Genomic DNA, 55,911 nt, shown 5'->3' on the forward strand with positions numbered 1-55,911 from the left:
CGCAGGCGCGGTGGATTTCGGCAGTGTGGGCAACACGCCCGGGGTCTTTGCGCTGGCTGGCGGCGCCGACCTGAAGTACGTGGCGGTCAGTGAAAACCGCTCCGACGACAGCGAGGCGATCATCGTCCCCAAAACCTCTGCCATTCGCAGCGTGGCGGACCTGAAGGGCAAACGCATTGGCGTGGCGCGCGGGTCCAGCGCCCACTTCTTCTTGTACAACGTGCTGCGCCGCGCGGGCCTGGACCTGAAGGACGTGACCCTGGTGCCGCTGCTGCCCCCGGACGCTCGCCCCGCCTTCGAGAGCGGCGGCATTGACGCCTGGGTGATCTGGGACCCTTTCCTGACCACCGCCCTGCAGGCCACCGGCGCGCGGGTGTTGCAAAACCACCAGGGCGTGGGGCGCGGCCACGGCTACCATCTGGTGCCGGGCGCCGTGCTGCAGGACCCCGAGAAAAAGCGGGCGCTGCAAGTGCTGCTGGCTGAACTGCAGGACACAGCCACCTGGGCCAACAGGAACCAGGGCGTGGTGGTGCAGCAGTTCAGCGATGAACTGGGGATTCCCCAGAGCGTCCTGAAGGTCACCGTGCCCCGCAGCGCGCCCTTCAACATCCGGCCGTTCCGCGCGGGCGACCTGCAGCCGTTGCAACAGCTGGCCGACGCCTTTACCCAGGCCGACGTGCTGCCCCGCGCCCTGAAGCTGGGGGCTGCCAATTTCGTGACCCTGCCCGCCTTCGCCCAGGCCCGCGCAGGGCTGGGGCTGAAGTGACGCGGCTGGACACCGGCGTGCGGGCGCCGGTCACCGCTGCGCCGCGCCCGGTGCCTGCGCGCCCCGCCTGGACCCAGGAAGCCGCGCGCTGGATCGTGCCGGCCGCCTTGCTGGCGCTGTGGCAGCTGGCCGCTGCGGCCGGCTGGCTGAACCCCCGGGTGCTGCCCGCCCCCAGCGCGGTGCTGGAAGCGTTCTGGGCCCTGGCCCGCAGTGGCGAGCTGGGGCACCACTTTCTGGTCAGCCTGGGGCGGGCGGGCACTGGGGTGCTGATCGGGGCCGGGGTGGGGTTCACCCTGGGCATCCTGACCGGCACCTTCCGTCCGCTGCACCTGCTGCTGGACAGCACCCTGCAGATGCTGCGCACCATTCCGAACCTCGCCCTGATTCCGCTGGTGATTCTGTGGTTCGGCATTGGTGAAAGCGGCAAGGTGTTTCTGATTGGCTTGGCCACCTTCTTCCCCGTGTACCTGAACACCCTGCACGGCGTGAGCAGCATCGACGGGCGCCTGAAGGAAATGGCCGGGGTGTACGGCCTGGGCCCGCTGGAAACCTTCCGCCGCGTGACCCTGCCCGGGGCGCTGCCCAGTGTGCTGGTGGGCCTGCGCTACGCCCTGGGCATCTCGTGGCTGGCGCTGGTGGTCAGTGAATCGTTTGGGGCCAGCAGCGGCATCGGGTTTCTGGCGATGGACGCCCGCGAGTTCTTCCGCACTGATGTGATTGTGCTGGCCATCGTCATCTATGCCCTGATCGGCAAGGCGGCCGACAGTCTGGTGCGGGTGCTGGAGCGCCGCCTGCTGCCCTGGCGGGTGGGCGCATGACCGCCACGCTGCCCACGCCACCAGCGGCCCAGGGGGCGGGGCGCGGCGCCCGCGTGCAGGTGCGCGGCCTGACCGTGACCTACGGCGGCGCACCCGTGCTGCGCAACCTGCATCTGGAGCTGGCCCCAGGCGAGCGGGTGGCGCTGGTGGGGGCCAGCGGCGGCGGCAAAACCACCCTGCTGCGCGTGCTGGCCGGACTCACGCCCATTCAGTCCGGGCAGGTGGAGCTGGACCACGGCGCCGACACGGCCCGCGTGCGGGTGATGTTCCAGGAAGACCGCCTGCTGCCCTGGCTGGGCGCCCTGGACAACGTGACCCTGGGCCTGGCGCCGCACGAGCGCCCCCACGGCCGCGCGGCGCTGGAAGGGGTGGGGCTGGGCGACCGCCCCCGCGCGTACCCCCACGAACTGTCGGGCGGGCAGCGCCAGCGCGTGGCCCTGGCGCGCGCCCTGGCCCACCGCCCCGCCCTGCTGCTGCTGGACGAACCGTTTGGGGCCCTGGACGCCCTGACCCGCGCCAGCATGCACGCCCTGCTAGACCGCCTGCTGAATGACACGGGCGCCACCACCCTGCTGATCACCCACGATCTGGACGAGGCCCTGAAACTGGCCGACCGCGTGCTGCTGCTCAGCGGCGGTGTGGTGACCGAGGACCTGCGGCTGCCCCAGCCGCGCCCCCGCGTGCGCTCAGACCTGGAGGACGTGCGCTTGGCGCTGGAAGCACGCCTACAGTAGCAGGGAGGGCTTTCTCAAAGCAGACGCCCTGGGGCCAACAAGCGGACCCCCACGCCACTGCCTTTCAGATTTGCCCCAGAGCCTTCGAGGGTCGCCCTCAGGATGGCTCTGGGGTCTGCTGTGAATTGGCCCTGCGGGCGTGCGCCGCTGCAGGGCCGCTCGTCTTGATGAACCCGGCCGGCACGCATAGCAGCGCCCCAGTTCACCACCGGGCCTAACCCCCGCTCTTCGCCACCGGCTGCGCTTCTATCCCCGAAGGCCACTGACCTCGCAGCGCCCTGCTCGCGTCTCTGCACTCCACATGGTCCGAGGCTTCACCTGTGCGGTTCATTGCCTCGGCCTCTCGCCTTTCTAGGCACGAACTGGACAACTCTTTTCATTTGACTAGCAGGGTGGACGCGGCCGTTTTGCCCCCTTTCCTACACTGCACAGCATGACCCCACCGACCCGCAGCATTGACGACCTCCGCGCCGAGGTGGACCAGATTAACCGCGAGCTGCTGAAACTGCTGTCGCAGCGGGGGGCCGTGGTGGCACAGATTGGCCACGCCAAGACCCAGGAAGGCCGGCCCAACCACTACGACCCCGCCCGCGAGGACCAGCAGCTCAAGGAGCTGGAGGCCCTGAACGAGGGGCCCTTCACGGCGGCGGCGGTCAAGGCCATCTTCAAGGAGATTTTCAAGGCCAGTCTGGACCTGGAAGAATCGAACGACAAAAAGCAGCTGCTGGTGTCGCGCAAGGTCAAGGTGGAAGACACCGTGCTGGACATTGACGGCGTGCGCATTGGCGGCGACGCGCCCCCGGTGGTGATCGCCGGGCCCTGCTCCATTGAATCCGAGGAGCAGATGGAACAGACCGCCGCCTTCCTGGCCGCGCGCGGCGTGAAGATTCTGCGCGGCGGGGCCTACAAACCGCGCACCAGCCCCTACGGCTTTCAGGGCATGGGCGTGGACGGCCTGATTCTGGGCAGTCAGGTGGCCCAGGCCAACGGCATGCTGTTTGTCACCGAAGTGATGGACACCCGCGACGTGGAGATCGTGGCCGAACACGCCGACATCCTGCAGGTGGGGGCCAGGAACATGCACAACTTTGCCCTGCTGCGCGAGGTGGGCCGCGCCCGGCGCCCGGTGCTGCTCAAACGCGGGCTGTCGGCCACCATTGAAGAGTGGCTGTACGCCGCCGAGTACATCCTCTCGGAAGGCAACCCCGAAGTTATTCTGTGCGAGCGCGGCATCCGCACCTACGAGAAGTGGACGCGCAACACCCTGGACCTCAGCGCCGTGGCGCTCGCCAAGCAGGAAACCCACCTGCCCGTAATTGTGGACGTGACCCACGCCGCCGGCCGGCGCGACCTGCTGATTCCGCTGGCCAAGGCCGCGCTGGCCGTGGGCGCCGACGGCATTCATGTGGAGGTGCATCCCAGCCCCGCCACCGCCCTGAGCGACAACGAGCAGCAACTGGACTTTGCCGGCTACGAGCGCTTTATCGGCGCCCTGCAGGCCCAGCTGAAGCAGCCTGTGGGCGTCTAGAAACGAGCGACGTGGGGCCGGGGGACCATCAACGTCCCCCGGCCCCTGCTGTTGGCCCCCGCGCCCTTAACTCGGCGCCGCTTCCGGGGCTGGCAGGATCAGCCCTTCCTGGCCCACGGGCCGCAGGGGAAAAGTGTGCAGTTCCTGCACCTCGCCGCGCCACTCGCGGGTGAGGCTCAGGGCTTCCACCTCGAAGTGGTCCACGGGGGGCACCAGGGCCTGCACCTGCGCCCACAGCAGATCCTCGGCCCAGGGGAGTACGCCCAACGCCAGGGTCAGGTGGGGGCGGTACTCGGCGCCGTCGTGCCGGGCGCGGCTGGAGGGGCCAACGGCCAGAATGCGCTCGTGCAGATCACGCAGCGGCTCACTGAGTTCGCACTCCAGAAAGAACATGCTGGGCACCCGTTTCCAGCCCAGCACCCGCACCGAAAAAGCGGGCTGGTCCTGCAGGGCGGCGCGGCAGGCAGCCACCAGTTCGGCCGGGCCCAGGTCGGTGTGAAAGGGCGCGCGGATGTTCAAGTGCGGCAGGCCAAAGCCGCGCACGTTCAGCCCCGCCTGGGCGCGGCGCATCCAGGTGTCCAGCGCTTCTGGGGGCCATGCCACCAGCGAATAGCGCGAGTGGTCCCCAGCAGGCAGCGGCCGGGGGCTTTCGGGGGCGGCGGATTCGGGCGCAGGCTCGGTCACAGCGGCGGTCAACCGACCCGGTAGTGGCAGCGGCCCTGCCCACAGGCGATCCGGGTTTCACGGCGAACAGGCACCTGCAGCAACTCGGTGTACAGGCTCAGTTCGGCGGCGCACAGCTGCGCGTAGTGCCGCGCCACGGTCAGGTTGGGGCAGTTGTGCTGGGTAAAGGTCCACCCCTCTCCTTCCTGACCCGCCGCAGCGTCAAAGCCGTGCTCGTTCAGCCGGGCCACCAGCGCCTGCACCCGCTCGCCCAGGGGCCGGTCCAGCGGCAGTTCGGGCTGCAGGCGCGCGGCAATTTCTGCGTTGCGCGCGCTCAGCACCTGAAACACGGCGTCCTCGCCGTACAGCGCCTCAATGTGGCGCAGCACATCCACGCACAGGCTGGAATAGGTCTTGGGAAAGGCCGCCTCGCCGCGTTCGGTCAGGGCAAAGACGTGCTGGGGCCGCCCGCGTCCCCCGGGGCGCTCGGTGCGGGCTTCGAGCAGCCCCTGCTCCTGCAGGTCGCCCAGGTGGCGCCGCGCCGCCGGAATGCTGACCTCCAGGCGCGCGGCGAGGTCCTGGGCGGTCTGCGGGCCGTGGCGCTTGACCAGTTCCAGCAGCCGGGTCTTGGTGCGCTCGGTGCTGGCGGGGGGGGACACGGGCAGGGCCGTCATACGACCGTCAGCTGATCCGGCAGGTCGGCCAGGGCCCGCTGGTCGGCCCGCACGCTGATCTGCCCGGCCAGCACACGCGCCGCCTGGGCCAGGGCCAGGGCGGCCGGGGCCTGCGGGTGGGCCAGCACGGCGGGGGTGCCGGCGTCGGCGTCCTGGCGCACCGCCACTTCCAGGGGAATCTCGCCCAGCAGGGGGTACTCGCCCAGGCGGCGGCTGCCCCCACGCCCGAACAGGTCGTAGGTGATCCCCGTGTCGGGGGCCACGAAATAGCTCATGTTTTCAATGACGCCCAGCACCGGCACGCTGGCCTTGCGGAACATGTCAATGGCGCGCGCCGCGTCAATCAGGGCCACATCCTGCGGGGTGGCCACAATCACCGCGCCCGTCACCTGAATGGTCTGGGTCAGCGAGAGCTGCACGTCGCCGGTGCCGGGCGGCAGGTCCACGATCAGGTAATCCAGTTCGCCCCAGGCGGCGTCCTTGACAAACTGCTGCACCGCCGAGTGCAGCATGGGCCCGCGCCACACCAGCGCCTGCCCGGCGGGCGAGAGGTTGGCCATGGAGATAAAGCGCAGGCCGTGGGCCTCAATAGGCTGCATCTTGCGCTCGGCGTTGGCGGTGATTTTCGCGCCGCCCTGGCCCATCATGTGCGCCACGCTGGGGCCGTACACGTCGGCGTCCAGCAGTCCCACGCGGGCGCCGTCGCGCGCCAGGGCCGCGGCGAGGTTCACGGCCACGCTGCTTTTGCCCACGCCGCCCTTGCCGCTGCCCACCAGCACCACATGCTTCACGCCGGGCAGGGCGGGCTGCGCGGCGCGCACGGTGGCGCCAAAGGTCACGTTCACCGTCTGCACGCCGGGCACGGTCAGCACGGCGGCGCGCACATCCGATTCAATCTGGCCCTTGAGGGGGCAGGCGGGGGTGGTGAGGTTGACCTTGACGTGGACCGCGCCCGCCTCGATCTGCACCTGCTCAATCATGCCCAGGGACACCAGGTCGCGGTGCAGTTCCGGGTCGTTGACAGTGCTCAGGGCGCTCAGGACGGCGTCACGCATATGGGGCAATTAGTAGCGCAAACCGGGAGGCGCGGCAAGCTCCGGGCTCACACTGCGCGCCGGGTGACGCCCGGCGCACGCGCCCTATACTGGCGGGCGTGAAGTCCATAGGGCCCTATGTGGCCGCGCGTGAATTGCCGGGCCGCCCCAGCAGCCCGGTCCAGACCCTGCGCGCCACGGACCGCCTGACGGGGATGCCGGTGCTGCTGCATGTGCTGCCGCCGCCCCCGTTGCTGCCAGAGCTGCCGGCCCACCCCCACCTGCTCTCCCCCGTGGACAGCGGCGCCGAGGACGGGCTGGCCTATGTGGTCACCGAACTGCCGCTGCAGGCCCGGCCCGCCAGCGACCCCGTTCTGACGGCGCGCGGCGCCCTGGCGGCGCTGCAGGCGCTGCACGGGGGCGGGCTGGTGCACGGGGGCCTCAGCGCCTCGCAACTGTGGAGCGTAGACGGTCAGGTGCTGCTGGCCGGGGCCGGGCTGCCGTGGGGGGGCCAGGCCCGCCCCGAGGACGATCTATACGCGCTGGCCGTGATCCTGAATGAGCTGGGCGGCCTGCCGCGCGCGCTGTCGCCGCTGGTCACGCACCCGGGCACGCTGAGCGCGGCCCAGGCCCTGGCCCTGCTGAACCGGGACGCCGAGCCGCCCACCCCCGTCCCAGCGGCCCCAGTTCAGGTGACCCCAATCCCGGTGACCCCAGTGCCGGCAGCCCCGGCCGCGCCTGTCCCGGCCCCCAGCGCGCCGGAGCCCGGTGCACCCGCACCAGCCGCCGCTCAGCCCCCTGCCCCGCAGCCGCTGACACCCGACCCCGTTCCAGTCGTCCATGACGGCACGCGCATTGTGCTGGGACCAGCCTCGGCCGCGCCCCCGCCTGCGGCGCCCAGCGGCCCCGAAACGCCCCAGGAGCGGCGCCGCCGCGAGAACGACGCCCGGCGTGCGCAGGCGGCGCTGGATGCCCAGGCAGCCGCCGCCCGCAAGGCCGAGGCCCGCCGCGCCGAGGCCGCCCGCGCGCCGGGGGCCACGGTCCCGGCCCCAGTGCAGATCGGCTTTGAGGACGACCTGCCCACCTGGGCCCCCGGCGAGGCCCCAGCAGAGGCGCCGGGCGCGGCCCGGGTCACGGTGCGGGACGTGGAGCGCCTGCCGGCCTCGCTGCGCCGGCCCCAGGCCCCGGCCCCGGCGCCACCTGAACCGGCCCCCAGCCGCCTGCCCCGGCGCACGGCGGCCGAGCCCATTCGCATTGGCTGGGACGAGGACGATTCCTGGCGTGTGGTGCGCGAGGCCCCGGCCCCCGCGCCCCGGCCCACCCTGCCGGAGTGGGCCAAGCCCGAATGGTTCGGCCCTCGGCGGGCGGTTGCGGTCCTCGCCGCGCTGCTGGCCCTGTGGGGCGGCTGGTGGGTGCTGTCGCACCGCCAGCCGCAGGCCACAGCCCCCACCTCAACGCCCACCCCGGCGGTCACGGCGCCCTGCTGCGAGGTGCGCGTGACTGTGCGGGGCGCAGCGGGGGTGGACGCCCGCCTGAGCGTGATTGAGGCCCCCAGCAGCGCCGGCCTGACCCGGGGCCAGGACCTTGGGCGCGCGCCAGGCGTGCTGCGGCTGCCGGTGCCGGGCACCTACCGCCTGCGGGTGGCGGCCGACGGCTGGAGCCCCGCCACCCTGACGGTAACGGTGCCGCGCACGCAGCCCGTCACGATTGACCTGAGCGATTAGGGGTCATGGGCTTTGGGCCATGAGCTTTGGGCCATGGGCCATGAGGGAAAGATGGGGAGGGCCGTTGGTGCGACGGCCAGAATCAGCCTTCATGCGTGAATGCATGTTCTGGATCAGAGGGCCTCGCCGGGCGGCGGAGTCGAGCAGGAACAGCAGCTGATCCGGACTGCCGTCCATTTCTAAAACAGCCAGGAAAAGAGTTGGCTGTGCCTGTGCCGCGGGACCTTCCAGGTCCAATGCCCGGAATTTTCCCTCTCTGCTGCGCCGCTCGGCGCGTCCCTTCGGTCGGGTAAACCCGTTGTTCTACAACTGATGAACCGGCATCCTTATGAGTTCTGGGTATGCGGCTTGGCAGGCGGAGACCATCCAGTTCTGGCACGCAGGGCTTGGACATGCCCAGCAGGCCGCATGAGTGGGTGCCTACCCGCGCCGCTTCTCCCTCCACCCCCATGGCCCATAGCCCATGGCCTCTCCCCCTCCCCCCGTCTGCCCCGCCCGGACGCGCCACAGAACCGCGCATGACACAATCAGGGCCGATGAGCGTCGTCATTCTGGATTTCGGCAGTCAATTCACGCGCCTGATCGCCCGGCGTTTCCGCGAGCTGGGGGCCTTCAGCGTGATTCTGCCCGGCAGCGCGCCCCTGGAGCGCATCCTGCAGGAAAACCCCAAGGGGCTGGTGCTCTCGGGCGGGCCCAGCAGCGTGTACGACGCGGGCGCCCCGAGGCCCGCCCCCGGCGTGCTGGACCTGGACGTGCCGGTGCTGGGCGTGTGCTACGGCATGCAGTTCCTGGCCCACGAGGCCGGCGGCGACGTGAAGCGCGCGGGCAAACGCGAGTACGGCAAGGCCGACCTGACGCGCTACGGCGGGCAGCTGTTTGCAGGCATTCAGGGCGAATTCGTGGCCTGGATGAGCCACAGCGACTCGGTGACCGCGCTGCCCCAGGGCTACGAGGTGGTGGCCGAAACCGAAGACACCCCCGTGACCGCCATTGAAAACCGCACCACCCGCCGCTACGGCGTGCAGTTTCACCCCGAGGTGGTGCACACCCCCAAGGGCGGGCAACTGCTGGCGAACTTCCTGGACATCTGCGGCGCAGCGCGCGACTGGAACGCCGAGCACATCATTGAAGAGCTGGTGGACGGTGTGCGCGCGCAGGTGGGCGACGGCCGCGTGCTGCTGGCGATTTCCGGGGGCGTGGATTCCAGCACGCTGGGCCTGCTGCTGGCCAAAGCCATTGGCGAGAAGCTCACGGCGGTCTTTATTGACCACGGCCTGCTGCGCCTGGGCGAGCGCGAACAGGTGGAAGCGGCGCTGCGGCCCCTGGGCGTGAACCTGATCACCGTGGACGCCCGCGCCGAGTTCATGGCGGCGCTGGACGGCGTGTCGGACCCCGAGCAGAAGCGCAAGATCATTGGCCGCGAATTTATCCGGGCTTTTGAGCGCGAGGCCCGCACCCACGGCCCCTTTGATTTCCTGGCGCAGGGCACCCTGTATCCGGACGTGATCGAATCGGCGGGCGGCGAGGGCGCGGCGAACATCAAGAGCCACCACAATGTGGGCGGCCTGCCAGACGACCTGCAGTTCAAGCTGGTGGAGCCTTTCCGCACCCTGTTCAAAGACGAGGTGCGCGCCCTGGCCGCGCTGCTGGGCCTGCCCGAGCACATCCGCATGCGTCACCCCTTCCCCGGCCCCGGGCTGGCCATTCGCTGCCTGGGCGCCATCAGCGAGGAGAAGCTGGACATCCTGCGCCGGGTGGACGACATCTTTATTTCCGGGCTGCGTGAATTTGGCCTGTACGACGGCTGCTCGCAGGCGCTGGCGATCCTCACGCCCATTCAGTCGGTGGGCGTGATGGGCGACGAGCGCACCTATTCGTACACGGCGGCCCTGCGCGCCGTGACCACCGACGACTTCATGACCGCCGAGTGGGCCCGCCTGCCCTACGAGTTCCTGGCCACCATGAGTAACCGCATCGTGAACCAGGTGCACGAGATCAACCGGGTGGTCTACGACATCACGGGCAAGCCGCCCGCCACCATCGAGTGGGAATGACCTGATCAATGGTGCGGACAGTTTCAGCGTTTCACAGAGGACGGCCTGACAAACACGGTGTTTCTCCCCTCCCCCCTCGTGGGGGAGGTCGGGAGGGGGGGAAGCGAGTTGGGCGTGCCAGACGACCTTTCTTCCATGGGCCACTCGCAACGCTTGAAAAGTGTCCGCACCATTGCTGATACGGATTCCGATTAATTCCGTCATACCTGACGAAATTTTTTCGACCGGACTGGCCCAGCTGCGCAGCAGAGGGAGAAAGAAAAAGACGGATTTCCGGGAATTGGACTGGCACAGCGCCGAAGGCGGGGAACATCCAGGAAAGAACTGGATGTTCCGGAAATGGACGGCAGTCCGTATGACTGCCGCGGCAGGGGGGCGTGGGCCGGGGCATGGCGCCCCCCCCCGCCCCCTCTCCTGGCCCACGGCCCCACCCACCGGGTGAGCGCGCCGCCCCAGACCGCGCGGTAAGCTGGGGGGCATGGGCCGCACCCACAGGGGACCCCCCCCGCGCCGGCCGGCTGCGGCGGAGGGCCGAACATGAGCGGCGGCGAGGCGCGCCGGGCGCTGGCACGTCTGGAGGTGCTGCCCAAACCCGCCCTGCAGGCGCAGGCGGTGGTGCTGCTGGCGCAGTCGGCGCAGGACGTGTTTCAGCGCTGCGTGGACCTGGCCCTGAGCATCACGCGGGCGTCGTCGGCCCTGATCACGCTCTACCGCCCCGAAGAAGACCTGCTGGAACTGGTGGCCGCCGCCGGGCGGCACCGAGAGCAGGCCATTGGCCGGCGCCTGCCCCGGGGCCAGGGGCTGGCGTGGCGGGTGGTGGATTCCGGCGAGGTGCTGCTGCTGGAACGCGCCGACCAGTACCCAGACGCGGTGTATGTCTCGGGGCAGCGCCACGCCGCAATGTACCTGGGCGTGCCGCTGCTGGACCCGGACGGGCAGGTGCTGGGGGTGCTGTCGGCCGACACCACCGACAGTCCCGAGCGCCTGGGGCCGGACGACGCCCAGGCCATGCTGCTGCTGGGGCAGGCGGCGGGGGTGGCCTACACGCGCTGGCGCGCCCTGGAGCACGCCCAGCGCAGCGCCCGGCAATTTGAACGCCTGGCGCAGCTGTCGGCCGAGCTGGCCGGCCAGACCCAGCCGGAAGCCATCGTGCGCTGCGCGCTGCGGGCGCTGCTGGAACTCAGCGGCTTTACCACGGCGGGCGTGGTGACGGCCGATGAGCGCGGGCTGGCCCAGCTGACCGTGCTGGAGGGCGAAGCCGACGCCCAGGCGCTGGTGGCCCGCGCCCTGAGCGCGCCGCACGTGCCCAGCGGCATGATCGAGCTGGTGCTGCGCAGCGGCCAGCCGCAGGTGATCGCCGACTACCAGCGCTGGCCCGGGCGGCGCCCCGACGTGCTGCATGTGCGCAGCGCCGTGGGCGTGCCGCTGCGGCGCGGCCGGCGCACCGCCGGGGTGGTGTTCCTGCTGAACATGCACCAGCCGGTCGAGATTCCGCGTGACCTGCAGGCGCTGCTGGAAACCGTCTCGGCGCGCATTGAGCAGGCGCTGGACCGCAGCGCGTCCCTGCAGCACCTGGAACAGACGCGTGAGGCGGCGCTGCGGGCGCTGGGCCGGGTGCTGGAAAGCCGCGACGGCGAAACCTTTGGGCACACCGACCGCGTGACCACCCTGGCGCTGCGCCTGGGGCGCGCCCTGCACCTGGACCGCACGCAGCTGCAGCACCTGCGCTGGGGGGCCTACCTGCACGATCTGGGCAAGGTGGGGGTGCACGACCACCTGCTGCGCAAGCCCGGGCCCCTGACCCCCGAGGAGCGCCGGGCCATTGAGCGCCATGTGGTGCTGGGCGACCAGATGCTGCGCGACGAGGCCTTTGTGCCGCGTGAGGTGCGCGAGGTCGTGCGCTCCCACCATGAACGCTGGGACGGCGCCGGCTACCCCGACGGCCTGGCTGGCGAAGCGATTCCGCTGCTGGCGCGCATTTTCAGCGTGGTGGATGTCTACGACGCCCTGATCAGTGAGCGGCCCTACAAGTCGGCCTGGACCCCGCAGGCCGCGCGCGAGTGGCTACGCGGAGCCATGGGCACCCAGTTTGATCCGCAGGTGGTGACCACCTTCCTGGCCCTGCTGGAGCAGGACGCCGCTTTGGGCGCCCCGCCGGGGCCGGCCGACCCCCTGCCCCCCAGCTGAGGGCCGCCGGCCGCGCCACCGCCCTTCATGAACGGGGCCCGGCCCGCCCGGTACACTGACCCGGTGCGCATCTGGCTGACCTGGGCGGCCTTGGGCGGGGCCCTGTGGCTGGGCGCCGGGGCCTGGGCGGCGCCTGGGTGGGCGGCCCAGGGCGCCGCGCTGTTTGCACAGCCCAGCACACGTGCCGGGGCCCTGCGGGTGGTGGGCGCGGGCGAGCGGCTGGACCTGCGGCGCTGCTCGGCGCTGTGGTGTTTCGTGCGGGTGGGCGAGCAGGACGGCTGGGTGCTGCGCGCCGCCGTGAACATGGCCGGCGGCTGCGAGGCGCTGGTGCCGGTGGGCCTCAAGGACCTGCGCCGCCACGAGGCCGCCTACAGCGCCCAGCGCGACCCGGATGGCAACGGCCGCGCCTGCGACCAGCGCGATTTCTTGCAGATAACAGGCCGCTAAACGTGCCCCCCGCCCGCGCGGCCCTCTGGCCTGCGGGCAGCCCTCATGAAGGTTGCGGGCGGGCGGCGGCAGGTCAGGGGCCTGTGAGGCTTGCCCCGCTAGCGTGGGCCCATGCCACCCCGCTCCCGGGCCCGGGCGCCCAGCACCCCGGCCGTGACCCCAGCGCCGGGCCCCCTGCACACCCTGCTGCAGCGGGCCGAGGCCCTGAGCTTTTCCGACACCGCCCAGGCCGAGGCGCTGCTGGGCCGCGCGCTGGAACTGGCCCGGGCCCAGGGCGACCCGCACGGCGAAGGGCTGGCGCTGGTGATTCTCAGCAGCGTGTATTTCTACAATTCCCGCTACCCAGAGGCCATCGCCGCCAACGAGCAAGCCCGCGCCCTGGCCCGCACCCACCAGCTGCCCCTGATTGAAACCCGCGCCCTGAGCGGCCTGGGCATCAACGCCCGGGTGATGGGTGAATTTGGGCAGGCCATGGAGCACTACCAAGAAGCCCTGCGGCTGGCCCAGTTGGGCGGCGACCAGGAAAACCAGATGCGCATCCTGATCAATATTGGGGTGCTGCGCATGAACATCGGCGAGTATGACCTTGCGCTGGAAGCCCAGGAGCGGGCCCGCGAACTGGCGGCGGGGCTGGGGCACCGGGTGGGCCATTCCATTGCCACCGTGAACACGGTGGTCAGCTTTTACCACCTGGGCCGCCACGACGAGGCGGTGACGCTGGCCGCCGAACACCTGCCCGTGCTGCACGAACTGAAGCTGCGCCAGAACGAGGCGGTGATGCAGGCCTACGTCACCCACGCGCTGGTGGACAGCGGCCAAGCGGCGCGGGCCGCCGAACTGGGGGCCCAGACGCTGCCCATGGCCCGCGCGCTGGGCAATCAGGAACACCTCGTGAACCTGCAGTCGGGCTACGGGCGGGCACTGCACCAGCTGGGGGACCTGGAAGAGGCCCAGGCGCAGCTGGGCGCCGCGCTGGCCACGGCGCAGGCCTACGAACTGAAGGTGCTGGAGCGCAACCTGCTGGAATACCTGGGCGAGGTGTGCGCCGCGCAGGGCGACTGGCAGGCGGCGTATGCCCACAGCCGGGCCTACCAGGCCCTGAACCACGAACTGCACCAGCAGGACAACGCGCGCCGGGCCAAGGTGCTGGGCGCCCAGATGCAGCTGGAACTGCACAAGCGCGACGCCGAGGCCGAGCGGCGCCGCAACCTGGAACTCTCGGAAGTCAATGCGGCCCTGCAGCAGGCACAGAACCACCTGGCCTACCGGGCCACCCACGACCCGCTGACCGGGCTGGCCAACCGCGCCCATTTTCAGGCCGAAACCGAGCGGCTGCTGCAGGGCGGCGCCCAGCCCCTGGCCGTGCTGTTTTTAGACCTGGACCGCTTCAAGCAGATCAACGACACGCTGGGCCATGATGTGGGCGACGAACTGCTACAGCAGGTGGGGCAGCGCCTGACCCGGCTGGTGCGCCGCGGCGATCTGGTGGCGCGCATGGGGGGCGACGAATTCACGCTGCTGCTGCCGGGCCTGGGCCACAGCGCCGACGCCGAGCGCCTGGCACGCAAGATTCTGCGGGCGCTGGCGGCCCCCTTCGTGGTCAAGGGCCACGAACTGCATGTCACGGCCTCGATTGGCGCGGCCGTCTCGCCGCAGGACGGCCGCGACGTGACCACGCTGCAAAAACATGCCGACGTGGCGATGTACCGCGCCAAGCAGGACGGCAAAAATGAGGTGCGCACCTTCTCCGCTCCCATGGCCGAGGAAGCCAGTGAGCGCGCCCTGCTGGAGCGCGACCTGCGCGAGGCGCTGGGGGGCCCGGACCTGACGCTGCACTACCAGCCGCAGGTGGATCTGGACAGCGGCCAGCTGTGCGGCTTTGAGGCGCTGCTGCGCTGGCACCACCCGGCGCACGGCCCGGTGTCGCCCGCCAAGTTCATTCCGGTGGCCGAGGAAAGCGGGCTGATTGTGCCGCTGGGCGCCTGGGCCCTGCGCGAGGCCTGCCGCCAGGTGGCCGCGTGGCAGCGCCTGCAGCCGGGGGTCACGGTCAGCGTGAATGTCAGCGCGGTGCAGTTTAACAAGCAGCATTTCACCTCGACCGTGCGTGAGGCCCTGGAGGCCACCGGGCTCCCGGCGCGCTGCCTGGTGCTGGAACTGACGGAGCGCACCGTGCTGCAGGACGTGGTGGCCGCCACCCGGCAGCTTGGCCGCCTGCGCGCCCTGGGCGTGCGCATTTCGCTGGACGACTTTGGCACCGGGCAAAGCAGCCTGGGCCTGCTGCGCCACATTCCCATTGACCACCTGAAAATTGACCGCTCCTTCCTGCCGCAGCCCAGCGACACGGCCGCGGCGCGGCGCAAGGCCAGCGCGCTGATTGCCACCCTGATCACGCTGGGGCAGGCGCTGCAGCTGCATGTGGTGGGCGAGGGGGTCGAAACCAGCGAGCAGCGGGCGTTGCTGGCGGGCCTGGGCTGTCCAGCGGCCCAGGGTTACCATCTGGGCCGCCCCATGCCCGCCGAGCAGGTGGCCGGGCTGCTGGGCGGCCGTCCCGGCCGCGCGGGTCCGGGCGGGGCGCTGCAGGCGGCGGCCCCCCATCCTTTACACTGACAGGGTTGCCCTGCCGCAGGCAGGCGAAGAAGGAGTCATTATGGGCCTTGCCATCGGAATTGTCGGTCTCCCCAACGTCGGAAAAAGCACGCTGTTTAACGCCATCACCCGCGCCGGGGCGCTGGCGGCAAATTACCCCTTTGCCACCATTGAGCCCAACGTGGGCCGCGTCACCGTGCCGGACGAGCGCCTGAGCGCCCTGTCCAAGGTGTTCACCAAGGGCGAGCGCGTGCCGCCCATTATTCCCACCTTCGTGGAATTCGTGGATATTGCCGGGCTGGTGAAGGGTGCCAGCAAGGGTGAAGGTCTGGGCAACCAGTTCCTGGCCAACATCCGCGAAGCCGACGCCATTGCCCACGTGGTGCGCTGCTTTGAAGACGGCAACGTGGTACATGTGGCCGGGCGCGTGGACCCCATCGACGACATCGAGACGATCAACACCGAGCTGATTCTGGCGGACCTTTCGGGCCTGGAAAAGCGCCTGCAGAACCTGCAGAAGAAAGCCAAGAGCAACGACAAGGAAGCCAGGGAACAGGCGGCCCTGGCCGAGCAGATCATCGCCGTGCTCTCGGAGGGCAAGCCCGCCCGCGCCGCCCAGTACGACGCGCCCATTCCCAAGGAGTTTGGCCTGATCACCACCAAGCCCGTGATCTACGTGGCCAACGTGGGCGAGGACAACCTTACTGAAGACAACGAGCATGTGCAGAAGGTGCGCGACTACGCCGCCGCCGAGGGCGCGCAGGTGGTCAAGATCAGCGCCCAGATTGAAGGCGAACTGGCCGAGATGCCCGAAGACGAGGCCCGCGCCTTTCTGGAAGAACTGGGCGTGCAGGAAAGCGGCCTGGACCAGCTGGTGAAGGTGGGCTACGAGACGCTGGGCCTGATCACCTTTATCACCAGCGGCGAAAAAGAGGTCCGCGCCTGGACCATCCGCAAGGGCGAGAAGGCCCCCGAAGCCGCCGGCGAGATTCACAGCGACCTGGAGCGCGGCTTTATCCGCGCCGAGGTGATCGAGTGGGACAAGATGGTGGAGGCGGGCGGCTGGGCCCCCGCCAAGGCCAAGGGCTGGGTGCGCACCGAAGGCAAGGACTACGTGATGAAAGACGGCGACATCATGAACGTGCTGCACAACATGTAGGGGTTGTGGGCTGTGGGTTGTAGGAGGTAGGAAAAGAGGGGCAGGCCGCATTGCTGAGCCTGCTCCTCATCTTTTCCCACAACCCACACCCTACGTCCCACAACCCCTCATTTTCCCACACAGAAATTCCGGAACACCGCGTCCACCACGTCCTCCTGCACGTCCTGGCCGGTCAGCTCGGCGAGGGCGCGCAGGGCTTCTTCCAGTTCGTAGCCGGCCAGATCGTCAGGGAGGGTCTGGGCGGCCTGAATGTGGGCCAGGGCGCGGCGGGCGGCGTCGGCCTGCCGCTCGGTGGTCAGCCACGCTTCGCCCCGGGCGGCGTCGCCCAGCAGGGCCGCGCGCACGGCCTCGCGCAGTTCCGGCAGGCCCTGGCCGGTCACGGTACTGACGTCCAGGGCCCCGGGGTCAGTCCAGGCGGGGGGCAGGTCGGCCTTGGTGCGCACGCGCAGCACGCGGCCCGCCCCCGCGAGGTCGGCGCCCAGGGCCTCGCGGGGGGCCGAGCCGTCTTCCAGGGCCAGCACCAGATCGGCGGCCCCCGCCAGGGTCAGGGCCTGCTGCACCCCGGCCGCCTCGATCTGGTCCCCGGTTTCGCGGATGCCGGCCGTGTCTACCAGGGTCACGGGCACCCCGGCCAGTTCCAGCCCGGCTTCCAGGTAATCGCGGGTGGTGCCGGGCAGCGGCGTCACAATGGAGCGTTCGTAACCCACCAAGGCGTTGAGCAGGCTGCTTTTGCCCGCGTTCGGGCGGCCAATCAGGGCCAGCCGGGCGCCGCGCGTGGCCACCTGTCCGGCGTGGGCGGTGAGCACCAGGTCCTGCAACTCGCGTTCGGCCTGGGCCAGCGGCTGGGCGCGGTCTTCTTCGGGCACGCCTTCTTCGGGGTAGTCCAGCAGGGCCTGCAGCGCGGCCAGGGTGCGGGTGACCCGCCGGGCCACCCCACCCACGCGCTCCCGCAAGGCGCCGCTGAGGCCCAGGCTGGCCTGCCGCCGGGCGGCGTCGGTCTGGGCTTCCACCAGATTCAGCACCGCTTCGGCCTGGGTGAGGTCCAGGCGGCCGTGCAGGTAGGCGCGCAGGGTAAACTCGCCGGGGCGCGCCGGGCGGGCGCCCAGCGCCAGTGCGCGGGACAGCACCCCGGCCAGCACGGCGGGGCTGCCGTGGGTCTGGAATTCGGCCACGTCCTCGCCCGTAAAGGAGCGCGGCCCCCGGAAGACCAGACACAGCCCTTCGTCCAGCACTTCGCCCGCGTGGTCCACAAAATGCCCGAACACAAAGCGGCCCCCGGGTGTACGCGAGGGCACGCGCCGCCCCCGGAACAGCCCGTCGGCCACCGCCAGGGCCTGCGGGCCACTGACGCGCACAATCCCCACCCCGGCGCTGCCCGGCGCGGTGGCAATGGCGGCAATGGTGTCGGACAGGCCGGTGCGCGAACTCACGCCCGGCAGGCTAGCACCTGGGCCAACGGGAAATGGGGGTGCAGGAAAGGGCGTGTGGGGCCCGTTTGGGGCCGGGCCCCGGTGGCCCCTTCAAAGTTCACGCTCATGCGCCGGCCCTAGCATGGCCGGGTATGCGCCCTAACGTGCTTTCTGCGGCCCTGACCCTGGGGACCGCCTTGCTGCTTACTTCTGCCACCGCCCAGACGGCGGCCCCGGCCAAACCGGCGACCCCGGCCGCGCCGGCCAAGGGGGTCAGCTCGGCGGCCACCACGCGGGCGGTCAGCGCCCTGTCCATTGAGGTGAGCCGGGCAGTGGGCGGCCGGATTCTGGCCTGCCCCGAGGCCCTGAAGCTCAGCCCGCGCGCCGTGTGCCTGTACGCCACCCAGGCCCAGGCCTCGCTGCGCCCGCTGGTGCGCGGCAAGCTGGCCGCCCGCGCCCAGGGCGACTGGAGAACCACCGGCAAGACCAACGTGCTGCTGGTGAGCGAAACGGCGGGCGGGCCCGTGGCCGCGTTCGTGATGCTCAGCCCGATCAGCGACAAGGAAACGCTGGTGGTGGTGGACGCCACTCAGGCCAGCGCCGCTCCGGCCGCCAAAGCCAGCGTGCCTGCCGGGGTCACCAGGGGGCAGCCCTACGTGCTGGGCAGCGATCTGGCCGGGGTGGTCAATGTGGCGGCCCTGGGAGGCGGCAAGTACCGCCTCAGCGCCGACGACAACACCCTGACCGTGACGGTGGGCCAGCGCAGCGCCCAGACCTCGGGCGGCGCCGTGGAACTGCCCCTGGCCCCGGCCAGCGACGGCAAGAACCTGATTTTCCCGGTCTCGGCCCTGCGCGCGCTGGGCTGCACCGTGACCCCAGCGGGCGGCAGCCTGACCGTGGCCTGCGGCAGTGACAGCGTGGGCCTGAAACCCATCGTGTTCTAGAGCGGTCCCTGTGCCCTGCGCCCACCCTGCCCACCCCCGGGCAGGGTGGCTGCCATTGGGGCCAGGCGGCACGCGGACTTCATGCAGGCTTTAGCGTGTCTTGGTCAATTCCTGGCGGTGCGGCGCGTGGCCCTGGCCCTACGCGGCATGATGAACAGCACGACTGCACTCCCGCTCTTTTCACAGGAGGAAACCCCATGAGCATCCTTGACCGTCTGTCCCGACTGCTGCGCGCCAACGTCAACGACCTGATCAGCCGCGCCGAAGACCCCGGCAAGATCATTGATCAGGCCCTGCGCGACATGCGCGCCGCCTACGCCGACGCCCGCAGCGAGGTGGCCGAGGCCATGAGCCAGAACGCCAAGCTGGAGCGCGAAGCCAGCACCAACCGGCGCCTGAGCAGCGAGTACGAGAAAAAGGCCGAAGAAGCCTTGCGCGGCGGCAGCGAGGACCTGGCCCGCGAGGCCCTGCGCCGCGCCCAGAACGCCAAGGATCTGGCGGCCGGCTTCGAAGAGCAGCTGAGCACCCAGAGCCAGACCGTTGAGCAGCTTAAGACCCAGTTGCGCGCCCTGGAAGCCAAGATTGACGAGATGGAAGGCAAGAAGACCCTGCTGGCCGCCCGGCAGAAGACCGCGCAGGCCGGGGCCACCCTGGACCGCGTTTCTGGCTTCGACAAGGCGGGCGGGGCCATGGACGCCTTCGAGGAAATGGAGGCCAAGGTGGCGGGCATGGAAGACCGCAACCGCGCCGTGACCCAGCTGCGCCAGGAGGGCGACTTCGACGCCCAGCTCAAGGACCTGGGCCGCAACCGCGAACTCGACGACGCCTTTGCCGCCCTGAAGGCCAAGGTGCAGGGTGAGGGCGGCCAGAACAGTGGCGGTCCCAACAGCGGCGGTCAGACCGGCGGCTGAGCACCGGCGACCAGCGGGACGTGGAGGAGCTGCGGCCCTCCACGTCCCTTTTTGGAGGTCTGGCGCCGCTTCCTGCGCGGGGGGCTCCTCCCCCCAGTGCCCCCTGCGCCTTCTGGGGGACGCCTGTCAGCCAAAGTTCATGTTTGCTGACAGAATGAGGGCGATGAGGCGTTCTACCCTAGGCAGCATGGCTGCCCCCCTGCGCACGCTGCTGGGCACCCTGGCCCTGGGTCTGTCGGCGTGCGCGCCGCAGACCACAACCACGGTGCAGGCGAACACCCCGGTCTCGGCGGTGTCGTTCTATCCCCATGAACCGGGCCTGGCCTGGACCTACCTGCTGGAGGGCGAGGCAGCCGATCAGCCGGCCTACCTGCTGCGCGCGCTGGGGCCGACCGTGTTTTTCGACCAGCCCACCCTGGCCTTCCAGATGACCGGGCGCGGCGCCGACCAGACGTGGTACCGCACGGTGAGCAGCAGCGGCGTCCTGCTGCACGGCCTGCGCAAGCCCGGCGTGACCATTCGCCTGCAGCCCCCGTGGCGCGAGGCCCCGGCCGAAGCCGAGTGGCGCGTGGGCCTGAGCTGGCAGGGCCAGTCGCAGGTGACCGTGAGCGCCGACGACGGCAAGGAGCAGGCGCGCGGCACCCTGACCTACACCTACGTGGTGCAGGACCGCCGCATGGTGCAGACCCCGGGCGGCAAATTCGAGGTCTGGGTGGTTACCCGGCAGCTCACCGACACGCTGGGCGGCCTGTTTCCGGCCACCCAGCAGCTGTGGTTTACCCCGTTCGTGGGCGACGTGCGCACGCCCGAAGGCCTGCTGCTGACGGGGCGTAACTTCACGGCGCGCACAGGAGGCCGCTAAATGGACAGCCCCGCAAGCCTGACCCCGCTGCTGGACCGGATTGCCACCCCCAGCGACCTCAAGGCCCTGAGCCGCGAGCAGTTGCCGCACCTGGCCCAGGAACTGCGCGAGGAGATCGTGCGCGTGTGCTCGGTGGGGGGGCTGCATCTGGCGTCCTCGCTGGGGGCCACGGACCTGATCGTGGCGCTGCACTACGTGCTGAATTCGCCGCGTGACCGCCTGCTGTTTGACGTGGGCCACCAGGCCTACGCCCACAAGATGCTCACCGGGCGCCGCGCCCAGATGCCCAGCCTCAAAAAAGAAGGGGGCCTGAGCGGCTTTACCAAGGTCAGCGAATCCGAGCACGACGCGATCACCGTGGGCCACGCCAGCACCAGCCTCGCCAACGCGCTGGGCATGGCCGTGGCGCGCGACGCCCTGGGCCAGGACTACCGCGTGGCCGCCGTGATTGGCGACGGCGCCCTGACCGGCGGCATGGCGCTGGCGGCGCTGAACACCATTGGCGACACCGGGCGCAAGATGCTGATCGTGCTGAACGACAACGAGATGAGCATCTCGGAGAACGTGGGGGCGCTGAACAAGTTCATGCGCGGGCTACAGGTGCAGAAGTGGTTCCAGGAAGGTGAGGGCGCCGGCAAAAAGGCGGTGCAGGCCGTCAGCAAGCCCCTGGCCGACCTGATGAGCCGCGCCAAGAGCAGCACCCGGCACTTCTTCGACCCGGCCAGCGTGAACCCCTTTGCGGCGATGGGCGTGCGCTACGTGGGCCCGGTGGACGGCCACAACGTCGAAGAACTGGTGTGGCTCCTGGAGCGCCTCGTGGACCTGGACGGGCCCACGATCCTGCATGTGGTGACGAAAAAGGGCAAGGGCCTGAGTTACGCCGAGGCCGATCCCATCTACTGGCACGGCCCCGGCAAGTTTGACCCGGCCACCGGCGAATTCAGCGCCAGCAAGGCCTATTCCTGGAGCAACGCGTTTGGCGACGCCGTGACCGAACTGGCGCGGCTGGACCCCTGCACCTTTGTCATTACCCCCGCCATGCGTGAAGGCAGCGGGCTAGTGGCGTACAGCAAGGCGCACCCCAACCGCTACCTGGACGTGGGCATTGCCGAGGAAGTGGCGGTGACGGCGGCGGCCGGCATGGCGCTACAGGGCCTGAAGCCGGTCGTGGCGATCTATTCCACCTTCCTGCAGCGCGCCTACGATCAGGTACTGCACGACGTGGCCATTGAGCACCTGAACGTGACCTTTGCCATTGACCGCGCCGGCATCGTGGGGGCCGACGGCGCCACCCACAACGGCGTCTTTGACCTGAGTTACCTGCGCTCTATTCCCGGCGTTCGCATTGGCCTGCCCAGGGACGCCGCCGAACTGCGCGGCATGCTGAAGTACGCCCAGAACGCACCCGGCCCCTTTGCCATCCGCTACCCGCGTGGCAACACCACCCCGGTGCCCGAAGGCACCTGGCCGGATCTGGAATGGGGCACCTGGGAGGTCGTGCAGCCGGGGCAGGAGGTGGTGGTGCTGGCCGGCGGCAAGGCGCTGGAATACGCGACCAAGGCGGCGGCCGGCCTCTCGGGCGTGGGGGTGGTCAACGCCCGCTTTGTCAAACCGCTGGACGAGGCCATGCTGCGCGAGCTGGCCCGCACCGCCCGCGCGCTGGTCACGGTGGAAGACAACACGGTGGTGGGCGGCTTCGGCAGCGCAGTGCTGGAATTCCTGAACGCCGAGGGCCTGCATACGCCCGTGCGCGTGCTGGGCATCCCCGACGAGTTCCAGGAACACGCCACCGTGGACAGCGTGCACGCCCGCGCCGGCATTGACGCCCCGGCGATCCGCACCGTGCTGGCCGAGCTGGGGGTGGACGTTCCGATAGGGGTGTAGAGGGTTGATAGGTGATGGTTGATGGAAGAGCCGCACTTTTCCATCAACCATCACCCTTTCACCATCAACGCCTTATCGCACCCTCGCCTTCCACCACCCACTTGGTCGTCGTCAGTTCCCGCAGGCCCATGGGGCCCCGGGCGTGAAGTTTCTGGGTGCTGATCGCCACCTCGGCGCCCAGGCCCAGCTGACCGCCGTCGTTGAAGCGGGGGCTGGCGTTCACCATGACGGCGGCGCTGTCCACGTCCTGCACGAAGCGCGCTGCCTGCGCGGGGTCACGGGTCAGGATCACGTCGGTGTGGTTGCCGTGCGCGGCGATAAAGTCCAGGGCCTCGTCCAGCCCGGCCACGGTCTTGATGCTGAGGGTCAGGCCCAGGAACTCGGTGCCGTAATCGGCCTTGGTGGCGGCCTGGGCGGGCAGGCCAGCCGCCTGCAGGGCCGCCAGGGCCTCCGGGTCGGCGCGCAGGGCCACGGCCTCGGCCACCAGCGGGCGCAGGAGGTCAGGCAGCGCGGCCAGCGCGGCGCGGTCCAGCAGCAGGGTGTCCAGGGCGTTGCAGGCGCTGGGTTTTTGCACCTTGGCGTTGTGCAGGATGGCGGCGGCGGCGGCGCGGTCTTCCGGCGTGCGGGTGAACGAGGCGTCCAGGTACAGGTGCACCACGCCAATGCCCCCCACGATCACCGGCACCGTGGCATTGTCCACGCAGAAGCGGTGCAGCCCGGCGCCGCCCCGGGGGATGATCGCGTCCACCAGATCATCCAGTTTCAGCAGCTCCAGCATGCGCTCGCGGGCGGGGTCGCGGATCACCTGCACGGCCGCTGCGGGCAGGTCCTGGGCGCGCAGGGCCGCGTGAATCACCTCTTCCAGCGCGGCGTTGCTGCGCACCGTTTCCTTGCCACCACGCAGAATCACGGCGTTGCCGCTCATCAGGGCCAGGGCGGCCACGTCCACCGTGACGTTGGGGCGGCTCTCGTAAATCACACCCAGCACGCCCAGCGGCACCCGCCGCGTGCTGACCCGGATACCGCTGGGCTGGGCCTGCACCGGGCCCGTCTCCCCCACCGGGTCTGGCACGCGCGACACCGCCTCGACATCGGCCGCAATGCCTTCCAGGGCAGCAAGGCTCAGGCGCAGGCGGGCCACCATCGGCTCGGGCAGCCCAGCCGCCACAGCGGCCTCGACATCCTGGGTATTGGCAGCCAGGATCACCCCGGCCTGGACCCGCAGCCCAGCGGCGATGGCCGCCAGGGCCGCCACCTTGCGCGCGGTGGGCAGCGAACGCAGCACCCGGGCCGCCACCCGGGCCTGCACGCCCATGAGGCGAATCTCGGTTTCTCCGGCCACAGTCATGGGCCAAGGGTAACAGGGCGCAGAAGACACGCCGAGCGCCTGCCTACGCCGCGCGCCACCTTTACTGTGGGGTGATGGGCCACTCCAACGTGCTGTGCTGTCTTGTTGCGCCAGAGGCCCTTCACCTCAAAGTGACGCAGCTACTGGACGGGTTGCGGGCTCATCAGATCCCGGTGCGGCTGATGGGTGACGTGTCTCACCCAGACGACCTGCTGGACTTTAGGCACGATGAGCCGCCTTACAGTGCGCTGGAGCACTTTGACCTGCAGGTGGGCCCGCCCGGGGAAGCCTTTACCCTGAAGATCAAGGGCTGGCATGAAGGGCTGTTCGTGGGTCACGCGGCGGCGGGCATCTTCATTCACCTGCCCAGCACCCGCATGCCCCATGACTTTCTCCGTTACCGCAACGGGCTACTGCTGATCCTGCGCCTGCTGAACCCAGAACTCGCCTTTTCCAGCGACGCCTACCATGAACTTGGCTTCCAACAGGACCGACATGGCCGCTTCTCTGTGACCCGCCTGGGAAGCCCCCAGCTGCTCTTTGTCCGCCGGTCCTGGCTGATTCCCGATTCCATTGATACGGATTCCGTCCATTTCCGCAACATCCAGAAAAGAACTGGATGTTCCTCCAATTCCCGGAAATCCGTACTTTTTCCTTCTCCCTCTGGTCGGAAAAATTCCATAACACGTTACGGAATTTTTCGGAAGTCGTATGACTGGTCCGCCTTTTACGACCATGCCGATTGTGGGGCGCATCTCTGGGTCTGCAGCCCCAGCCGCCTGGGGAGCGGGACCCTGGCCGAGCAGGAGGACTGGCTTGGCGAGGGGACTGCGGTGGACCACACCCTCAGCGACGTTCTATCCCGGCTTGAACGCCGGCACCACCACGCGCTGGTCCCCCTGATGACGCAACTCAGGCAGACCGGGGAACGCTTGGGGTGGTAAGTGAACTCAGCCCTGGTCGCGCTTGGGGGCCGCGTGCAGCAGGGCCTGGGCCAGCGCGGCGGGGTCGTGCCGGGCCTGACCGGGTTGCAGGAGGGGCAGCACCACCGCACGCCCGCGCAGCTCGCGGCTGGCGCCGGCCAGGTTCAGCAGGTGCGCGCCGCCTTCGGCGTAGCGGGCCACCACGTCGCGCGGGGGCACGGCGCTGTTCACCAGCACGCAGTCGGGCATCCGGCCCAGGTGACTGGTGATGGCCTGCACATGGTCCTCCAGGCTCAGGCCGTCGGTTTCGCCGGGCTCGGTCATCAGACTGGCCACGTAGATCAGCGGGGCGGGCGAGGCGCGCAGCTCGCGGGCAATTTCGGGCACCAGGAGCGCCGGAATGATACTGGTGTACAGGCTGCCGGGCCCCAGCACGATCTGCTCGGCCTCACGGATGGCGTGCAGCACTTCCGGCAAGGCGGGCAGCGCCGGGGGATCCAGCTGCACATGCTGAATCTGCGCTTCGCCCATCTCAGCGGCAAAGCGGCTCTCGCCGCGCAGGGTGCGGCCGTCATTCAGGCGGGCCACCAGGGTGGCAGGCTGCGTGGTGGCCGGGTACACCCGCCCGCGAATGCGCAGCACCTCGTGAATGTCCAGCATGGCTTCGCTCAGGCCGCCCTCTTCCTCGCTGAGGGTGGCCAGCAGCAGGTTGCCGAAGGTGTGGCCCTGAATGCCGTCACCGCGTTCAAAGCGGTGCAGCAGCAGCCGGGCCATGACGGGGCTGTCGGAGAGCGCCGCGTAGCAGTCGGTGAGGTCCCCGGGCGCGATCATGTCCAGCGAGGCCCGCAAGCGCCCCGAGGAACCCCCATCGTCCGAGACGGCCACGATGGCGGTGGTGTTACCGGTGTGTACCCGCAGGCCCGAGAGCAGGTTGCTCAGGCCCGTGCCGCCGCCCACTGCCACGATGCGCGGGCCCCGGGCGAGGTGACGGCGCTGGTACATCAGGTCCACGGCCTGTTCGGGGGCGGTGCCGGTGCCGCGCAGCACCGAGCGGCTGAGCATCATGATGCTCCACAGCGCGCCCAGCAGCGACAGCACCATCAGGGCCATGCCGCCGGTGTACAGCGGCATCACCTCGGGGCTGACCAGATGGTTGACCCACAGAATCCAGCGGGTGGCCACGAAATGCAGCGGCCCGGTCCAGGTGAAGTGCAGCACCCCCACGGCCCCCACCAGGGTGCAGACCACAAACAGCAGCAGCCAGCGCTTGACGCCCAGGCCCGGCGACATCCACATGCGGGCGCGGCGGGTGACCTGCTGGCCGCGCCCCACCATGTCGTCCCGCACCGCTTCGGGCAGCACGGACGACGGGCGCGGAATGGGGGGGTCGCTCACGCGTCTTCGCCTGCCTGCATATCGCGGTGGTCCATGATGTCCACGTTCAGATCCTTCAGGTCCTGGGCCAGCCGCGCGGCCACCGCCACGCTGCGGTGCTGCCCGCCCGTGCAGCCCACCGCCACGGTGTAGCCGTGCCGCCCAGCCGCGCGCGCGCGCTCGGCGGCCACGCGCACGAAGTCGCGCAGTTCGGCGTAAAAGGCCTCGGCCTCTGGGTCCCCAAAGGCGTAGCGGGCCACAGCCGGGTCCAGGCCGGTGCGGGGGCGCAGCACGGGGTCGTAGTAGGGATTGGGCAGCGAGCGCACGTCCAGCACCAGATCGGCGTCTCTGGGCGGGGCGTGCTTGAAGCCAAAGGACATCAGGCGCAGGTGAAAGTCGTTTTCCAGCCGGAACAGGCGCAGCACCTTGGCCGACAGGTCGCGGGCGCTGAGGTGCGTGGTGTCAATCACGGTGTCGGCAATGGCGCGCAGGGGCGCGAGCAACTCGCGTTCGCGCGCAAAGTCCAGCATCAGGTTGTCGCCCAGCGGGTGTTCGCGGCGGGTGAAGTTGTAGCGCTTGAGCAGCACGTCGGTATTGGCTTCCAGAAACAGCACGCGCAGGTCCTCACGGCGGCGCGAGAGGCGCACGTAACTGGCTTCCAGTGCGCCCAGGAAGTCGCGGGTGCGCGCGTCGGTGCTGATCGCCACGCAGGGCAGCCCCCGCGCCGACACGAGGTCGTGCATGGCGCCCCACAGTTCGGGCGGCAGGTTATCGGTGATGAAAAACCCGGCGTCCTCCAGCGTGCGCAGCGCGGTGCTCTTGCCACTGCCAGACAGACCGGAGACGACGACAAACGGCATGGGCGCAGTGTAACGTGAGCGCCCCGCCCGGGGCTGATGAGGCGGTCAGGTTTTCGTCAGGGACCGGGGACCGCCGGGCGTGGGCGGCACGTCACGCGGCTCTGCCACCCCGGCCTCCTTTAGAGCCACCGCTCAATGACGTCGCGCGGCACGGTCGTCCAGGTGATGTGGCTCACATGGGTCTGGCCAGCGTAGGACCGCGTCTCGGTGCGCAGCAGCGCGTTCCAACCCCGGCTCAGCTTGAGGTTCACCCGAATGTTGTCCTGCGAGGCCGAGCTCCGGCCGGACTGTTCATAGCCACGGACGCAGCGTTGTTCCCCCTGGACGGTGACGTCATCTGACACGTACACCAGGTTGATTCCGACCTGGCTGCTCGGCTGTTCATAGGCCCGCAGGTCGTAGCGCAGCCCCCGTTCCTTTGGAATCGGCGAGGTGAGGGGCTGCATGGCCTGCTGCACCTCGGCGAAGCGGTAGAAGAAGAAAGCCAGCTCGGGCAGGTGCACCTTGACCCCCGCCGTGGCCTTCAGGCCGTCCACCGGGCACAGGCCACCGGCCAGCGCATTGTTGCCGTTCATGGACAGGGTGTACTGCAGGGTTTCTGCCGGGCCAGTCTGGAGGGGCGCCGCGCCAGTGATGCGGCCATCGGGCTGCAGGTGCGCGGCCAGGACGACATTCTGGCCCCGGCTGCTGTAGAGGGGCACCACGTTGGTGGCCTTCCAGCCCTGCACGGTCCCGCCCGGCACATACGACTCGCCCAGCGTAAAGGCCGTGTACGCCGGCAAGGGCTGTGGGGGGCTGTCCACATAAAACGGGCGCAGTTCGGCCTCTGTTAGTGGGCGCAGCGGGGGCTGCACAGACGGATCAACGCAGCCACTCAGGAGGGGCAGGAGCAGCAAAGCAGGCACGAGACGTCGCACCCACACAGTTTAGGCAATCGGCCTGCCCCCAGGGACCGCACTTGCGGCGCTGGGCCAAGGCTCAGGGGCCTTCTGAGAGCCCTGACCCCGACTCCACACACAGGTCATCTGGCCTCTAACAGCCTCACCCGTCAAAAACCCTGGGGAGTCCCTTCCCTCGACTCCACACAACGACGCCGCGCCTCCCAGAAGGATGGGAGGCGCAGCGTGGAGCTTCAAGACAAAGCAGTCATGCCCTGCTGATGGTCAGGTGGCGTTTTGCCGGCGGAGAGCCCTCAGCGCACCTTCGTCCCGCTGGGCAGGTCCAGCTTCAGGCCCACGAGGTCCAGGTTCCCCTGGTCGTCCTCGGCGGCCAGGATCATGCCCTGGGACTCGATACCGCGCAGCTTGGCGGGCTTCAAGTTGGCGACCAGAATCACCTTGCGGCCCACCAGGGCTTCGGGCTCGAACCACTGGCGAATGCCACTGACCACGGTGCGTTCTTCCTTGCCCAGGCGCACCGTCAGCTTCAGCAGCTTGTCGGCCTTGGGCACGGCCTCGGCGGCCAGCACCTCGGCCACCCGCAGGTCAATGCGGGCAAAGTCGTCAATGGAAATCAGGGGTTCAGTGGGCACGGCGGGGCTGGCGGCCGGGGCAACGGGGGCCGCAGGGGCTTCAGGCTGGGTCATGGGGGTCTCTTTCGGGGGTTGGGGGGATTTAGGGGCAGCAGCGTCTGGAGCCGCTTTGGGTTCGGGTTTGGGAAACAGAATGGCGCCGCCCACCACCTGGGTGCCGGCCGGGGTCAGGCCCCAGGCGCCGGCCAGGGTGTAGGACTGGCCGCCCAGGCCCAGCTGCGCGCGCAGCTCGCGGGCCTTGACCGGCAGCGCTGCTTCTAGGGCCACGCTGGCCACCCGCAGGCCCTCGGCGGCGGTGTACAGCACGGTGTCCAGGCGCCGGGCCGTCTGGTCGCTCTTGGCCAGATTCCAGGGCGCGCTCTCGGCAATGTAGCGGTTGAGGTCGCGCACAAAGTTCATGGCGGCTTCCAGCGCCATGTTGATCTTCAGTTCGTCCACCAGGGCCAGAATCTGCCCGGGCAGGGCCAGGGCCGCCGCCTCGATTTCGCGCTCGCGCTCGGTGATCTCGGCGGCGGCGGGAATGGCGCCGCCCCGGTACTTCTGGATCATGGAAATGGTGCGCGAGAGCAGGTTGCCCAGGTCGTTGGCGAGGTCGCTGTTCAGGCGCGAGACCAGAATGCCTTCGCCGTAAGGGCTGTCGGCACTCAGGGTCGCCTCGCGCAGCAGGGTGTAACGGATGGCGTCCACCGGGTACTGGGTCACCAGCGCTTCCGGGTCAATGGCGTTGCCCAGGGATTTGCCCATCTTGCGCCCGTCCTCGGCCAGGATGTGGCTGTGCACCACGAGGCGGCGGTAAGGGGGCAGCCCGGCGGCCTGCAGCATGGTGGGCCAGAACACCGCGTGCGGCTTGAGGATGTCCTTGCCGATGACGTGCCACGCCGTGCCGATCACCTCGGGGGCCGCCCCCTTGCTGACCGGCGCCGAGACGTAATTGAGCAGCGCGTCGAACCACACGTAGGTGACGTGGTCGGGGTCCCAGGGCAGCTCAATGCCCCAGGGCACGCGGCTCTTGGGCCGGGAGATGCTGAGGGGGCCAATGGGCTCCTTGAGCATTTCCAGCACCTCGTTGCGGTAGCCGGCGGGCTGGATAAAGTCGGGGTTCTGCCTGATGTGGTCGAGCAGCCACGCCTGATACTTCTCCATGCGGAAGAAATAGTTGGCCTCGCGGCGCAGCTCGGGCGGGTCCTTGTCGCCGGGGTAGCGGCGCACGCCGTCGGGCCCCTCCACCAGCTCTTTTTCGGTGACATAGCGCTCGGCGCCCACCGAGTACAGACCCTCGTACTCGTCAAAGTAGATGTCGCCCGCGTCGTACACGCGCTGCAGGATGTCCTGCACAAAGCGCTTATGGCGGCCCTCGGTGGTGCGCACGAAATCGTCGTAGCTGATTTCCAGCCGGTCCCACAGGCCCTTGAAGGCGCGCGTGGCGAGGTCGTCCACGAACACCTGCGGGGTCTGGCCGGCTTTGGCGGCGGCCTTGGCGATCTTTTCGCCGTGCTCGTCGGTGCCGGTCAGGAAAAACACCTCGCGCCCGGCGAGGCGCTGGTAGCGGGCGATGGCGTCGGTGAGGATCTTCTCGTAGACGTGGCCGATGTGCGGCGCGCCGTTGGCGTAATCAATGGCCGTCGTGATGAAAAAAGCGCGGTCGGGGTGGCTCATGGGATTCCTTCCTTCCCGGCCTCTGGGGGGCCGGGCAACCTCCACAGCATAAAGGGCAACGGAAAGCGGGGCGCCCTGCCTGCTCAGAACGGCACCCAACTCCGTTGGGGCGAACGAAGTGAGTGTCCGGCAAAGACGGCGGCAGAAGTGGAATTGAGGAGCCGCTGTCTGGCTCCTCAATGGAACTAGCAGCCGCTGTCAGAACGCCCCGCGCGACTCCTGTGTGGTCTCAGGGTCGCTGGGGCATTCGCATCATGGCCTGGGGGCGAGACATGGGCGCAGTGTAGCCCGGCCCCTCACCCGCGCGCCTGCGCCACTTGCCTTACAGCTTCAGGCCAAATGTGACGGCGCCCGGCGAGCGGTACAGCTCTTCAAAGCCCAGGTGCCGGTAAAAGCCCTGGGCCCGCGTGTTGCGTTCGCCCACGCCCAGGTGCACCCCCGGCGAGCCCGCCGCGCGCAGGGCGTCCAGAAGGGTAGTCATCAGGGCCCGGCCCCGGCCGCCTCCCTGCACTCGGGGCAGCAGGTCAATATGCAGGTGAGCCGGGTAGGCGCCCAGCAGGGCTTCAGGGGTGCGGCGGGGGTGGTGAATCAGCCAGGTGAGGCGCTCATCGGGGGTGCGGGCCTCTGGGGGCGACTGGGGCAGCGGGTACACCTCTTGCAGGGCCGGCCACCACTCGCGCGCCAGGGTGGCTTCAAAGGCGGCGGTGTCGGGCGCGCCCAGCACGTAACCGGCCACCCCGGCGGCGTCTTCCAGCACAAAGGCGAAGTCCGGGGCAAAGCTGAGGTAGGGCCCGGCGTAAATGTGGCCCAGCAGCTGCGGATCGGCGTACAGCCCGGAAGCGTCCTCGCCGCTGTCGCCGGTTTCCAGGCAGATGCGGTACAGCGCGGCGCGGTCGGCTTCGCAGGCAGGGCGCAGGGTCACCATGCCCCACACTCAAGCACGGCGGGGCCCGCCAGTGGTGTCGCCACGCCAGTTACTTTCCCCGGCAAACCAATTGACTTTTTAAAGCTAAGATGTGGGGATGACGGCCCTCTCCTCTGCCCCCGCCGCGCCCACCCGCGCGGCCCCGGATCGCCTCACACAGGCCACGCTGCTGCTGCTGGCCGCCCTGACGGTGATGTCCGGCGCCACCATTGCCCCGGCGCTGCCCGCCATGCAGGCGCACTTTGCCGACACCCCGAACGCGGCGCTGCTGACCAAGCTGGCCCTGACCATTCTGGGCGTGGTGATCGCGGTGACCGCCCCCATCAGCGGCGTGCTGGCGGACCGCTTTGGCCGCCGCCCAGTGCTGCTAGGCGCACTGACCCTGTACGTGCTGGGCGGCGCCAGCGGCCTGGTGGCCGAGAGCCTGGGGCAGGTGCTGGCCGGGCGCGTGGTGCTGGGGCTGGCGGTGGCCGGCACCATGACGGCGGCGGGCGCGCTGGTCAATGACCTGTTCAGCGGCCCCGGGCGCGGGCGCTTTCTGAGCCAGCAGGCGGCCTTTACCAGCTTTGGCGGTGCGGTGCTGCTGCCCCTGGGCGGGGTGCTGGCGGCCCTGAGCTGGCGCGCGCCCTTCGCGCTGTATCTGGCGGCGGCGCTGCTGCTGCCGCTGGTGCTGCGCCTGCCGCGCGGCGTGCCGGGGCAGGACGCGGCGGGCAGCGCTCCGCAGGCCGCCCCGCGCTGGAGCGCCATTGCGGTGGTCTATGCCCTGGCGCTGGGCTACATGATCGTCTTTTACCTGATGCCCGCGCAGGGCCCCTTTCTGCTGCGCGCGCTGGGCGCCGAACCCGGCGTGACGGGCCTCATGCTGGGCAGTTCCACCCTGATGGCCGCCGTGACGGCGCTGGTCTTTTCACGCTTTGCCGGGCGCTTTGACACGCGGCGCCTCGCCGGGCTGGGCATGGCGATTGTGGCGCTGGGCTGGCTGCTGGTGTTCCGCGCGCCGGGGCTGGCGGTGGTGGAGGCCGGGCTGCTGGTGGCGGGCCTGGGCGGGGGGCTGGTGTTTCCCAACCTGTACGCGTGGCTGGCCGACCTGACCCCGCCTGCGTGGCGCGGCCGGGTCACGGCCGGCATGAGCAGCGCGGTGTTTCTGGGCCAGTTTCTCAGCCCGCTGGTGCTGGCGTCCTCCGCAGGCCACGAAGCGCAGGGCTTTGCGGCGGGGGCGGCCCTGGCGGCGGTGATGGGCGGGGCGCTGCTGGCCCTCAGCCTGCGTCCGGTGCCGCGCGCCCAGGGGTAGCGCGGGCTGGCTCACCGCCCGCCGCCACCTTTTCTGTCCCGGGCAGAATGTAGACTGGGCGCGATGATTGCTTATCTGTCCGGCGTGGTCCGGGACATCCGGGAAAACAGCGCTGTGGTGGTTGCCGGCGGCGTGGGCTACGAGGTGCAGTGCCCGGTGAGCACCCTGGGCAAGCTGGTGGTCGGCGAGGTGGCCGAACTGAACACCCGCTTCGTGGTGCGCGAGGACGCCCAGCTACTCTTTGGCTTTCAGGACACCGACAGCCTGCGCCTGTTTGACCTGCTGACCGGCGTGAGTGGCGTGGGCCCCAAGCTGGCCCTCGCCCTGCTCTCGGCCATGCCGGTGAGCGCCCTGGCCGCCGGGCTGCTGGGCGGCGACGTGAAACTGCTGAGCAGTGTCAGCGGCGTGGGCAAGAAAACCGCCGAGCGGCTGGTGCTGGAGTTGCAGAACAAGGTGCCGGATCACCTGGCGACCCCAGCGGCGGCGGGCGGCAGCAAGGCTGCGCGCGTGGTGGGCACCGCCGGGCGCGACGCCATTGACGCCCTGCTGGCCCTGGGCTTCCGCGAGGCGCAGGTGCGCGCCGTGGTCGCCGAACTGCTGGCCGCCGAGCCGGACTTGAACGCCGATACCCTGATTCGCAAGGGGCTGGGGCGCCTGCGCTAAACGGACAGGGCCCGCAGCTCGTCCACACTGCCGTATCCCCCCACAAACAGGGCCACGCGCAGATCGTGGATAAACTGCGCCAGCCAGTCCTCCACGGCCTCGGCGCTGTCCAGGGCGGGGGCCAGCAGCGGGCGGGCCACCGCCACCACCTGCGCGCCCAGGGCCAGGGCCCGCGCGGCGTCCAGGCCCGTGCGAATGCCGCCCGAAGCGATCAGGGGCACCCCGGGCGCCGCCTGTCGGGTGTCGCGCAGCGCCTGGGCGGTGGGAATGCCCAGTTCGCACAGGTCGGGGCTTTGCACGGCGCCGTGGTGAACCAGCTGCTCCACCCGCGCCCAGCTCGTCCCCCCGGCCCCCGCCACATCCAGCGCGGCAAAGCCCAGCGGCGCGGCGGCAGCCACACTGCGGGCGTCCAGGCCGTGCCCAACCTCCTTGAGCACCACCGGAAAGTCGAGGTGGGGCAGCACGGATGCCAGTCGCCCGGTCAGGCCCGCCCAGCGCGTGTCGCCGCCCGGTTGCAGGGCTTCTTGCAGAGGGTTGACGTGAATGGCCAGCGCGTCGGCGCCGACCTCGCGCACGGCGCGGCGGGCGTGCTCGGGGCCGTAGCCCAGCAGAAACTGGGCGCCGCCCAGGTTGCCCACCAGCAGGATGTCCGGGGCCACCTCGCGCACCAGGAAAGAGGCGCGGGCCTCGGGGCGCTCCAGCATCACCCGCTGCGAGCCCAGCATCAGGCCCACGCCCAGCCGCTGCGCCGCCAGGGCCAGATGCCGGTTGATGCGCCCGGCGGCCTGGGCGCCGCCCGTCATGGCGCCGATCAGCACCGGGGCGCGCAGTGGCCGCCCCAGAAACGAGGTGCCCAGCGCCACCTCGTCCAGGTTGCGTTCCGGCAGGGCGCGGTAGGGCCAGGGAACGTGTTCCAGGCCGGTGGTCTGGCGCTGGTACTGGCTTTCAGGGCGCAGGCAGGCTTCGATGTGGCGCAGCTTGCGCACCTGAATGGCGCTGTCTGCGGGGGCACTCTGTGGCGGAGCGCTGTCGGCCTGCTCGGGCGGGGTCACGCCCCCAGCGTAGCGGCCACAGGCCCTGCAGCGGCTGTAAGCCCCGCAACAAAGCCCGCGTGCCCGCCGGGCCCCCGTTGACAGATCGGGCATTCAGAGCTACTCTTTCTGAGCGCCTGAAACGGGCGCCGCAAGAAAGACCAGAGTATCGCAGGGTAGAGCAGTCTGGTAGCTCGTCGGGCTCATAACCCGGAGGTCGCAGGTTCAAATCCTGTCCCTGCAACCACTTCGCCCCCACTTCGGTGGGGGTTTTGCGTTGTGGGTGCTGGTCTGGTGGTGCCCGGCCGCGCCCGGAACCCTGGGGCCGCCCAGCGCGTAAGCATCTGTCGTATGAGTCTTGCGTTTCTGATCTTTCTGGTGGCCTGGATCATCGGCATGGTGGGTACGTTTGTGCCGGTGGTGCCCGCCACTGCCATCATCTTTTTAGGCTCCGTGGCGGCCACGCTGGTGGACGGCTTTCAGCCCTGGCCGGACCTGCCCTTCCTGCTCACCTTTCTGGTGATCACCATCCTGATCGGGCTGGTGGACAACGTGGCCTCGGCCTGGGGGGCGCGCAAGTACGGCGGCAGCAAGCAGGCGGTGTGGGGCGCCCTGATTGGCGGCGTGGTGGGGATTTTGCCCATCATTCCCTTTGGCCTGATCGTGGGCCCGCTGCTGGGCGCCCTGATCGCTGAACTGGTCGTGGTGAAAAAGGCGCCCGCCGACGCCATGCGCGCGGCCTGGGGCACCCTGGTGGGCCTGCTGACCGGGCTGGCCGCCAAGCTGGTGCTGCACCTCTTGATCGGCCTGTACGAACTGTGGCGCCTGTGGGACCCAGCCAAGAGCGTGTTCGGCTGAGCCAGGCCCCCCTCTCCTGAAGCCCCCTGCCCTGGGGGCTTTTGCTGTGGCCTGCGCGCCGCTGCTGCGCTAGCGGCTGAACAGCAGCGGGGCCAGGGCAATGAAGCCCACCGCCAGCGCGGGCAGCAGGGGCAACAGGGTCCCGGCGGCGGCCCGTGCGGGGCGGCCCGTCAGCACGGCAAAAGCGGGAAAAGCCAGCGCGCACTGGGCGGCGGTCCCCAGCACCGTTACGGCCAGCAGCAGCGCGGCGGGCGCGGTCTGGGCCAGGCCCGCCAGCGCCAGCTGCTGCACCTTGCGGCTGTTCTCGCCGGCCTGGGCCAGCGCGGCCGGGTCGGGGCGCCACGCGGCCTCTGGGGTCAACAGGGCCAGCGCCGTGACCAGCAGGTACAGCGGGGGCAGCAGCGCAAAACTGGCACCGTAGACCTCGGCGGCGCGCCCGGCCCGGCCGGCGCCCAGGCGGCCCAGGCCCCACATCAGGCCGTAGGTGAACAGGGTCAGGAAGGCGCCCCCCAGCACGTTGGTGGCGTGCGCCGCCAGCGGCGAGGCGCCCCCCGCCACCTCGGCGGCCAGCCGCACAGCGGGCGACACCAGGGTGGCGTAGGCCACACCGGACAGCGCGGCCGAGAGCCCCGCCATGCCCAGGTAGCGCAGGGGCGCAGGCTCGGTGGGGGCCAATTGCCGGGCAAAGACGCGCGGCCCCATCAGGAAGGTGGTGGGCAGTGGGGCGGCCGGAGCGGGCGGCGGGGCAGAAGCAGGGGCGCGGGCCATAGGCCACGCCATGCTACTGGCCCGCGCGGGGCCAGAGAACCCAGGCCAGTGCCAGCAGGCCCAGGTAGGCGGCCACGATCAGCGCCGCGCCCCACACGCTGCGGCCCAGCCGGGTCGGGGCGGCCTCGGCCTGCCGGCGGGCATCGGTCATTACAGCGGGGGGAATCAGGCGCAGGGCCAGCCACAGCCCGGCTGGAACCAGCAGCAGGTCGTCCAGCTGCCCCAGCACCGGGATGAAGTCGGGGATCAGGTCAATGGGGCTCAGGGCGTAGGCCAGGACCAGCAGCGCCCACGCGCGGGCATACCAGGGCGTGCGCGGATCGCGCGCCGCGAGGCTGAGGGCCAGCAGTTCGGCCTTCAGGCGCCGGGCCAGGGTACGCAGCCGCGTGGTCAGGGAGAGTCTGGACACAGGCTGGCAAGCCTAGCGCAGCGCCCCGCGCAGTTCGCTGGCCCACTGGGTGAACACTGGCAAGGTGGCCAGGGCCGCCAGTAACCCAAACAGCGCCACCGCCACCAGCGCCGCGCTGAGCCAGGGGCCCGGGGCGCTGCGCTCCTGCGGATCGGGGCGGGGGGTCAGCCACAGGTGCAGTACGACCAGGACCACGCTGCCGAACAGCAGCGAGCCCAGCGCCACCGGCACCTTCAGGGCCGGGTTCTGCAGCAGGTCGGTGGCCTGGGCTGTGTCGCTGGGCAGCCGGCCCGCCACAAAGGCGCCCAGCCCCACGGCCAGCGTGTTGTTCAGCGCGTGGATGATCACGCTGTTCCACAGGCTGCCGGTGTGCTGCGCCACGCGCGCCAGCACGTAGGCCAGCGGCAGAATGCCGGCCACACTGGCGGGCGCCCCGTGCGCCAGCGCGAAGACGGCCGTGCTGGTCAGGGCGGCCACCGTGAACCCCGCCGCTCGCTCGTGCCCGCGCATCAGCAGGCCCCGGAAGGCCACTTCTTCGGCAAAGGGAATCAGCACCCCCGCCGCCAGCAGCAGCGCCCACAGGTCCGCGCCCCGGCTGAGAAACTGGGGCACGCTGTCGGCCGCACTGGGAAACAGGGCCACCACCGCCACCACAAAAGCGCGCGAGGCCAGAAAGGCCAGCACGAACGCGGCCAGCGCCGTGCCCCAGGCCGGGGGGGTGCGCCAGCGGGTGTCGCGCCGCAGCGTGTCGATCACGTCACGGAAGAGGGTCAGGCCCACCAGCACCACCAGCGCAAACGCGCCCAGCAGCGCCGTGCCCAGCGGCACTCCACGGGCAATCAGCACCGCCGAGACCACGTTCTGCACCAGCAGCAGGGTCAGGGCGGCGCGGTTGCCGTCCACCGCCCGGATGCCCGGGGGGACGGGGGAAAGCGGGGCGGCCTGCGGCGGGGTGGGCGGGGGGCTGGGGTGCGGCGCCGTCATGCCCCAGAGCCTACCGCTTGCCCGGCCCCGCCGCCGCGCACCCACGGCAGGAGCTCTGGCGCCCTCTGGCCGCGCTGGCCTTACAGCGCCACGCCGTCCAGCTGGGCAATCCCGTGCTTCAGGGCGTAGAGGGCCGCCTGGGTGCGGCTGTCCAGGCCCAGTTTGCCCAGCAGGCGCGACACATGGGTCTTGACGGTGGCCTCGCTGACCCCCTGATCGGCGGCAATGTCCTTGTTGCTGTAGCCGTGGGCCAGCAGCTGCAGCACAATCGTTTCCTTGGGGGTCAGAGTTTCGCGCATCTCGCCGCCCCGGAAATCGCGCACCAGCCGCTTGGCGGCCTCGGGGTGCAGCCGCACCTCGCCCCGGGCAGCGGCGTGAATGGCGTCGGCCAGGGTGTCGCTGGACGCGTCTTTGAGCATGTAGCTGATGGCCCCGGCCTCAATGGCGCCGTTCACCTTGTGTTCTTCCAGGGTGCTGGTCAGGGCAATCACCTCGGTGTCGGGCTGCTGGCGCTTGAGGGTGCGGGTGGCCTGAATGCCGTCCATCACGGGCATCATCAGGTCCATGATCACCACGTCGGGGCGCAGCTGGGCGGCCAGCAGGAGGGCTTCCTCGCCGTTGGCGGCCTCGCCCACCACGTCAATCAGGGGGTCCAGGCCCAGGAACAGGCGCAGGCCCTGGCGAACGACGGCGTGGTCGTCCACCAGCAGCACGCGCACGGCGGCAGGGGCAGAATCGGGGGTGGTCATGGGGTGTCCTCCAGGGGCGCAAGGGTGAATTCCGAGCGGGGCGCGTCCACGAACACGTCCAGCGCGGGGGTGGGGCTGGGCGGGCGGGTGCGGGGCCAGTTCAGGGTGTCGCGGTCGGTAAAACGCACCCGCGTGCTCAGGGCGGGCGGCAGGCGCAGCGTCACGCGCCCGCCCTGGGTGCGGATGTCCAGGCTGCCGCGCGTGAGGGGGGTGGCGCTGACCGTCACGTCGCCCGTGGCGGTGGTCACCGTGGCGCGGCCCAGGATGACCGGCAGGGTCAGGCGCAGGTCGCCGCTGTCGCTGCCCACGCCCAGGGTCTGGGTGCGCATGCCCGCCAGATTCAGCCGCAGCTCGCCATCGGCGGTGTTCACGCGCAGGGCGTCGGGCGCGCTGCCTTCGGGGGCGGTCAGCACCACGTCGCCGCTGCGGGTCACCACGCTGACGGGGCCAGCGGGCCGTGCCGGCAGCACCACATTCATGGCCCCGCTGTCGCTGCGCAGGGTCAGGGCACGCACCCGCAGCGGGGTGAGCTGCAGGCGCTGGTCGCCGCTGGTGGTCACGCTGCCCAGCGTGAGGGGCAAGCCCTGCGCCAACGCCAGGGTGAGGGTGTGCTGCACGGGTTCGGGGCCGCCCAGCACCACCCCGCGCGTGTTGGGCGGCTGCACGTTCAGCGTGACCTGCGCGGTAATGGCGCGGCCCTGGCGGCTGACCTCGGCCTGCACCGGGTTGCGGGCGCGGTGGCGGGCCGAACCCTGCACGGCCATGGGGCTGCCCGGCGGCAGCGGCGAGACCGCCACATTCACCCGGTCCCCGCTGAAGTTCAGCGCGGCGCTGCTGGCGAGGTCCAGCGGCAGCGGGCCGTCCAGCGGCACCTGCAGGGGCGTGTTCTGCACGCTCATGCCGGGGGTCAGGGTGCGCGCGGCGCCGTGCCACGCCAGCGCCAGCCCGGCGCCCACCAGCCCCAGCCCCAGCGCCATGCGCCCCAGCACCGGCAGCAGCGGCCGGGACGGCGGCCAGGTGGTCACGCGCGCCCCCGGGGCAGGGTCAGGGTGACGGCGCTGCCCTGCCCCGGCGCTGAATCCACGACCAGGGTGCCGCCCGCCCCCGACGCCCGCTCGCGCATGGAGCGCTGACCCAGCGTGCCCCGGCCCTGCGCCCCAGGATCAAAGCCCCGGCCGTCGTCGCGCACGTGCAGGGTCACCATGTCCCCCGTCTGACTGAGACTCAGCCACACCTGGGCGGCGCGGGCGTGCTTGACCACGTTGTGCAGGGCCTCCTGGGCCACGCGGTAGGCGGCGGCCTGGGCATCGGGGTCCAGGTCCGGCTCGGCGCGCAGGTCGGCGTGCACGGTCAGGCCGTGGCGGGCTTCCAGGGCGTGGGCGTGCTGGGTCAGGGCGGCCACCAGCCCCCCTTCTTCCAGGGCGTCGGGGCGCAGGCTAAAGAGCAGCGCCTTCATTTCCGATACGCCCCCTTCGGCCAGCCGGATGGTGTAGTCCAGGCTCTGGCGGGTGCGGGCGGGGTCGCGCTCCAGGGTGGCGCGGGCGGTCTTGGCGCCCAGGGTGATGCCGTACAGCGCCTGGGCCACACTGTCGTGCAGTTCGCGCGCCAGCCGGGCGCGTTCCAGTTCGCCGGCCCGCGCCCCGGCGCGCTCGATCAGCTGCGCGGCGTGCAGGGCGGTGCCGGCGTGGTCGGCAATGGAGAGCAGAAAGGCCAGTTCATCGGCCCCCGGGCGCGCGCCGCCCACGTACCACGCGCGCAGGGTGCCGCCCTCCAGCGTGCCCGCCGAGGCGGGGAGGCTCACCGGGAGGGTGGCCAGCACCTCGCCGCCGCTCAGGGCGCGCACGCTGGCCTCGCCAGGGGCGGGCTGCAGTTCGCCGGGGGCCGGCAGCGGGCCCGGCACGCCGCTGACCGCCCGCAGGGTGCCGTCTGGGGCGCACAGGGCCACGGCGGCGGCGGTGCTGGCCTGCCGGGCCTGTTCGGTCAGGTCGGCCAGGGTCACGCCCAGGTCGTCGCCCAGGGCCACCCGGCCCGCCGCGCGGCGCAGGGCGATCACCTCGCGCCGCGCGGCGCCGTCGCCGTCCGGGGCAAGCAGGGCAATGCCCAGGCGGGTCCACACCCGGCCCATCACACTCAGGACCCCGGCACTCACCAGCAGAGCGCCGGCACCCGCCAGCATCAGCCCCGCCACCGACAGGGGCCCGGGGCGCAGGGTCCACTCGCCCCACACCACAGGCACGGCGCTGTTCATGGCCCACAGCGGCGCACCCAGCCCCAGGACCTCCAGGGCCAGCAGCGTGCCCAGCACCACCCAGCACAGCAGGCTGAGGGGCAACTGCACCACATGAAACAGCAGGGTGCGGTAGGTGACCGGATCGGCCAGGGTGCGGCCCAGCCACGCCAGCAGCCCGGCCGGGGGCGCGGCGGCCGGGCGGGCCACCTGCACCCCCAGCAGACCCAGCAGCAGGCGCTGCACCTCGCCCAGCGCCACCACCAGCCACAGGGCCAGCAGCAAAAAGGCCGCCCCCACCAGAATGGGCAGGGTAAGCAGCCCGCCCACCACAGCCGCTGTCAGCAGGCCCGCCACCGTGCCGCCCAGCGGCAGGGCCAGCAACACGTACAGCGCGGCGCGGTAGGTGGCCGGGTCCAGCAGGTCGCCCAGCGGGCCGCCCCGGGTGGGGGCGCGTTCCCGCAGCGTGCCGGTGCCCATGACCTTCATCATGCCGCGCAGCCTACTGCGCCCGGCCAGCGCGCGGCGTCCCCCGAAAGAGGCAGCGGGGGCGTGAATGGCGCAGGGGTGGGGCCCAGCAGGCATGCACGGTGTTTGCAGGTGGGCTCTTCCGGGCCGTATGCACCGCAAAACCCAGCGCCGCCCTGGGGCATCCCCCTTGACGGCTCTGGCATGAACGAAGTGGGCGTCGACCAGAGACAGCGGCGCGGGCGCAGCTGAGACGAATTGCAGTTGAACAGTGACCAGAACTGTTCACCCCGCATCCACCCGAACAAAGCGAGGAGGAGCAAAACGGTGGTCGAGAAAGGAGAGATCGAACCGGGCAAGCACCGATTCGATCACGGATTGAACGGAAACCGTATGACACGGGCTGAACATGACTGGCTGCTCGCCTGATCGCCTGCTGTATTCCCCTCTCCCCTGGTGGGAGAGGGAGGGAGGAGCGGAGCGACGGAAGGGTGAGGGGGCCACCGCGTGGCTTGGACGGGTGTGGAACCACTTGAGTCCCGTCTGACGGGCCAGGAACGGGCCGCCGCGCTCAGGGCCTGCCCAGCAGCCAGCGGGGACTGAATTCGGGGCCGCCGCTGAGGCGCACCCGGTCTTCGGGGTGGGGTTCGCCGTCGCAGGGGGGCGTGGCCTGGGCCGGGCGCTGCAGCGGCCACACGCTGGCCAGGGCCCGGCCCGCGATATCGCCTACCGGCACGGGCCCAAACAGGCGGCTGTCCAGGCTGCCCCCGGGCGAGCGGTTGTCGCCCAGCAGGTAGTAGTGCCCCGGCGGCACCGTGACTTCCGGCTGGGGGGGCGCCGCCGGCCCCGGGGCCACGCCATTGGCCTGGGGGCTAAGGGTATCCAGGCAGAACCCGGCCCAGAAGGTGCGGGCCGCCTCGGGCAGCACCCGGCCGTTCACCCGGACCACGCCGCCCCGCAGGCTCACCCGGTCCCCCGGCAGGCCGATCACGCGTTTGACCAGAAAAGGCCGGTAGCGCCACGGCAGCGGCATGCCCCGGTAAATCTGGCTCCAGGCCGCTTCGGCGCCGCGTGGGGGCTTGAACACCACGATGTCGCCCCGGGCGTAGCCCCCCACGCCCAGCCGGTGCGCCCAGCCCCCGGCTTTTTCCACCGCCAGCCATTCGCCGTAGCGCAGGGCGGGCAGCATGCTGGCGCCGTCCACCTGCACCCCCGAGGCCCCGAACTGGGTGACCACCAGCGCAAACAGCAGCGGCTGGCCCCACTCGCGCAGGGTGGCCCAGAGCCGCGCCGCCCACGGGCGCCTCATGGCTGCCCCGAGACGTGCGGCGGCGCCGTAAGGCTACCCTGCACGGCATACGCCGCGCCGCCCAGGGCCGCGCTCACCAGCACCGCCGCCCGCAAGGTACGCCCCAGGTACACCCCGGCCAGCCGCAGCGCCGCCGGCCACACCGGGCCCGCCTGTTGCAGCGCGTGGGCCCAGGCCTGCGCTTCGGGCAGCCCGCGCAGCTGGGCGTCGTGGGCCAGGCCATGCAGGTGGGCATGCACCTCGGCCAGCACGCGGGGCCTCACCCGGGGCGGCAGCAGCAAGGTCAGGCAGCGCAGGTACCGCTGCGCGGCCGGCGGGCAGGGGGCGGCGCTCACCACAGGCTCCGCAGGGCGCGGTCAAAGGCGGCGTAGCTCTCGCGGCGGCGCTGCAGCTCGGCGCGCCCCGCGGCTGTCAGGGCGTAGGTGCGCACGGGAGGGCCGCCCCGGGCCAGGGTGGTCTCTGCCGTCTGCAGAAAGCCGGCCCGTTCCAGGCGGTGCAGGGCCGGGTACAGGCTCCCCACGTTCAGGGTGATGCGGCCCTCCGTGAGGGCCTCCACTCGCTTGGCAAGGTCCAGGCCGTAGCCACTTTCCCGCTCCAGCACGCTCAGCAGAATCAGGTCCAGATTCCCCTTGAAGAGGTTGAGATCCATGGGTATCAGTGTCTGATATCGGCATCTGATAAGCAAGCGAAAATGGACGGGGGCACCCGGTCGCCCCAGGTGCCCCCGCCTGCCCTACCGCGCGCCTTAGCCCGGAATGCGCAGCTTCTGGCCCGGCTGAATCAGGTCCGGGTTGCTGATGTTGTTGTAGTGGGCAATTTTCTTGTATTGCATCGCGTCGCCGTAATACTTCTGGGCAATCTCCGAGAGGGAGTCGCCGGCCTTGACGGTGTAGACGGTGTCGCCCGTGTCCTGGTCCTTTTCCTTGGCCAGCTGCTTGGCGCCGGCCGCCACGCGCAGGCCGCTGATGTCCACGCCCGCCACGCCGTCCACCGCGCGCGCCAGCTTTTCTGCGAGGCGCTGCTCGTGGTCGTTGTCCACCACGCCGCGCAGGATGATGCTCTTGCCACTCTGCAGCACGTCAATGGGGTCGTCGGCCAGTTCGCCGTTACTCCGCAGGGCCTGATGCACGGCCTTGGCAATGCGGCTGTTGTCTTCCATATCCGCGTCGTCCTGGCCGCCGCTCTGGGGCAGGGGCTCCAGCGGCGCGGCCGGCGTGCCCGCGCGGGCATTCATGTTGCCGGTGGTGGGGGCCAGGTCCGGCTGCAGTTCGGGCAGTGGGGCGTCAGTGGTCTGGGCTTGGGGCGTCTGGGCCTGGGGGGCCGACTGGGGCGCGCTGGCCTGCTCGAAGGTCACGCCGCTCACGTCCACGGTCTTCACGCCGTTGATGCCGCCCGCCACCACCCGGATCAGGTTCAGGTAGCGGTCATTGGGGACCATCCCGGTCACCTTGACCTCGCCGCCGCGTTCCTCCACCTGCAGACCCAGACCTTGCAGGCGAGGCTGTTCGTTCAGCGCGTCTTTCACGCGCTCCGCCGTGCTCTTTCCAAAAGGCCACATGGGGGCCAGCGTACACCGCTGCTTCTGTGGCCCTCTCCTTTTCTTCAGCTTGGGTCAAGACTGCCCCTGGCTGTGGGCTCAGGGCAGAACCCAGAGCCGGGAGAGGAAAACCCTCAACGGCTCTGCGGCGAACGGCGTGACAGCGGTTGAAGTGGAATTGGGGGGCCGCTTTTTGGCCCCAGGGTGGAACTGGCCCCCGCCCTCAGGGCAGCGGCGGCAACGACGGAGACTCGACCCAGGTGCGCAGCACGCCCTCGGCACGGGGGCCCAGTTCGGTGCGGGCCAGGGCTAGGAGGTCGGCGGTGCGGGTGGGCCGGGCAGCGCGGGTGCGGGCGTAGGTTTGCAGGAAGGCGCGGAAAGGGCCGTCACCCACGGCGCCCCGTAGGGCGTGCAGGGCCAGGGCGCCGCGCACGTAGGCGCTGCGGTCAAACAGTTCGGCGGGCGTGCGGGCCACCAGCGGGCGGGTGGGCCTGTTCTGCACGCTGTCGCGCCAGGCCTGCAGCACGGCGCGGGCCTCCTCTTTCCCCTGGGCCTGCGCCCAGAGCAGTTCGGCGTAGGTGGCAAAGCCCTCGTTCAGCCACGTATCGCTCCAGTCGCCCAGGGGCACGCTGTTGCCAAACCACTGGTGCGCGGCCTCATGCACGATCACGCGCACGTTGCTGGAGGTGACCGGCATGGTGGACAGCGTGGCTGTTTCCAGCGCGGGCAGAGGCGGCGTGACCACCGCCGAGCCGTAGGTGGCAAAGGGGTAGGGGCCGAACCACTCGCCCAGAAGACGCAGAATCTCGCCGGTGCGCTCGTAGGGCGCGCGGATGTTCACCGGAGTACCGGGTGGGAAGTAGTCGCGCAGGGCCACCACCTTGCCCCCCACCTGCACCGCCGGGCGATCCACGCGCTCCAGCGGCCCAACGTGAACGGCCAGGGCGTAAGTGGGAATCGGCTCGCGCTGCTCGAAGGTGAAGGTGCGGCCCTGGGGCGTGTCCTGCACAGCGGTCTGCCGGCCACTGGCGGCGGCGGTGACCCCCCGGGGCACGGTCACGCGCAGGGTGAAGGCGGCGGGATCGCCGGGGTGGTCGTTGACGGGCAGAAAAGCGCGGGTGCCGTCCGGCTCGCTGAAGGTGAAATTCACGCCGGGCTGCGTGCCCTGCCCCGGCAACGCCTGCCAGCCCAGGTCCACCGGCAGGTCCGGGTCCGGTACGCGGCCAGCGGGACCCGCGAGGCGCACCGTCACGCGGGCGGGGGTGCCGGGGGCCAGGGCGCGGCGAATCAGAAGTTTCCCGGCCGCGCGCTCATAGCGCACCGCCGCGCCGTTCCAGGTCACGCCCTGCACCGCCGGGCCCAGGTAATCCAGGCTCAGCAGGGGCAGGGGGCGGGTGGCCTGGACGGTCAGGGTCACCTCGGCCTGCAGGGTGCGGGTGCCGGGCTGCGGCACCCGCAGCGCCACGTCGTAGTGTGTGACGTCCAGCCCCGCCTGACCCAGTTGCGGATAGATGCGGTCGCCCCAGGCAGTGGGGACGGCCGGGGCCAGTGCCCCCTGGCCCAGCGCGCCGCCCAGCAGCGCCAGCGCCAGTCCCCATGCAAGCAGCGCCATTCTAGATGGGGTAGTACGCGCGGGGCTGGCCCTGCACGAAGTCGCGGGTGGGCACCCAGATCAGCGGATTGCGCTCCTCGACCTCGGGCGGCGGGCCGTAGCGCACCAGGCCCTCCACCTGATCGAACGGCACCCATTTCACGCCCACCACTTCGGGGTCGGTGGGGTCCAGGGTGCCGTGAAAGGTGGCGGTAAAGCGGCCAAAAATCGCGTAGCACTCGTTGCGGGTGCCGGTCAGCAGCTCGCCTTCGAGCAGGCTGATAAACATCAGGTCGGTGACGGTCAGGCCGGTTTCCACCAGCACCTGCCGCACCGCCGCGTCGCCCAGGGTTTCGCCGGGCAGCGCCTTGCCCCCGGGCAGGCCGTAGAAAATGCTGCCGTCGTCCATGCGTTCCTCGACCAGCAGCAGTTTGCCCTCGTGAACGAGGTAGACGTGGGCGGCCCGCTTGACCGGCAGGGTACGGGACAGGTGACTCATGAGGGAGGCAGTCTAGCGCAGCCTCAGTCGGTCGCTGTGGATCTTGAGAGCAGTCGGGCGGGCTGGAACAGCGGCGTTGCAGAGCGAGCAGTGAACAAAGGGCCTCGCCCCAAGAATAGAAACGTTTCTGCGATCAATGGGAGGAGCGAGGCCCTTAGCCGGGCCCCAGCAGCGCGAGCAGGTCGTCCGGCAGCCGGGCGGGGCGGTAGGTGTGATCGGTGGCAATGTGGCGGGTTTCGCCGGTTGCCAGCAGCTCACCCGCCCGGCGGACCTCGTAGCTGAAGGTCAACGTGCGCGACCGCACCGCGCTGAGGGTCGCGTGAATCTGCAGTTCATCGTCGTAGCGGGCGGCGCGGCGGTATTCCACGTTCAGGCCCGAAAGCATCAGGTAATAGCCGCGCGCCTCCACCTCGCGGTAGGGCAGGCCCAGGGCGTGCATGGCGTCGGTGCGGGCCACCTCGAACCACACGGGGTAGGTGGCGTGGTGCGCCACCCCCATCGCGTCGGTCTCGGCGTAGCGCACCCGCAGCGCCGAGACAAAGGTGCGGCTCACCAGCGGTCCCCGGCCGCGTGGAATTCCAGCGTGGGGGTGCGGCGCATGCGTACGTGCTCGGCCACCTGCCGCTGCAGGTGCCCGCGGGCGCCGCGCAGGGCGTCAAGCAGCTCGTCCATGTCGCCGGACATGGCACTCACGTACACCCGCGCCAGCCCGTAATCGGGCGTGACCGTCACGCGCTCCACGGTCACGATCATGGGCACGCGGGGATCGCGCAACCCGGCAATCGCGTCACTCAGCACCCGCGTCAGTTGTGCCTGCACCTGCTCCGGCTTCATGCCGCCCCCCAGACCAACCGACTGTTCAAGCCCTGCATCCCCGCATGGTACGGCATGGCGGATAGCCTGGGGGCATGCGGACCATTGACCTGACCACATGGCCCCGGCGGGCCCACTACGAGTTTTTCCGGCAGCACAGCCAGCCGCACTTCAGCGTGACCGCCCCCGTGGACGTCACCCGCTTCCGGGCGGAGGTGCGGGCGCGCGGGCTGCCCTACATGGCCAGCACCGCCTACGTGCTGGCCCGCGCCGCCAACGAACTGCCGCCCTTTCGCTGGCGCATTCGCGGCGAGACGGTGGTGGAACACGAGCGCGTGCATCCGTCGGTCATTGACACCGGGCCCGGCAGCGAGCTGTTTCATTTCTGCACCCTGCCCTACCAGCGGGGCGCCCCCGGATTTCTGCAGGACGCGGCCCAGGCCCTGGCCGCCCGGCGCGCCCAGCCCACCCTGGACGAGGACCCCGCGCAGGACGATCTGCTGTACCTCTCCAGCCTGCCCTGGGTGGCCTTTACCGGCATCACCCACGCCATGCACCTCAGCCTGCCAGATTCCATTCCGCGCCTGACCACTGGCCGCTTTACCGAGGAGGGCGGGCGCACCCAGATGCCGCTGTCGGTGCAGGTGCACCACGCCCTGATGGACGGCCGCCATGTGGGCGCGTATTTCGAGGCGGTGCAGACCCTGCTGGACGACCCGGGGCTGTTGGATTAAGAGCCTCAAGCACACCTGCACAAAGGTCTGTAAGTTGGATGGATGGCGCATCGGCCCATCTCTGTGAACCGCCACTGGCTCCAGAACCTATGGGGCCAATTCCACCTCCAAGAGGACTGGTGGGGACGGGTTAATCTCAACAACGAACGTGGAATTCAGCGTCTGGTGGACGAGGAACTGAAGCCCCACTTCGAAAGCCTGCCATTCCGACAACAACAGCGGCTCAAGGAAACCCTTCGGTACGCCCTGACCTGGTTCGATGACGACGCGCTCGTGGAAGCCTACGATTCGGCTTACCTCCCACTGGAGCGCCCCCAGGGCAACATTCGGGAATTTTACGTTCGACTCTGGGACGGCATGTTCGGGCCCGAGGACTTCTCCCCTGTGGCCCAGGAACGTTATATCGAGCGCTTCGGCCCCAGTGAGTCGATGTGGGATTGAGCGACCACCCCACCCAAAGCCGGCCCCTCTATTTCGCGTACCGCCGCCCGGCGTAGTCGGTGAACACCCCGATGCCGTAGCTGACCCGGCGCACGCTGTCCAGCACCGCGCGGCCGTTCCAGGCCATCCCGGCGCTGCTGCCGCCGTCCAGCAGCAGGGCGTCGCGCACGCCCAGGCGGGTCATGATCTTGCCCATTTCGGTGGTGGTGACCCGGGCGTGGGTGCTGACGAACACGAGGTCGCGGTTGCCAATCAGGCCCACGGCGCTGCGGGCGGCGCGGCCAAACAGGGCGGGGTCGCGGAACACGCTGCTGTAGCGCGTGACCACCCGCCCCCCGCTGAGAATGCGCGGCCCGGTCGCCACCACCGTTTCCAGGCCCGCCCAGGTGGTGTCCAGCGGGCGGCCCAGGGCAGCGACCGCACTCACCCGGAACGCGGCGCGGTTGTCCGGCGTGATGGTCAGGGCCTGGGGAATGCGGCCCCAGGTGAGCAGTCGCCCCTGGGTCACGATGTCGCCGGCCGGGGCATAGGACTGCGGATGAAAGTACGACCCATTGATCACCAGCCGCGCGCCGCTGCGCCGGGCCAGTTCGCTCACCCGCGCCCCCGAGCCGAAAGTCAGGCGGCCCGAGGGCAGCACCGGGGCCACCAGCACATGGCGCCAGCGCAGGTCCACGGTGGCAATCTGCACCGGCACGTTCAAGGGGCTCAGGCGCTTGAAGGTCACGGGCGGGCGCTGCGGGCGGGGCGGAATGGGCACGGGCAGACGCATGGGCACCAGCACCTTTTTGCCGGGCACGATGGCGCGGGCGGTGGTCATGCCGTTTAAGCGCCGCAGGGCGTCCACACTCAGGCGGTAGCGCGCGGCCAGGGTCTGCGGCGTGTCGCGCACGCCCACCCAAACGTAGCGGTAGACGGTGCGCACCTCGGTGGTGGGGCGTGGCGCGGGCGGGCGGGCCGCCGTGCCGGGCGCGGGCAGCACCAGCCGCTGCCCGGCCGCGATCACGGTGCCCTGCAGGCGGTTGGCGGCCTGCAGCGCGGTCACCGTGGTTCCCGTGCGCGCCGCGATGCGGCTGAGGGTATCGCCCGCCTTCACCGTGTAGGTGCGCGGCGGGGCGGCCACGGGGCGCGCCGGTCCCCCGGCCAGCCGCAGCACCTGCCCAGCGCGGATGGTGTCGCCCTGCAGGCCGTTGTAGGCTCGCAGCTGCGCCACACTGAGGCCGTGGCGCGTGGCGATGCGGAACAGGGTGTCGCCCTTCTGAACCTTGACCGTGGGCACGGTGGCCCCCAGAGCCGCACTGGCGGCCACCAACACAAGCAGGGAAAGCAGTCGCCGCATGGGGTCACACCTCATCACAGTTCTGCCAGCCAGACGTGAAGTGAACCTGACGCCGCCGTTTACGCAGGTGGGCTCAGGTGCCTGGGGTGCTGCCAGGGAACACCGCCACGCGCCCCACCATGTAGGCGCAGCCGTACAGAAACAGGGTCGCCACAGGCAGCAGCTTCAGCCCCACGCGGTGCTCCACCATGCGGCCCTTGACCAGCACCTCGATCACGTACAGGGTCAGCAGGCAGAAACCCGCGTACATCCAGTGTTCCCAGTCTCGGCTGGGGTCGGCGGGATAGCCGTACTTGGTGGTGCCGCCCGCCAGGGCCGTGGCGCTGGGCACCTTCAGGCCGCCCAGAGCCAGCAGCACGCCGGTCACGCCGGGAATCAGCGTCAGGGCCCAGGTGAGGCGCAGCCAGACCAGAAAGGAGGTGCCCACACGGGTTTTCACAGCCGGCGCGATGCTCCAGACAAACAGCACCAGCGTCGCCAGCGCGTAGGGGGTCGGGAAGAGCAGCGCCAGGGAACTGGGGAACTGGTACCCGTGAATGAGCTGCAGGAAGTCCATGCCCGCCAGCGTATCAGGGGCTTCCCGCTACCCCTTCAGGAAGTCAATGACCGCGTGGGCGGGCAGGGCGGCCCCCGGGCGCAGCGCCGAGGCCTCGCCCGCCGCGCGCACCTGCAGGTGGTCGGGCACACGCAGCAGCAGCACGTCGCGCCCGCTGAGGCTCACGGCCAGCTCTTCCAGGGCGGGCGCGCGCAGCACGCGGCCCAGGTCGGTCACGGGGGCACTCAGGCCCAGGGCGTGTTCGCCGTAGGGGCCGCGCAGCCGCACCTGATGGCCGCCCACATGCAGCGCCAGCGGCAACCCCAGCCCAGCCAGTTCGCCCAGCGGCGGGTGCGGCGCACGCGCCCGGCGGGCCACCGCCACGCCCAGCAGGGTGCCGGGGCGGATCACGTCGCCCACCTTCACCAGCCGCGCCCCCTGGCTGACCTCCAGGTCCGGGGGAATGCGCAGAATACGCAGGCCGTCGCGGTGCTGCTCGGCGCGCAGGCCGCTGAGGTGCGGCACGCTGGACAGCTGCCCCAGATCAAAGGGCCCGCCCAGCGGTGTGGGCACCCCGGTCACGTCCCCCTGCGCCGAAACCAGCGACAGGGTGCGGTCCTCGCGGTAGGTCAGGCCCTCCACGGCGGGCGGGGGCGCGGGGCGCGGGGCGGGCGGGGCCGCCGGCGCGCGCCGACCCCGGATAAGCACCCCAGCGGCCAGCAGGCCGCCCCCCAGCAGGGCCGTGAGCAGCACGGGCCACACCGGCCGCCCCTCTTCACGCGGCGCCGCGCGCGTGGGGGGCGGGGTCACCGGATCGGGCACGCGGCCACCGGCGGCGCCCTGCACGGGCGGCAGGGCCAGGGCGGGCAGCCCCGGGAAGGTGAGGGTGGGGGTCAGGGTCACGCCGGGCTGGGGGCGCAGGCCGGTCAGCCGCACCGCGAACTCGCGGGCGCCGCGCCGGGCCTCTACAGCGCCGCGCACGCCGGGTCCCAGGCCGCCCAGCACCGCCGCCGCCGGGTTCAGGCCCGGGGCGGCGCGCAGGCGCAGCACCACGTCTTCCCCGGCCCGCAGCGCGCGGTCAGCGCCGGGGTTCAGCCAGGTCAGCCCCGCGCCGGGCAGGGTCAGGCGCAGCAGCACCTGTCGCGGGCGCGGCGCGATCCAGCCCGCGCTGCTGGGGGGCGGGGCGCACAGCAGCGCGGGGCTTCCGGGCGGCACCCGGCCGGGCAGGGCCAGCGCCCACTGCCCGCCGCTGGCCTGCAACTTCGCGCCCCCCAGCTCAGGCCCCACGCCCAGCGTCAGGGGCGTGCCGGGGGCGAAGACGGGGGGCAGCCGGGCCGGGTCGGTGACCACCCGGAGTCCCCCCTCCAGGCCCGCGCCCGTCAGGTCCGGCACCTGACCCACCGGCACCGTCAGGCCGCTGGCGTAGGTGCTGCGCTGCAGGGCGGCCTGGGCCTCGGGCGGAATGTCGGTGCCCAGGGCCACGTAGGTCAGGCGGTCCAGCGGGCCCCGGTCCCGGAAGGCCGCCAGCGCCGCTTCGGGGGTCACGGTGCGGCCCGCCTCGCGCGTGTCGTTGTCGATGCCGTCGGTGAGCACGAACACCTGGGTCACGTCGCCCCCTGCAGCCGACAGCGGGGCCAGGGCGCCCTGCAGGCTGCGGTAGAGGTAGGTGTTCTTGCCGTCGGCCTTCAGATTCGCCAGGGCCGTGTTCCAGGCCGCCGTGCCCGCCGGCTGGGTAAAGCTGCGCCGCGAGCGCAACCCGGAATCGAAGGTCAGCAGTTCCACCCGGTCTGGCCGCTGCCCGCGCACATAGGCGCCGATGCTGGCCTTGACCCGCTCGAAGATGTCGGCCTGGCCGTCGCCTATGCCGCGCATGCTGCCGCTGGTGTCCAGCACGAACACGGCGCGCGTGCGGGTGGGCAGCGCCCCCCCTTCCGGCAGGGCGCAGGTGGCCTCCTGCGCGGCGGCGCTGGTCAGCAGCAGGGCACAGAGGAGGGCGGTGCGGCGCATTCGAGGCGCATTGTAGCCAGATCGGGGGAAGAGGGCCGCGCCGTCTGCGCCGGGTGCAACAAAGGACCTGGGGAGCGCGGTCATCAGCCAATCACGGCCCGGTCACGCTGCCGGGTGCACACTGGGGCTCAGAGGGCGCGGTCCTCTCTATTTCCCTTCACTCGCCGCGCCCTGGGAGGGCAGAGACCATGCAACGAGGCCGGTGTGTCCAGTTTCAGGTGGTTGCCGTTCTGTTGGGGCTGCTGGGGGGCCGCGCCCTGGGACAGGAGGCCGGGCCCAGTGCCGCGTCCCCGCTGAGCGTCCGTGCCCAGCCGGACGGGCGCTTTCTGCTGACCAACACCAGCGCGGCGCCGCAGATCGTCACCCTGAACGTGACGGGCAACGCGACGGCGAATATCCGTCAGGAGGGCGTGGCCGACGGGCAGTGCGTGCCCCGCGCCCGGATTCCCGACACCGGGCCCAACAACCTGCCCACCTTGACGCTGCGGCCCGGCGGGCGCATCTGTGTCTGGGTCAAGGCCTCGGCCACCTCGGCGGTGCCCAGCACCGATGGCACGCAGCAACTGCTGTGGACCGTGGGCACCGACGCCGATCAGGTGAGCGGGCGCGTGCCCCTGAATCAGGGCACCGGGGTCCCCGTGCCCGTAACGCCCCTGGCGGTGCCCGCCGAGCCCGCCCTGGTGCGCGATACCGATGACGCCCTGGCAACCTGCACGGCCCCCGCCACCTTCACCAGTGCCGCCGGGCGACAGGCCCAGGCCTGTCTGGACGCGCAGGGGGCGCTGTTGGGCCTCCAGACGGCCGCCGCGCCCGACCTGTACCGCAACATCACCCTGTTCACCAAGGAGGCCAAACCCGTCACCGCCACCCTGGTGGTCCGCAAGCCCTGGTGGCACGCGGCGCTGGCGATTCTGGCGGGGCTGCTGCTGCCGCCGCTGCTCGCTTTTCTGGCACAGCGCCGCCGGGAACAAGAGGAACTCAAGCACCGGCTGGCCGGGCTCAACATTGATCCAGCTTCGCCGCCGCTGCTGGTCCCCAGCCTGGGTCCGGGGCAGACCTCGCCCTTCCGGCTGGACCTGGACCCGAACCTGCTGCGCGCCCGGCCTTCGGCGCTGCAACCCATGTCGGATGTGCGCGACGCCTACACGGCACTGGGCCAGTGGCGCGAACTGGGGCCCCCGCGCAACCTGCTGGGGCAGCTCCAGGCGGCCAGCGCGGCGGCCAGGGGGGCGCTGGGCCCGCTGCTGCCTGCCTCTGCGCCTGTCCTGGACTTTCTGGAAGAGCTCCGGCGCGGCCAGCGCCTGGGCCTGCCGCTGAACCAGGGCACCGGGCAGTTTGAGGTGCCCACGGAGCGGGCGGCCGACGTGGTGGCCTCGCTGGAAGCGGCGCAGGTGCTGGCCCAGACGGTGGCGGCTTCTGCGCCGCAGGTGGCCGGCCACCCCCCACTGCAAGCTTTTCTGTCCCAGGAGGTGCCCGCCAGTGCTGGCGCGGCCGACCTGCGCGCCTATACCGAGACCCTGATCAAGATTCGGAATGATCCCCAGATGGCGGCCCGCTCTGCGTTTCCGGCCCAGCAGCAACAGGCCTGGGCCGCTCCGTACCTCACGCGCCGCCCCGCCCTGAGCACCCTGAATGTCGCCACGCGCCTCGCCGCCCTGCCGCTGATCGCCGTCACAGCGCTGCTGGCGATGGTCGTGGGCCTGAACGAGCTGTGGGCCAAGCCGGATGCCGCCTGGGGCGCACGCGGCGTCATGGACTACGCCCTGGCAGTCGCGCTGGGGGCCGGGGCCTACACGGTGGCGAACCTGCTGCAAACCGAGGCCCTGGCCAAAGCCGTGAAACTTCTCAGCGGCAGCGTGCGCAAATGACCCCGGACAGCGGGCCATCCGCCCAGAAACCCACCGTGGACCTCGTGATGCAGGGCGGCGTCACCAGTGGGGTGGTTTTCCCGGGCGCCCTGGCTGAACTGGGCGAGCACTTCCGCTTCTGCCGCATCGGGGGCACCTCGGCCGGGGCGATTGCAGCGGCGCTGCTGGCGGCGGCGGAGTGCGGCCGGCAGACCCTACGCCGGGACGGGGCCTACACCCCGGCCTGTCAGGCCCCCTTTGGGGCGCTGGGGGCCCTGGGCGAGCAGCTCGCCGCGCCCCTGCACCCGGGGCAGACCGGCGGCCCCACGGTGCTGGAAGGCCTGTTTGCCCCGGATGAAGCCACGGCCGGGCTGTACCACGCCGGGCGCGCGGCCATGCGAAAGGACCCGGCGGCGGCCGTGCAGGCGCTGCTGGCGTGGGGGTCGGGGGGCGGCGCGCTGGCCCGCACCCACGCGGCCCTGGCGGGTGGGCGTCTGCGCGGGCCGCTGCTGGCCCTGCTGGGCGGCAGCTGGGGCACGGCCCTGACCCCGCTGCTGGGCACCCTGGCCCCGGGGGCCCGGCCCTGGGGCGCCCTGACCGGCGTGGCCGCGCTGGCGCTGCTGGCCCTGCTGCTGCTCACAGCGGCCGGCACGGCGCTGCTGGCACGCTGGTGTCCGGCCTGGGCGGCCAGCCTGTGGGCACTCGTGCTGGCTCTGGTGCTGGTGGGGCTGGTGCTCTATCGCTGGGCCACAGGCTGGGTGCAGGAAGCGCGCGCCTTGACCGGGGCGCTCGGGGAAGATGGCCGCGCGCTGCTGGCCCAGGCGCAGACGGCCCTGGGCGAGAACGCCTTTGGGCTGGCCACCGGTTACGGCCGGGGCGAGGCCAGCCGCCTGACCCCGTGGCTGCACCGCCACCTGCAACAGCTGTCCGGGCAGACCGAGGTGCTGACCTTCGGGCACCTGCGCGCCCAGGGCACCGAGCTGAAACTGGTCACCTCCTGTCTCTCGCGCCAGCGGCCCTACGTGCTGCCCCTGGCCCAGAACGTGCGCGACGCCAAGAACCTGTATTTCCGCCCCGAAGAGTGGGCGCATTACTTTCCGCCCGAGGTGATCGCGGCGCTCATCGCGGGCAGCGAGCGCGCCTTTACCGCGCCGGAAGCCACGAGGCCGGGCGCCAGTGCCCAGGCCACCCCCGGCCTCGCCTATTACCGCCTGCCCCCGGAACAGCACCTGCCAGTGCTGGTGGCCGCCCGCCTGAGCATGAGCTTTCCGCTGCTGTTCAGCGCGCTGCCGCTGCACTTTATTCGCTACGAGCGGCCCTGGAGCCCAGCGGCCCTGCGTCCTGGCGAGGTCTGGACGTGGCGGGCGGCCCAGGACGGACAGCTGCCCCAGGTGCAGGCCACCCGCCTGCGCGCCTTTGCCGTGCTGTTCAGCGACGGCGGCCTGACCAGCAATTTTCCTCTGATGCTCTTTGACGAGCCGGTGCCCAAGCGGCCCCTGCTGGCCCTGAATCTGCAGTACCGCGCCAAGGACCAGCCTGTGTTTCTGGCCGGCGCCGACGGGCGCTGGCAGCCGTACAACACCCATATCCAGACCCCGGGGCAGTTTGCCGGGGCGCTGCTGGACACTGCGCGGCTATGGTTCGACCAGAGTCTGCTGAGCCTGCCGGGCTACGCCGAGCAGACCGCCTGTATCACCCTGGGGCCGGGACTGGGGGGCCTGAACCTGGGCATGACCCCGGACCAGATCCGCACGCTGCTGGACAAGGGACGGGGCGCCGCGCAGGTGCTGGGCAAGCGCTTTGGCACGCCCGGCCAGCCCTGGGGCCAGGAGGCCCTGAAAGCCTTTGTGTGGCGCAACGTGGTGGCCGACCTGGGTGAACTGCTGCTGGAGTATGACGGGGCGTACACCCCCGCGCAGCTTCCCCCCCTTCTGCGGGCCATGCCCAGCACCCGCCAGGGCGAGGACCTGCCGGGGCAACTGCCCGGCAAACCTTCACGGCCCTTTACCCCCAACGCCGACACCCTGACCCCACCAGAGTGGGCGGCCCTGACGGCCATCGCGGCGGCCAGCGCCCAGGTTCAAGCGGCCCGCACCGCGCAGCCGGGCGGCGCCTTTGCCGCTCGTCCCCCCTGGAACAAGGCCGGCGAACGCGAGGCCCGCGCCTTTCTGCGTCACCGCCCGTTCCTCTGAGCGCGGCCAGTCCACAGCCCCAGCCCACAGCCTTTGCAGAAGGCGCTGGGTGCAGGTCGCCTGCGCCTCTCCAGGCGAAGGAAGCAGCAGCTGTGCCACGTTCACCCTCCGATCCCAATGGACCCCCACGCCCACAGGGCCGGAGCCGCGCTGTGACGCGCTTCTGCCAGGCCCGTGTCACGTCAAAGTATTACGCTATGAACGTAAAATATTTGACCCATTTCAACTCTGATAGTATACTGGACAGACCCGGAAGGCGCCTGCAGCGCGCCCCATCCCTCCTCTTCCCCATCCGGCGTTGGCCCCACCGGGAGCCGCGCCCCAGGAGTGACATGACCAAGATTGACGATCCCAGCACCGACACCACCGAACAGGGCAGCACCCGCGCCCGCGCCGAATACACCGCCGCCGACATCTCTGTGCTGGAAGGCATGGACGCCGTGCGCAAGCGCCCCGGCATGTACGTGCAGGGCGGCACGGGCGTGGACGGCTACCACCAGCTGCTGACCGAAATCATTGACAACGGTATTGACGAGGGGCTGGCGGGCTTTGCCACCGAGATCCACGTGATCATGCACGAGGACGGCAGCGCCACCGTCACCGACAACGGGCGCGGCA

At 70.7% G+C, this 55,911-nt stretch carries 51 protein-coding genes and 1 tRNA gene (2 of these 52 only partly in view); 24 read left to right on the forward strand and 28 right to left on the reverse strand.

The genetic code is table 11. The features are described 5' to 3' along the window. The 4 genes from K7W41_RS15580 to K7W41_RS15595 form a co-directional block, all read left to right on the forward strand. On the forward strand, positions 1-766 hold the 3' portion of the coding sequence (locus tag K7W41_RS15580; protein ID WP_224610327.1) for an aliphatic sulfonate ABC transporter substrate-binding protein. 209 nt of this gene lie to the left of the window's left edge; 766 of the gene's 975 nt are visible here — the last part of the coding sequence; its start codon lies beyond the left edge, outside the window; its stop codon occupies positions 764-766. After that, positions 763-1,584, forward strand: coding sequence for an ABC transporter permease subunit (locus K7W41_RS15585; protein ID WP_224610329.1), 822 nt, complete (start codon positions 763-765; stop codon positions 1,582-1,584). Before K7W41_RS15580 ends, K7W41_RS15585 begins: the two co-directional genes overlap by 4 nt. Next, complete coding sequence (locus K7W41_RS15590; protein ID WP_224610330.1) at positions 1,581-2,318, forward strand: ABC transporter ATP-binding protein; 738 nt, start codon at positions 1,581-1,583, stop codon at positions 2,316-2,318. The genes K7W41_RS15585 and K7W41_RS15590 overlap by 4 nt, the downstream gene beginning before the upstream one ends. A 433-nt stretch (positions 2,319-2,751) precedes the next feature. Further along, on the forward strand, positions 2,752-3,846 hold the full coding sequence (locus K7W41_RS15595; RefSeq protein WP_224610332.1) for a bifunctional 3-deoxy-7-phosphoheptulonate synthase/chorismate mutase: 1,095 nt from the start codon (positions 2,752-2,754) through the stop codon (positions 3,844-3,846). Between the two features lie 66 nt (positions 3,847-3,912). Here K7W41_RS15595 and K7W41_RS15600 read toward each other — a convergent pair whose 3' ends face one another. The 3 genes from K7W41_RS15600 to K7W41_RS15610 are packed head-to-tail and all read right to left on the reverse strand — an operon-like array spanning position 3,913 to position 6,238. Further along, positions 3,913-4,530: a 2'-5' RNA ligase family protein gene (locus tag K7W41_RS15600; protein ID WP_318010914.1), complete on the reverse strand. Its 618-nt coding sequence runs from the start codon at positions 4,528-4,530 to the stop codon at positions 3,913-3,915. 8 nt (positions 4,531-4,538) lie between these two features. Beyond that, positions 4,539-5,183, reverse strand: coding sequence for a helix-turn-helix transcriptional regulator (locus K7W41_RS15605; protein ID WP_224610334.1), 645 nt, complete (start codon positions 5,181-5,183; stop codon positions 4,539-4,541). Then, entirely contained in the window at positions 5,180-6,238 is a 1,059-nt protein-coding gene (locus K7W41_RS15610; RefSeq protein ID WP_224610336.1) for an Mrp/NBP35 family ATP-binding protein, read from the reverse strand. The genes K7W41_RS15605 and K7W41_RS15610 overlap by 4 nt, the downstream gene beginning before the upstream one ends. A 98-nt stretch (positions 6,239-6,336) precedes the next feature. Here K7W41_RS15610 and K7W41_RS15615 point away from each other — a divergent pair, with 98 nt between their 5' ends. From K7W41_RS15615 to ychF, 6 genes are all read left to right on the forward strand, one after another. Next, positions 6,337-7,941 (forward strand): peptidase associated/transthyretin-like domain-containing protein, encoded by a 1,605-nt coding sequence (locus K7W41_RS15615; protein WP_224610338.1) that lies wholly within the window; start codon positions 6,337-6,339, stop codon positions 7,939-7,941. Between the two features lie 536 nt (positions 7,942-8,477). Continuing rightward, positions 8,478-9,995, forward strand: coding sequence for a glutamine-hydrolyzing GMP synthase (gene guaA, locus K7W41_RS15620; protein WP_224610340.1), 1,518 nt, complete (start codon positions 8,478-8,480; stop codon positions 9,993-9,995). Positions 9,996-10,532: 537 nt separating this feature from the next. Further along, positions 10,533-12,182: an HD domain-containing phosphohydrolase gene (locus tag K7W41_RS15625; RefSeq protein WP_224610342.1), complete on the forward strand. Its 1,650-nt coding sequence runs from the start codon at positions 10,533-10,535 to the stop codon at positions 12,180-12,182. Positions 12,183-12,245: 63 nt separating this feature from the next. Beyond that, positions 12,246-12,629: an SH3 domain-containing protein gene (locus K7W41_RS15630; protein ID WP_224610343.1), complete on the forward strand. Its 384-nt coding sequence runs from the start codon at positions 12,246-12,248 to the stop codon at positions 12,627-12,629. A 111-nt stretch (positions 12,630-12,740) separates the two neighbouring features. Next, positions 12,741-15,236 (forward strand): EAL domain-containing protein, encoded by a 2,496-nt coding sequence (locus tag K7W41_RS15635; RefSeq protein WP_224610345.1) that lies wholly within the window; start codon positions 12,741-12,743, stop codon positions 15,234-15,236. Between the two features lie 40 nt (positions 15,237-15,276). After that, positions 15,277-16,374: a redox-regulated ATPase YchF gene (ychF, locus tag K7W41_RS15640; protein WP_224610347.1), complete on the forward strand. Its 1,098-nt coding sequence runs from the start codon at positions 15,277-15,279 to the stop codon at positions 16,372-16,374. Positions 16,375-16,481: 107 nt separating this feature from the next. Here ychF and mnmE read toward each other — a convergent pair whose 3' ends face one another. Then, complete coding sequence (gene mnmE / locus K7W41_RS15645) at positions 16,482-17,804, reverse strand: tRNA uridine-5-carboxymethylaminomethyl(34) synthesis GTPase MnmE (protein WP_224610349.1); 1,323 nt, start codon at positions 17,802-17,804, stop codon at positions 16,482-16,484. Positions 17,805-17,935: 131 nt separating this feature from the next. Between mnmE and K7W41_RS15650 the strand changes: the two genes are divergently transcribed. From K7W41_RS15650 to dxs, 4 genes are all read left to right on the forward strand, one after another. Continuing rightward, positions 17,936-18,727 carry a hypothetical protein gene (locus K7W41_RS15650; RefSeq protein WP_224610352.1) on the forward strand — a complete coding sequence of 264 codons (792 nt, stop codon included), beginning with the start codon at positions 17,936-17,938 and terminating at the stop codon, positions 18,725-18,727. A gap of 197 nt (positions 18,728-18,924) precedes the next feature. Further along, positions 18,925-19,638, forward strand: coding sequence for a PspA/IM30 family protein (locus tag K7W41_RS15655; RefSeq protein WP_224610354.1), 714 nt, complete (start codon positions 18,925-18,927; stop codon positions 19,636-19,638). Between the two features lie 187 nt (positions 19,639-19,825). Continuing rightward, positions 19,826-20,500, forward strand: coding sequence for a hypothetical protein (locus tag K7W41_RS15660; RefSeq protein ID WP_224610356.1), 675 nt, complete (start codon positions 19,826-19,828; stop codon positions 20,498-20,500). After that, complete coding sequence (dxs, locus tag K7W41_RS15665; protein WP_224610357.1) at positions 20,501-22,384, forward strand: 1-deoxy-D-xylulose-5-phosphate synthase; 1,884 nt, start codon at positions 20,501-20,503, stop codon at positions 22,382-22,384. A 64-nt stretch (positions 22,385-22,448) separates the two neighbouring features. On the opposite strand, the gene K7W41_RS15670 is transcribed toward dxs, so the two are convergent. Next, positions 22,449-23,732 (reverse strand): glutamate-5-semialdehyde dehydrogenase, encoded by a 1,284-nt coding sequence (locus K7W41_RS15670; RefSeq protein ID WP_224610359.1) that lies wholly within the window; start codon positions 23,730-23,732, stop codon positions 22,449-22,451. A 182-nt stretch (positions 23,733-23,914) separates the two neighbouring features. On the opposite strand from K7W41_RS15670, the gene K7W41_RS15675 reads away from it, so the two are divergent. Next, positions 23,915-24,676, forward strand: coding sequence for a hypothetical protein (locus K7W41_RS15675; RefSeq protein WP_224610361.1), 762 nt, complete (start codon positions 23,915-23,917; stop codon positions 24,674-24,676). 6 nt (positions 24,677-24,682) lie between these two features. On the opposite strand, the gene K7W41_RS15680 is transcribed toward K7W41_RS15675, so the two are convergent. The 5 genes from K7W41_RS15680 to K7W41_RS15700 form a co-directional block, all read right to left on the reverse strand. Then, positions 24,683-26,050, reverse strand: coding sequence for a gluconeogenesis factor YvcK family protein (locus tag K7W41_RS15680; protein ID WP_318010915.1), 1,368 nt, complete (start codon positions 26,048-26,050; stop codon positions 24,683-24,685). After that, positions 26,047-26,889 (reverse strand): RNase adapter RapZ, encoded by an 843-nt coding sequence (rapZ, locus tag K7W41_RS15685; RefSeq protein ID WP_224610363.1) that lies wholly within the window; start codon positions 26,887-26,889, stop codon positions 26,047-26,049. Before rapZ ends, K7W41_RS15680 begins: the two co-directional genes overlap by 4 nt. A gap of 119 nt (positions 26,890-27,008) precedes the next feature. Beyond that, positions 27,009-27,806: a hypothetical protein gene (locus K7W41_RS15690; RefSeq protein WP_224610365.1), complete on the reverse strand. Its 798-nt coding sequence runs from the start codon at positions 27,804-27,806 to the stop codon at positions 27,009-27,011. 275 nt (positions 27,807-28,081) lie between these two features. Next, positions 28,082-30,076 carry a methionine--tRNA ligase gene (gene metG, locus K7W41_RS15695; protein WP_224610367.1) on the reverse strand — a complete coding sequence of 665 codons (1,995 nt, stop codon included), beginning with the start codon at positions 30,074-30,076 and terminating at the stop codon, positions 28,082-28,084. Between the two features lie 322 nt (positions 30,077-30,398). Next, positions 30,399-31,001: a GNAT family N-acetyltransferase gene (locus tag K7W41_RS15700; RefSeq protein WP_224610369.1), complete on the reverse strand. Its 603-nt coding sequence runs from the start codon at positions 30,999-31,001 to the stop codon at positions 30,399-30,401. Between the two features lie 97 nt (positions 31,002-31,098). Here K7W41_RS15700 and K7W41_RS15705 point away from each other — a divergent pair, with 97 nt between their 5' ends. Together K7W41_RS15705 and ruvA are read left to right on the forward strand one after the other, a co-directional pair. Then, a complete protein-coding gene (locus K7W41_RS15705) occupies positions 31,099-32,292 on the forward strand; it encodes an MFS transporter (RefSeq protein WP_224610371.1) in 1,194 nt (397 codons plus the stop codon). 63 nt (positions 32,293-32,355) lie between these two features. Next, positions 32,356-32,955, forward strand: a complete 600-nt coding sequence (ruvA, locus tag K7W41_RS15710; protein ID WP_224610373.1) for a Holliday junction branch migration protein RuvA — start codon at positions 32,356-32,358, stop codon at positions 32,953-32,955. Here ruvA and fni read toward each other — a convergent pair. Continuing rightward, positions 32,952-34,007 (reverse strand): type 2 isopentenyl-diphosphate Delta-isomerase, encoded by a 1,056-nt coding sequence (gene fni, locus K7W41_RS15715; RefSeq protein WP_318010916.1) that lies wholly within the window; start codon positions 34,005-34,007, stop codon positions 32,952-32,954. The genes ruvA and fni overlap by 4 nt on opposite strands. Positions 34,008-34,156: 149 nt before the next feature. On the opposite strand from fni, the gene K7W41_RS15720 reads away from it, so the two are divergent. Both K7W41_RS15720 and K7W41_RS15725 read left to right on the forward strand, forming a co-directional pair. After that, positions 34,157-34,233, forward strand: a tRNA-Met gene (locus K7W41_RS15720). A 104-nt stretch (positions 34,234-34,337) separates the two neighbouring features. Then, a complete protein-coding gene (locus K7W41_RS15725; RefSeq protein ID WP_224610375.1) occupies positions 34,338-34,844 on the forward strand; it encodes a DUF456 domain-containing protein in 507 nt (168 codons plus the stop codon). 69 nt (positions 34,845-34,913) lie between these two features. On the opposite strand, the gene K7W41_RS15730 is transcribed toward K7W41_RS15725, so the two are convergent. The 14 genes from K7W41_RS15730 to K7W41_RS15795 all read right to left on the reverse strand — a co-directional run bounded on the left by K7W41_RS15730 (position 34,914) and on the right by K7W41_RS15795 (position 46,219). Further along, the gene (locus K7W41_RS15730; RefSeq protein WP_224610377.1) at positions 34,914-35,612 is read right to left on the reverse strand and encodes a hypothetical protein; all 699 of its coding nucleotides are present in this window, start codon (positions 35,610-35,612) and stop codon (positions 34,914-34,916) included. A gap of 13 nt (positions 35,613-35,625) precedes the next feature. Then, complete coding sequence (locus tag K7W41_RS15735) at positions 35,626-36,021, reverse strand: YkvA family protein (protein ID WP_396115830.1); 396 nt, start codon at positions 36,019-36,021, stop codon at positions 35,626-35,628. A 12-nt stretch (positions 36,022-36,033) separates the two neighbouring features. After that, the gene (locus tag K7W41_RS15740; protein ID WP_224610379.1) at positions 36,034-37,005 is read right to left on the reverse strand and encodes a CPBP family intramembrane glutamic endopeptidase; all 972 of its coding nucleotides are present in this window, start codon (positions 37,003-37,005) and stop codon (positions 36,034-36,036) included. A gap of 80 nt (positions 37,006-37,085) precedes the next feature. Continuing rightward, on the reverse strand, positions 37,086-37,754 hold the full coding sequence (locus tag K7W41_RS15745) for a response regulator (RefSeq protein WP_224610382.1): 669 nt from the start codon (positions 37,752-37,754) through the stop codon (positions 37,086-37,088). After that, entirely contained in the window at positions 37,751-38,779 is a 1,029-nt protein-coding gene (locus tag K7W41_RS15750; RefSeq protein WP_224610384.1) for a DUF4097 domain-containing protein, read from the reverse strand. The genes K7W41_RS15745 and K7W41_RS15750 overlap by 4 nt, the downstream gene beginning before the upstream one ends. Then, entirely contained in the window at positions 38,776-40,473 is a 1,698-nt protein-coding gene (locus K7W41_RS15755; RefSeq protein WP_396115833.1) for a sensor histidine kinase, read from the reverse strand. The genes K7W41_RS15750 and K7W41_RS15755 overlap by 4 nt, the downstream gene beginning before the upstream one ends. 547 nt (positions 40,474-41,020) lie before the next feature. Then, positions 41,021-41,758, reverse strand: a complete 738-nt coding sequence (lepB, locus tag K7W41_RS15760) for a signal peptidase I (protein ID WP_224610386.1) — start codon at positions 41,756-41,758, stop codon at positions 41,021-41,023. Then, positions 41,755-42,093 (reverse strand): hypothetical protein, encoded by a 339-nt coding sequence (locus tag K7W41_RS15765; protein WP_224610388.1) that lies wholly within the window; start codon positions 42,091-42,093, stop codon positions 41,755-41,757. Before K7W41_RS15765 ends, lepB begins: the two co-directional genes overlap by 4 nt. Next, positions 42,090-42,407, reverse strand: coding sequence for a PadR family transcriptional regulator (locus K7W41_RS15770; RefSeq protein WP_224610390.1), 318 nt, complete (start codon positions 42,405-42,407; stop codon positions 42,090-42,092). Before K7W41_RS15770 ends, K7W41_RS15765 begins: the two co-directional genes overlap by 4 nt. A gap of 96 nt (positions 42,408-42,503) precedes the next feature. Further along, a complete protein-coding gene (locus tag K7W41_RS15775; RefSeq protein ID WP_224610392.1) occupies positions 42,504-43,316 on the reverse strand; it encodes a BON domain-containing protein in 813 nt (270 codons plus the stop codon). A gap of 202 nt (positions 43,317-43,518) precedes the next feature. Further along, positions 43,519-44,907, reverse strand: a complete 1,389-nt coding sequence (locus tag K7W41_RS15780; protein WP_224610394.1) for a M1 family metallopeptidase — start codon at positions 44,905-44,907, stop codon at positions 43,519-43,521. A gap of 1 nt (position 44,908) precedes the next feature. Continuing rightward, positions 44,909-45,385, reverse strand: a complete 477-nt coding sequence (locus K7W41_RS15785) for an NUDIX domain-containing protein (protein WP_221089139.1) — start codon at positions 45,383-45,385, stop codon at positions 44,909-44,911. A 154-nt stretch (positions 45,386-45,539) separates the two neighbouring features. Next, a complete protein-coding gene (locus tag K7W41_RS15790) occupies positions 45,540-45,938 on the reverse strand; it encodes an acyl-CoA thioesterase (RefSeq protein WP_380057988.1) in 399 nt (132 codons plus the stop codon). After that, positions 45,935-46,219, reverse strand: a complete 285-nt coding sequence (locus K7W41_RS15795; protein WP_221089141.1) for a ribosome-binding factor A — start codon at positions 46,217-46,219, stop codon at positions 45,935-45,937. Before K7W41_RS15795 ends, K7W41_RS15790 begins: the two co-directional genes overlap by 4 nt. A gap of 74 nt (positions 46,220-46,293) precedes the next feature. Between K7W41_RS15795 and K7W41_RS15800 the strand changes: the two genes are divergently transcribed. Together K7W41_RS15800 and K7W41_RS15805 are read left to right on the forward strand one after the other, a co-directional pair. Beyond that, the gene (locus tag K7W41_RS15800) at positions 46,294-46,932 is read left to right on the forward strand and encodes a chloramphenicol acetyltransferase (protein ID WP_224610396.1); all 639 of its coding nucleotides are present in this window, start codon (positions 46,294-46,296) and stop codon (positions 46,930-46,932) included. A gap of 42 nt (positions 46,933-46,974) precedes the next feature. Further along, the gene (locus tag K7W41_RS15805) at positions 46,975-47,373 is read left to right on the forward strand and encodes a hypothetical protein (protein WP_224610398.1); all 399 of its coding nucleotides are present in this window, start codon (positions 46,975-46,977) and stop codon (positions 47,371-47,373) included. 28 nt (positions 47,374-47,401) lie between these two features. On the opposite strand, the gene K7W41_RS15810 is transcribed toward K7W41_RS15805, so the two are convergent. The 3 genes from K7W41_RS15810 to K7W41_RS15820 all read right to left on the reverse strand — a co-directional run bounded on the left by K7W41_RS15810 (position 47,402) and on the right by K7W41_RS15820 (position 51,254). Continuing rightward, on the reverse strand, positions 47,402-48,712 hold the full coding sequence (locus K7W41_RS15810) for a LysM peptidoglycan-binding domain-containing protein (RefSeq protein ID WP_224610402.1): 1,311 nt from the start codon (positions 48,710-48,712) through the stop codon (positions 47,402-47,404). Between the two features lie 73 nt (positions 48,713-48,785). Continuing rightward, positions 48,786-49,268, reverse strand: a complete 483-nt coding sequence (locus tag K7W41_RS15815) for a hypothetical protein (RefSeq protein WP_224610403.1) — start codon at positions 49,266-49,268, stop codon at positions 48,786-48,788. A gap of 27 nt (positions 49,269-49,295) precedes the next feature. After that, positions 49,296-51,254: a vWA domain-containing protein gene (locus K7W41_RS15820; protein WP_224610405.1), complete on the reverse strand. Its 1,959-nt coding sequence runs from the start codon at positions 51,252-51,254 to the stop codon at positions 49,296-49,298. 188 nt (positions 51,255-51,442) lie between these two features. Between K7W41_RS15820 and K7W41_RS15825 the strand changes: the two genes are divergently transcribed. The 3 genes from K7W41_RS15825 to K7W41_RS15840 form a co-directional block, all read left to right on the forward strand. Then, complete coding sequence (locus K7W41_RS15825) at positions 51,443-53,122, forward strand: hypothetical protein (protein ID WP_224610406.1); 1,680 nt, start codon at positions 51,443-51,445, stop codon at positions 53,120-53,122. Beyond that, positions 53,119-55,293 (forward strand): patatin-like phospholipase family protein, encoded by a 2,175-nt coding sequence (locus K7W41_RS15835; RefSeq protein WP_318010917.1) that lies wholly within the window; start codon positions 53,119-53,121, stop codon positions 55,291-55,293. The genes K7W41_RS15825 and K7W41_RS15835 overlap by 4 nt, the downstream gene beginning before the upstream one ends. A 332-nt stretch (positions 55,294-55,625) precedes the next feature. Further along, on the forward strand, positions 55,626-55,911 hold the beginning of the coding sequence (locus tag K7W41_RS15840) for a DNA gyrase subunit B (protein WP_224610407.1). It continues 1,727 nt past the right edge of the window; the window shows 286 of its 2,013 coding nt (coding positions 1-286); its start codon is at positions 55,626-55,628; its stop codon lies beyond the right edge, outside the window.

This window comes from Deinococcus multiflagellatus, from assembly GCF_020166415.1.
In the GTDB taxonomy this organism is placed as follows: domain Bacteria; phylum Deinococcota; class Deinococci; order Deinococcales; family Deinococcaceae; genus Deinococcus; species Deinococcus multiflagellatus.

Excerpts from the sequence above, each read along its gene's own strand:
- K7W41_RS15590 (WP_224610330.1), top strand. The coding sequence starts at position 1,581 with ATGACCGCCACGCTGCCCACGCCACCAGCGGCCCAGGGGGCGGGGCGC.
- K7W41_RS15595 (WP_224610332.1), top strand. The coding sequence starts at position 2,752 with ATGACCCCACCGACCCGCAGCATTGACGACCTCCGCGCCGAGGTGGAC.
- K7W41_RS15605 (WP_224610334.1), bottom strand. The coding sequence starts at position 5,183 with ATGACGGCCCTGCCCGTGTCCCCCCCCGCCAGCACCGAGCGCACCAAG.
- K7W41_RS15610 (WP_224610336.1), bottom strand. The coding sequence starts at position 6,238 with ATGCGTGACGCCGTCCTGAGCGCCCTGAGCACTGTCAACGACCCGGAA.
- guaA (WP_224610340.1), top strand. The coding sequence starts at position 8,478 with ATGAGCGTCGTCATTCTGGATTTCGGCAGTCAATTCACGCGCCTGATC.
- K7W41_RS15625 (WP_224610342.1), top strand. The coding sequence starts at position 10,533 with ATGAGCGGCGGCGAGGCGCGCCGGGCGCTGGCACGTCTGGAGGTGCTG.
- K7W41_RS15635 (WP_224610345.1), top strand. The coding sequence starts at position 12,741 with ATGCCACCCCGCTCCCGGGCCCGGGCGCCCAGCACCCCGGCCGTGACC.
- ychF (WP_224610347.1), top strand. The coding sequence starts at position 15,277 with ATGGGCCTTGCCATCGGAATTGTCGGTCTCCCCAACGTCGGAAAAAGC.
- K7W41_RS15650 (WP_224610352.1), top strand. The coding sequence starts at position 17,936 with ATGCGCCCTAACGTGCTTTCTGCGGCCCTGACCCTGGGGACCGCCTTG.
- K7W41_RS15655 (WP_224610354.1), top strand. The coding sequence starts at position 18,925 with ATGAGCATCCTTGACCGTCTGTCCCGACTGCTGCGCGCCAACGTCAAC.
- K7W41_RS15660 (WP_224610356.1), top strand. The coding sequence starts at position 19,826 with ATGGCTGCCCCCCTGCGCACGCTGCTGGGCACCCTGGCCCTGGGTCTG.
- dxs (WP_224610357.1), top strand. The coding sequence starts at position 20,501 with ATGGACAGCCCCGCAAGCCTGACCCCGCTGCTGGACCGGATTGCCACC.
- K7W41_RS15670 (WP_224610359.1), bottom strand. The coding sequence starts at position 23,732 with ATGACTGTGGCCGGAGAAACCGAGATTCGCCTCATGGGCGTGCAGGCC.
- K7W41_RS15675 (WP_224610361.1), top strand. The coding sequence starts at position 23,915 with ATGGGTGACGTGTCTCACCCAGACGACCTGCTGGACTTTAGGCACGAT.
- rapZ (WP_224610363.1), bottom strand. The coding sequence starts at position 26,889 with ATGCCGTTTGTCGTCGTCTCCGGTCTGTCTGGCAGTGGCAAGAGCACC.
- metG (WP_224610367.1), bottom strand. The coding sequence starts at position 30,076 with ATGAGCCACCCCGACCGCGCTTTTTTCATCACGACGGCCATTGATTAC.
- K7W41_RS15700 (WP_224610369.1), bottom strand. The coding sequence starts at position 31,001 with ATGGTGACCCTGCGCCCTGCCTGCGAAGCCGACCGCGCCGCGCTGTAC.
- K7W41_RS15705 (WP_224610371.1), top strand. The coding sequence starts at position 31,099 with ATGACGGCCCTCTCCTCTGCCCCCGCCGCGCCCACCCGCGCGGCCCCG.
- ruvA (WP_224610373.1), top strand. The coding sequence starts at position 32,356 with ATGATTGCTTATCTGTCCGGCGTGGTCCGGGACATCCGGGAAAACAGC.
- K7W41_RS15725 (WP_224610375.1), top strand. The coding sequence starts at position 34,338 with ATGAGTCTTGCGTTTCTGATCTTTCTGGTGGCCTGGATCATCGGCATG.
- K7W41_RS15730 (WP_224610377.1), bottom strand. The coding sequence starts at position 35,612 with ATGGCCCGCGCCCCTGCTTCTGCCCCGCCGCCCGCTCCGGCCGCCCCA.
- K7W41_RS15740 (WP_224610379.1), bottom strand. The coding sequence starts at position 37,005 with ATGACGGCGCCGCACCCCAGCCCCCCGCCCACCCCGCCGCAGGCCGCC.
- K7W41_RS15745 (WP_224610382.1), bottom strand. The coding sequence starts at position 37,754 with ATGACCACCCCCGATTCTGCCCCTGCCGCCGTGCGCGTGCTGCTGGTG.
- K7W41_RS15755 (WP_396115833.1), bottom strand. The coding sequence starts at position 40,473 with ATGATGAAGGTCATGGGCACCGGCACGCTGCGGGAACGCGCCCCCACC.
- lepB (WP_224610386.1), bottom strand. The coding sequence starts at position 41,758 with ATGAGGCGCCCGTGGGCGGCGCGGCTCTGGGCCACCCTGCGCGAGTGG.
- K7W41_RS15770 (WP_224610390.1), bottom strand. The coding sequence starts at position 42,407 with ATGGATCTCAACCTCTTCAAGGGGAATCTGGACCTGATTCTGCTGAGC.
- K7W41_RS15775 (WP_224610392.1), bottom strand. The coding sequence starts at position 43,316 with ATGTGGCCTTTTGGAAAGAGCACGGCGGAGCGCGTGAAAGACGCGCTG.
- K7W41_RS15780 (WP_224610394.1), bottom strand. The coding sequence starts at position 44,907 with ATGGCGCTGCTTGCATGGGGACTGGCGCTGGCGCTGCTGGGCGGCGCG.
- K7W41_RS15785 (WP_221089139.1), bottom strand. The coding sequence starts at position 45,385 with ATGAGTCACCTGTCCCGTACCCTGCCGGTCAAGCGGGCCGCCCACGTC.
- K7W41_RS15795 (WP_221089141.1), bottom strand. The coding sequence starts at position 46,219 with ATGAAGCCGGAGCAGGTGCAGGCACAACTGACGCGGGTGCTGAGTGAC.
- K7W41_RS15800 (WP_224610396.1), top strand. The coding sequence starts at position 46,294 with ATGCGGACCATTGACCTGACCACATGGCCCCGGCGGGCCCACTACGAG.
- K7W41_RS15805 (WP_224610398.1), top strand. The coding sequence starts at position 46,975 with ATGGCGCATCGGCCCATCTCTGTGAACCGCCACTGGCTCCAGAACCTA.
- K7W41_RS15810 (WP_224610402.1), bottom strand. The coding sequence starts at position 48,712 with ATGCGGCGACTGCTTTCCCTGCTTGTGTTGGTGGCCGCCAGTGCGGCT.
- K7W41_RS15815 (WP_224610403.1), bottom strand. The coding sequence starts at position 49,268 with ATGGACTTCCTGCAGCTCATTCACGGGTACCAGTTCCCCAGTTCCCTG.
- K7W41_RS15820 (WP_224610405.1), bottom strand. The coding sequence starts at position 51,254 with ATGCGCCGCACCGCCCTCCTCTGTGCCCTGCTGCTGACCAGCGCCGCC.
- K7W41_RS15825 (WP_224610406.1), top strand. The coding sequence starts at position 51,443 with ATGCAACGAGGCCGGTGTGTCCAGTTTCAGGTGGTTGCCGTTCTGTTG.
- K7W41_RS15835 (WP_318010917.1), top strand. The coding sequence starts at position 53,119 with ATGACCCCGGACAGCGGGCCATCCGCCCAGAAACCCACCGTGGACCTC.